Origin of the sequence: Micromonospora sp. WMMD998 (genome assembly GCF_029581235.1) — a bacterium.
Taxonomy (GTDB): Bacteria; Actinomycetota; Actinomycetes; order Mycobacteriales; family Micromonosporaceae; genus Micromonospora.
Genome location: NZ_CP120740.1, coordinates 5,095,035 through 5,152,705 on the forward strand (window position 1 = coordinate 5,095,035; position 57,671 = coordinate 5,152,705).

At 73.4% G+C, this 57,671-nt stretch carries 44 protein-coding genes (1 of these 44 only partly in view); 22 read left to right on the forward strand and 22 right to left on the reverse strand.

What is annotated here, in order from left to right; all coding sequences use genetic code 11:
* Nucleotides 1-1,398: 1,398 nt before the first annotated feature.
* The gene (locus O7619_RS22965) at nucleotides 1,399-1,611 is read right to left on the reverse strand and encodes a hypothetical protein (RefSeq protein ID WP_282289004.1); all 213 of its coding nucleotides are present in this window, start codon (nucleotides 1,609-1,611) and stop codon (nucleotides 1,399-1,401) included.
* A gap of 157 nt (nucleotides 1,612-1,768) precedes the next feature.
* On the opposite strand from O7619_RS22965, the gene O7619_RS22970 reads away from it, so the two are divergent.
* From O7619_RS22970 to O7619_RS23000, 7 genes are all read left to right on the forward strand, one after another.
* Nucleotides 1,769-2,686, forward strand: a complete 918-nt coding sequence (locus O7619_RS22970) for a fibronectin type III domain-containing protein (protein ID WP_282288909.1) — start codon at nucleotides 1,769-1,771, stop codon at nucleotides 2,684-2,686.
* A gap of 145 nt (nucleotides 2,687-2,831) precedes the next feature.
* Entirely contained in the window at nucleotides 2,832-5,465 is a 2,634-nt protein-coding gene (locus O7619_RS22975; protein WP_282283368.1) for a fibronectin type III domain-containing protein, read from the forward strand.
* A gap of 27 nt (nucleotides 5,466-5,492) precedes the next feature.
* A complete protein-coding gene (locus tag O7619_RS22980; RefSeq protein WP_282283369.1) occupies nucleotides 5,493-6,488 on the forward strand; it encodes a MoxR family ATPase in 996 nt (331 codons plus the stop codon).
* A gap of 2 nt (nucleotides 6,489-6,490) precedes the next feature.
* Nucleotides 6,491-7,645 (forward strand): DUF58 domain-containing protein, encoded by a 1,155-nt coding sequence (locus O7619_RS22985; protein WP_282283370.1) that lies wholly within the window; start codon nucleotides 6,491-6,493, stop codon nucleotides 7,643-7,645.
* A gap of 68 nt (nucleotides 7,646-7,713) precedes the next feature.
* Nucleotides 7,714-9,927 (forward strand): DUF3488 and transglutaminase-like domain-containing protein, encoded by a 2,214-nt coding sequence (locus tag O7619_RS22990; RefSeq protein WP_282288910.1) that lies wholly within the window; start codon nucleotides 7,714-7,716, stop codon nucleotides 9,925-9,927.
* A gap of 123 nt (nucleotides 9,928-10,050) precedes the next feature.
* Entirely contained in the window at nucleotides 10,051-11,265 is a 1,215-nt protein-coding gene (locus tag O7619_RS22995) for a low temperature requirement protein A (RefSeq protein ID WP_282283371.1), read from the forward strand.
* 39 nt (nucleotides 11,266-11,304) lie between these two features.
* Nucleotides 11,305-12,144: a DUF1028 domain-containing protein gene (locus tag O7619_RS23000; RefSeq protein ID WP_282283372.1), complete on the forward strand. Its 840-nt coding sequence runs from the start codon at nucleotides 11,305-11,307 to the stop codon at nucleotides 12,142-12,144.
* 7 nt (nucleotides 12,145-12,151) lie between these two features.
* Here O7619_RS23000 and O7619_RS23005 read toward each other — a convergent pair whose 3' ends face one another.
* The 3 genes from O7619_RS23005 to O7619_RS23015 form a co-directional block, all read right to left on the reverse strand.
* The gene (locus tag O7619_RS23005) at nucleotides 12,152-12,823 is read right to left on the reverse strand and encodes a maleylpyruvate isomerase N-terminal domain-containing protein (RefSeq protein ID WP_282283373.1); all 672 of its coding nucleotides are present in this window, start codon (nucleotides 12,821-12,823) and stop codon (nucleotides 12,152-12,154) included.
* 10 nt (nucleotides 12,824-12,833) lie between these two features.
* The gene (locus tag O7619_RS23010; RefSeq protein WP_282283374.1) at nucleotides 12,834-13,715 is read right to left on the reverse strand and encodes a phosphatase PAP2 family protein; all 882 of its coding nucleotides are present in this window, start codon (nucleotides 13,713-13,715) and stop codon (nucleotides 12,834-12,836) included.
* Nucleotides 13,716-14,079: 364 nt separating this feature from the next.
* On the reverse strand, nucleotides 14,080-16,977 hold the full coding sequence (locus O7619_RS23015) for a glycoside hydrolase family 48 protein (RefSeq protein ID WP_282288911.1): 2,898 nt from the start codon (nucleotides 16,975-16,977) through the stop codon (nucleotides 14,080-14,082).
* Nucleotides 16,978-17,820: 843 nt separating this feature from the next.
* On the opposite strand from O7619_RS23015, the gene O7619_RS23020 reads away from it, so the two are divergent.
* Nucleotides 17,821-19,314, forward strand: a complete 1,494-nt coding sequence (locus O7619_RS23020) for a GH1 family beta-glucosidase (RefSeq protein WP_282283375.1) — start codon at nucleotides 17,821-17,823, stop codon at nucleotides 19,312-19,314.
* A gap of 41 nt (nucleotides 19,315-19,355) precedes the next feature.
* Here the strand turns inward: O7619_RS23020 and O7619_RS23025 are convergent, their stop codons facing one another.
* The 4 genes from O7619_RS23025 to wrbA all read right to left on the reverse strand — a co-directional run bounded on the left by O7619_RS23025 (nucleotide 19,356) and on the right by wrbA (nucleotide 24,523).
* Entirely contained in the window at nucleotides 19,356-19,769 is a 414-nt protein-coding gene (locus O7619_RS23025) for a roadblock/LC7 domain-containing protein (protein WP_348774333.1), read from the reverse strand.
* Between the two features lie 5 nt (nucleotides 19,770-19,774).
* Complete coding sequence (locus O7619_RS23030) at nucleotides 19,775-22,402, reverse strand: nitrate- and nitrite sensing domain-containing protein (protein ID WP_282283377.1); 2,628 nt, start codon at nucleotides 22,400-22,402, stop codon at nucleotides 19,775-19,777.
* Between the two features lie 62 nt (nucleotides 22,403-22,464).
* Complete coding sequence (locus O7619_RS23035; protein ID WP_282283378.1) at nucleotides 22,465-23,847, reverse strand: FGGY family carbohydrate kinase; 1,383 nt, start codon at nucleotides 23,845-23,847, stop codon at nucleotides 22,465-22,467.
* A gap of 58 nt (nucleotides 23,848-23,905) precedes the next feature.
* Nucleotides 23,906-24,523, reverse strand: coding sequence for an NAD(P)H:quinone oxidoreductase (gene wrbA / locus O7619_RS23040; RefSeq protein ID WP_282283379.1), 618 nt, complete (start codon nucleotides 24,521-24,523; stop codon nucleotides 23,906-23,908).
* Between the two features lie 298 nt (nucleotides 24,524-24,821).
* Between wrbA and O7619_RS23045 the strand changes: the two genes are divergently transcribed.
* Nucleotides 24,822-25,925, forward strand: a complete 1,104-nt coding sequence (locus O7619_RS23045; protein ID WP_282283380.1) for a winged helix DNA-binding domain-containing protein — start codon at nucleotides 24,822-24,824, stop codon at nucleotides 25,923-25,925.
* 51 nt (nucleotides 25,926-25,976) lie between these two features.
* Here the strand turns inward: O7619_RS23045 and ugpC are convergent, their stop codons facing one another.
* From ugpC to O7619_RS23065, 4 genes are read right to left on the reverse strand one after another with little or no spacing between them, the layout of a single operon-like run.
* Nucleotides 25,977-27,185, reverse strand: a complete 1,209-nt coding sequence (ugpC, locus tag O7619_RS23050; protein WP_282283381.1) for a sn-glycerol-3-phosphate ABC transporter ATP-binding protein UgpC — start codon at nucleotides 27,183-27,185, stop codon at nucleotides 25,977-25,979.
* Nucleotides 27,186-27,194: 9 nt separating this feature from the next.
* On the reverse strand, nucleotides 27,195-28,031 hold the full coding sequence (locus O7619_RS23055; RefSeq protein WP_282283382.1) for a carbohydrate ABC transporter permease: 837 nt from the start codon (nucleotides 28,029-28,031) through the stop codon (nucleotides 27,195-27,197).
* A 1-nt stretch (nucleotide 28,032) separates the two neighbouring features.
* Entirely contained in the window at nucleotides 28,033-29,028 is a 996-nt protein-coding gene (locus O7619_RS23060; RefSeq protein WP_282283383.1) for a sugar ABC transporter permease, read from the reverse strand.
* Complete coding sequence (locus tag O7619_RS23065; protein WP_282283384.1) at nucleotides 29,025-30,308, reverse strand: ABC transporter substrate-binding protein; 1,284 nt, start codon at nucleotides 30,306-30,308, stop codon at nucleotides 29,025-29,027. The genes O7619_RS23060 and O7619_RS23065 overlap by 4 nt, the downstream gene beginning before the upstream one ends.
* A 205-nt stretch (nucleotides 30,309-30,513) precedes the next feature.
* On the opposite strand from O7619_RS23065, the gene O7619_RS23070 reads away from it, so the two are divergent.
* The 5 genes from O7619_RS23070 to O7619_RS23090 all read left to right on the forward strand — a co-directional run bounded on the left by O7619_RS23070 (nucleotide 30,514) and on the right by O7619_RS23090 (nucleotide 32,553).
* Entirely contained in the window at nucleotides 30,514-31,092 is a 579-nt protein-coding gene (locus tag O7619_RS23070) for a DsbA family protein (RefSeq protein ID WP_282283385.1), read from the forward strand.
* 66 nt (nucleotides 31,093-31,158) lie between these two features.
* Complete coding sequence (locus O7619_RS23075) at nucleotides 31,159-31,308, forward strand: hypothetical protein (RefSeq protein WP_282283386.1); 150 nt, start codon at nucleotides 31,159-31,161, stop codon at nucleotides 31,306-31,308.
* Entirely contained in the window at nucleotides 31,305-31,592 is a 288-nt protein-coding gene (locus O7619_RS23080; protein ID WP_282283387.1) for a ribbon-helix-helix protein, CopG family, read from the forward strand. The genes O7619_RS23075 and O7619_RS23080 overlap by 4 nt, the downstream gene beginning before the upstream one ends.
* Before the next feature lie 206 nt (nucleotides 31,593-31,798).
* Nucleotides 31,799-32,230, forward strand: a complete 432-nt coding sequence (locus tag O7619_RS23085; protein ID WP_282283388.1) for a hypothetical protein — start codon at nucleotides 31,799-31,801, stop codon at nucleotides 32,228-32,230.
* A gap of 47 nt (nucleotides 32,231-32,277) precedes the next feature.
* Nucleotides 32,278-32,553, forward strand: coding sequence for a hypothetical protein (locus tag O7619_RS23090; RefSeq protein ID WP_281587756.1), 276 nt, complete (start codon nucleotides 32,278-32,280; stop codon nucleotides 32,551-32,553).
* A 22-nt stretch (nucleotides 32,554-32,575) separates the two neighbouring features.
* Here the strand turns inward: O7619_RS23090 and O7619_RS23095 are convergent, their stop codons facing one another.
* From O7619_RS23095 to O7619_RS23105, 3 genes are all read right to left on the reverse strand, one after another.
* The gene (locus O7619_RS23095) at nucleotides 32,576-33,262 is read right to left on the reverse strand and encodes a hypothetical protein (protein WP_282283389.1); all 687 of its coding nucleotides are present in this window, start codon (nucleotides 33,260-33,262) and stop codon (nucleotides 32,576-32,578) included.
* Nucleotides 33,263-33,631: 369 nt separating this feature from the next.
* Complete coding sequence (locus tag O7619_RS23100; RefSeq protein ID WP_282283390.1) at nucleotides 33,632-34,417, reverse strand: DUF4184 family protein; 786 nt, start codon at nucleotides 34,415-34,417, stop codon at nucleotides 33,632-33,634.
* 22 nt (nucleotides 34,418-34,439) lie between these two features.
* A complete protein-coding gene (locus O7619_RS23105; protein ID WP_282283391.1) occupies nucleotides 34,440-35,123 on the reverse strand; it encodes an HAD family hydrolase in 684 nt (227 codons plus the stop codon).
* 234 nt (nucleotides 35,124-35,357) lie between these two features.
* Here O7619_RS23105 and O7619_RS23110 point away from each other — a divergent pair, with 234 nt between their 5' ends.
* Nucleotides 35,358-36,689, forward strand: a complete 1,332-nt coding sequence (locus tag O7619_RS23110; RefSeq protein ID WP_282283392.1) for a hypothetical protein — start codon at nucleotides 35,358-35,360, stop codon at nucleotides 36,687-36,689.
* A gap of 152 nt (nucleotides 36,690-36,841) precedes the next feature.
* Here O7619_RS23110 and O7619_RS23115 read toward each other — a convergent pair whose 3' ends face one another.
* On the reverse strand, nucleotides 36,842-39,544 hold the full coding sequence (locus O7619_RS23115; RefSeq protein WP_282283393.1) for a glucosidase: 2,703 nt from the start codon (nucleotides 39,542-39,544) through the stop codon (nucleotides 36,842-36,844).
* A 42-nt stretch (nucleotides 39,545-39,586) separates the two neighbouring features.
* Between O7619_RS23115 and O7619_RS23120 the strand changes: the two genes are divergently transcribed.
* From O7619_RS23120 to O7619_RS23135, 4 genes are all read left to right on the forward strand, one after another.
* Nucleotides 39,587-41,530, forward strand: a complete 1,944-nt coding sequence (locus tag O7619_RS23120; protein ID WP_282283394.1) for an amylo-alpha-1,6-glucosidase — start codon at nucleotides 39,587-39,589, stop codon at nucleotides 41,528-41,530.
* A gap of 115 nt (nucleotides 41,531-41,645) precedes the next feature.
* A complete protein-coding gene (locus O7619_RS23125) occupies nucleotides 41,646-42,971 on the forward strand; it encodes a glycosyltransferase family 4 protein (protein ID WP_282283396.1) in 1,326 nt (441 codons plus the stop codon).
* 76 nt (nucleotides 42,972-43,047) lie between these two features.
* Entirely contained in the window at nucleotides 43,048-45,654 is a 2,607-nt protein-coding gene (locus O7619_RS23130) for a serine/threonine-protein kinase (protein WP_282283397.1), read from the forward strand.
* 137 nt (nucleotides 45,655-45,791) lie between these two features.
* On the forward strand, nucleotides 45,792-46,601 hold the full coding sequence (locus O7619_RS23135; RefSeq protein WP_282283399.1) for a metal-dependent hydrolase: 810 nt from the start codon (nucleotides 45,792-45,794) through the stop codon (nucleotides 46,599-46,601).
* A 516-nt stretch (nucleotides 46,602-47,117) separates the two neighbouring features.
* On the opposite strand, the gene O7619_RS23140 is transcribed toward O7619_RS23135, so the two are convergent.
* The 6 genes from O7619_RS23140 to O7619_RS23165 all read right to left on the reverse strand — a co-directional run bounded on the left by O7619_RS23140 (nucleotide 47,118) and on the right by O7619_RS23165 (nucleotide 53,446).
* Complete coding sequence (locus O7619_RS23140) at nucleotides 47,118-47,840, reverse strand: VOC family protein (protein WP_282288912.1); 723 nt, start codon at nucleotides 47,838-47,840, stop codon at nucleotides 47,118-47,120.
* Between the two features lie 100 nt (nucleotides 47,841-47,940).
* The gene (locus O7619_RS23145; RefSeq protein WP_282283400.1) at nucleotides 47,941-48,273 is read right to left on the reverse strand and encodes a TfoX/Sxy family protein; all 333 of its coding nucleotides are present in this window, start codon (nucleotides 48,271-48,273) and stop codon (nucleotides 47,941-47,943) included.
* A 104-nt stretch (nucleotides 48,274-48,377) separates the two neighbouring features.
* Nucleotides 48,378-51,758 carry a tetratricopeptide repeat protein gene (locus O7619_RS23150; protein ID WP_282283401.1) on the reverse strand — a complete coding sequence of 1,127 codons (3,381 nt, stop codon included), beginning with the start codon at nucleotides 51,756-51,758 and terminating at the stop codon, nucleotides 48,378-48,380.
* Between the two features lie 38 nt (nucleotides 51,759-51,796).
* Nucleotides 51,797-52,249, reverse strand: a complete 453-nt coding sequence (locus tag O7619_RS23155) for a hypothetical protein (protein ID WP_282283402.1) — start codon at nucleotides 52,247-52,249, stop codon at nucleotides 51,797-51,799.
* 157 nt (nucleotides 52,250-52,406) lie between these two features.
* Nucleotides 52,407-52,610 (reverse strand): DUF397 domain-containing protein, encoded by a 204-nt coding sequence (locus tag O7619_RS23160; RefSeq protein ID WP_282283403.1) that lies wholly within the window; start codon nucleotides 52,608-52,610, stop codon nucleotides 52,407-52,409.
* Nucleotides 52,607-53,446, reverse strand: a complete 840-nt coding sequence (locus O7619_RS23165) for a helix-turn-helix transcriptional regulator (RefSeq protein ID WP_282283404.1) — start codon at nucleotides 53,444-53,446, stop codon at nucleotides 52,607-52,609. The genes O7619_RS23160 and O7619_RS23165 overlap by 4 nt, the downstream gene beginning before the upstream one ends.
* 168 nt (nucleotides 53,447-53,614) lie before the next feature.
* Between O7619_RS23165 and O7619_RS23170 the strand changes: the two genes are divergently transcribed.
* The 3 genes from O7619_RS23170 to O7619_RS23180 all read left to right on the forward strand — a co-directional run.
* Nucleotides 53,615-53,959, forward strand: coding sequence for a hypothetical protein (locus O7619_RS23170; protein WP_282283405.1), 345 nt, complete (start codon nucleotides 53,615-53,617; stop codon nucleotides 53,957-53,959).
* A 118-nt stretch (nucleotides 53,960-54,077) separates the two neighbouring features.
* Nucleotides 54,078-54,395 carry a CU044_2847 family protein gene (locus tag O7619_RS23175; protein WP_282283406.1) on the forward strand — a complete coding sequence of 106 codons (318 nt, stop codon included), beginning with the start codon at nucleotides 54,078-54,080 and terminating at the stop codon, nucleotides 54,393-54,395.
* Nucleotides 54,396-54,411: 16 nt separating this feature from the next.
* Nucleotides 54,412-57,671: the 5' portion of a tetratricopeptide repeat protein gene (locus O7619_RS23180; RefSeq protein WP_282283407.1), read on the forward strand. 1,126 nt of this gene lie beyond the right edge of the window; the window shows 3,260 of its 4,386 coding nt (coding positions 1-3,260); the start codon lies at nucleotides 54,412-54,414; its stop codon lies beyond the right edge, outside the window.

The window sequence follows — 57,671 nt, forward strand, 5'->3', positions numbered from 1 at the left end:
CGAGCACTCCGATCCGGCGCTGTCCGGGCCCACCGTGTCGCTGCCGGCGGTCCCGCCGTCGTACCCTCCCCAGCCCACCGTGCCGCCACCCGCTGCCTTCACGGCACCCGCCGCCGCGCCGGTGCCCGGCGCCGAATGGGCGCCGCAGCCGAGGCCGGCGTCCCGGGCGCCGTGGCCGGGGACCGCGTCCGACCCGGCAGCCCACCCCGCTCCGCCCCCGCTCCCCCAGAGCGACCCGACGTCGCTGCCCCGAAGCGCCCCGGCGTCGCTGCCCCGGAGCGGGCCGACGCCGCTGCCGCCTCCTCCGGTGGTCCCCACCTCGGCGCCTCCGGTCCGGCCCACCGGTTCGGACCGGCCGGCCAGTCCCTGGGCGCCCCCTCCGCCGCCGGTCGCCGACGCGGCCGGCGGTTCGTCGACGCCGCCCGGACAGGCCACCGCACGCTTCCCGGCGCCGCCGGCCACCGGCACCGTCCACCCGCAGCCGGTGCCCGCTCCCGGCGTGACGCCGGTGCCGCCCCGGCCGTCAATCGTTCCACCGCCGCCTCCCGGCCCGCCTGCCGCTCCCGGCCCGGCGGCGCGTCCCGGCCCGGCGGCGCATCCCGGTCCGCCTGCTCCTCCCGGTCCGCCTGCTCCTCCCGGCCCGGCGGCGCATCCCGGTTTACCGACGCCGATCGTCGGGGCGGGTCCACTGCCACCCCCGCCGGTCATCCCGCCGACCCGTCGGCCGTCGTCGCTCGACGGTTCCGGCGCACCTTCCCGGGCGGCGGCCCCGCTGTCTCCCGGGTCGACGCCGACCGCCCCGACGGCGTCGCCGTCTCCGCCCTCCGTGCCGCCCGCGCCGCGCGTCCCGACGCCGATCTCCGGTCCACCGGGGAGTGGAGTCCTGCAGCCTCCCCCGCCCGTTTCGGCCGCCCGACCGTTCCCGAACCCACCGGTCCCAGGCCCGATCCCAGCCGCGCCGATCCCAGGCCCGCCGATCCCAGCCGCGCCGATCCCAGGCCCGTCGATCTCAGATGCGCCGATCTCAAGCCCGCCCGTCTCGGGACCGCCCGTCTCAGGACCGCCGATCCCAGGGCCGCCCGGCTCAAGCCCACCGATCTCAGGGACACCGATCTCAGGGCCACCGATCCCCAGCCCGCCGGCGACCGGGGCGCTGCCGCCACCCGCCCCACCGGTCTCCCGTCCGCCCGTCCCGGCGCCGGCATCGGTCCCGCCACCTGATCGGACCGGCGTACCGCCCGGGCCGGAGACCGCCACGGGGCATCGGCCCGCGGTTCCGGCCGTCACGTCGCCGTCGCGCCCGGCCGACCAGCCCGCCGGCCCGGAGGTGGGTGGCCCCGGCCCCGGCCCCGGCCCCGGATCGGCAACGCCTGCCCCGGGCTGGGACAAGCCGACCATTCAGGTGCAGCAGATCGGCCCGTTGCTGCGGGAGGAAGCGGAGCGGCAGGCCGCCGCCTCGCCCATGATCGGCGCGACGAGCGAAGCGCACGCCGCCGGCGCACCGCCGGTCGGCGCACCGCCGGTGAGTGGACGCCCGACCCCGGTCAGCGGACCGCCCGTGAGCGGACCGCCGAGCAGCGCGCCTGCCGCCGCCCACCCGGTGAGCGGCACGCCGAGCAGCGCATCTGCCGCAGAAGCGCCGCCGGCCGGCTCCGCGGGCGCACCGCCTCCGCACCCCGTGGGCGAGCCACCCGGACCACCACCGGCCAGCGGCACCCCTGGGTATCCCGTCAGCGCACCGCCCGTCACCCCGCCCCCTGGACATCCCGTGAGCGGGCCACCCGCCGCACCCGCCAGCGCCGCGCCCGCCAGCGGCACGCCCATCAGCGGCACACCCGCGCCGCCGTGGGGCATGGTCGCGCCGCCGTGGAGCAGCGTGGCGCCGTCGCAGCCGGTCGGCGTCGAGCCGGCGTCGGACCTCACCCCGCCGGCGGACGACGAGGACGGCAGCACCACCGAGCAGGACCGGAGCCCCACCGGGTGGGACCCCGCCGTCGGGGCGAACGGCGACGACGGCGACCAGCACCGGAACGTCGAGGGCCGGGACGGGAGCGCCACCGGGGCGGACCGTCACCCCGGCGGGGACGTCCCGGACGAGGGTCGGGCGTTACCGGTCCACGACGGGTTGCTGGACGTTCCCGGACCGGCACGGCCGGAGCCGGCGGCGTACCCGGAGAAGGGCGCCTGGCCGGCGGTGCCGCAGGCGTTCCACCAGAGCGCCGCGTACCCGGTGGCGGAGGAGCCGGAGCGGCGCGGCCGTGACCGGACGATGCTGGCCGTGGTGGTCGGTGGTGCGGCGGTCGCGTTGGTGGCCGTGGTCGCCGGGGGCGCGGTGTGGCTGGGCCGGGACGCGCCGCCGCCCGCGCCGGCGCCCAGCGTGGCCAAGCCGAAGGTGACCGGGCCGCCCCCGGGTGACCTGCGGTTGCGGGACGACACCACCACGATCACGGTGACCTGGACCGATCCGACGGACGGCGGGGTGCCGTTCGTGGTCGCCGGTGGGCGGGCCGGGCAGAAGCTCGGGGTGATGGCCACCGTGGACGCCGGGCAGACCCGCTACACGGTGAACGGGTTGAGCGCGAAGCTTGACTACTGTTTCACGGTGCTCGCGGTCTACTCGACCGATTCGTACGCCACCTCGGGTCAGGTGTGCACGGACCGCGAGGGCGGTGCCACGCCGAACTGACCGACCACCTGCGACACGCTCGGTGTCCACAGGGAGACGGTGCGGGTTTCCCCTGCCCCGGCCGGCACCTATGATGGCTCCCGGCTCTGGGGAGGGTCGACCACGTGTGGCGTCCTCCCCCACCGACGCGGGGAGGCAGCCGGCTGTGACCACCATTGAGGACGTCACGACCACCGCCGGGCCGGAGGCGGCCCGCCCCCGGAAGCGGTTGCGTGGCGGGCTCGTCACCATCGGCACCGTGGCGGCGTTGCTGGCCGCGATGGGGTTGACGGTGCTCGGGCTGGGCGCCGCCGACAACGCGGTGGCCAACTTCGACTCCTCGTCCTGGCTGTGGAGCACGACGCGCAGCGAGCTGGCCCGGGTCAACGGCATCACCGCGCGGGTGGACACCCGGATGGAGGTGCCCGGCGGGCGGCGGCACCAGATGCTGGTGGCGCAGACCGACCGGCTGCTGATCCTGCGCGACCTCCACACCGGCCAGGTCAGCTCGCTCGACCTGGCGACGCTCCAGATCACCGCGACCACCCCGACCGCTCCGGGGCTCGGGGTCAGCGTGGCGTTGCACGAGGACGCGGCGTTCGTGGTGGACGCGGTGCAGGGCATCGTGCGGCAGCTCGACCCGCGGGCGTTGACGCCGGTGGGCGAGCCGGTCCGCTATCCGCCGGGCATCACCGGCGGGGCGTTCGACGGCGACGGGAAGCTGTGGGTCGCGGTGCCGAGCGAGGGCACCGTCTCGGCGGTCACGGCCGCCGACCTGCCGGCCACGCCGGGTGACGCGCCGCCCGCCGGGCTCAGCCCGAAGCGGGTGGAGACGTACGACGTGGCCGAGCCAGCGCACGAGCTGGTGGTGTCCACGCTCGACGAGGGTGTGGCGGTGCTCGATCGCACGTCGGCGTCGTTGGTGACGATCGTCGGCGGCCGGACCCAGCGGGCCGACCTGACGGTGACCGCCCCCGGCATCCTGCCGACCCGCAGCAGCGGCCCGCAGGTGCCGGTGACCGTAGCCGGTGACCGGTCGGTGCACGTGGTCCAGGACGGCCACGAGGTGCGGACGTTCACGGTGCCGGGCGCGGGCGTCCGGCTGACCCCGGCCGTGGCCTGGGCGGGGCGGTTCTACTGCGCCGACGAGGACACCGGGGCGGTCTACTCGTTCGACGCCGCCGGCCGGTTGGTGGAGACCATCGAGGGCTCCGGCCGGCCCGGGCCGATGGAGCTGGAGGTCCGCGAGAACCACCTGTTCATCAACCCGCCGGACTCGTCCACCGCGCAGGTGGTCGACGACCGGAACCGGGTCCGTGAGGTCAACAAGTACGCGAACGACGTGCTCGGCGGCGACCCGCCGCCGGCTCCCCCGCCGCCGCCCCCGCCGAAGAAGCCGAAGGTGAGCAGGCCGGGCGCGCCGAAGTCGGTCCGCGCCGCCGCCGGCGACGCCTCGGCCCGGGTGAGCTGGCAGCCCGCCGCGTCCAACGGCGCCGAGATCACCAGGTACGTGGTGGAGGGCGGCGGTCAGACCCACCAGGTGGGCGCGAACCAGCGGGCGCTGGAGGTGACCGGGCTGACCAACGGCGAGTCGTACACGTTCGCGGTGCACGCGGTGAACGCGAAGGGCGACGGGCCGGCGCGGCGCAGCAACCCGGTCGTGCCGACGGCCGAGGTGCCGGACCCGCCGGCGTCGGTGACCGCCGAGGCGCGACCGGACGGGACGGTCGTCGTGAGCTGGCCGGAGGCCGACGGGCAGGGCAACAAGGTGGCGCGGTACGCGGTGACCGCGACGTCCGCCGGGGCGAGCGCGCCGGCCGGCGAGTCGCCGAAGACGGAGCTGGTGGTGCCGGCGGGCCAGTTGGAGTACGGCACGCAGTACGCGTTCACGGTGACCGCGGTCAGCGACAAGGGCGCCGGATCGAAGGCGTCGCCGGTGAGCAACACGGTGGTGCCGTTCACGACGCCGAACGCGCCGACCGAGCTGCGCGCGTCCACGGTGGCCGACCAGCCCGGCACCGTCGCGGTGCAGTGGTCGCCGGCGGTGGAGAACGGCCGCCCGGTGACGGGGTACGTCGTGGAGGCGGCCGGGAAGACGGTCGAGGTGACCGATGTCAAGGCCACGGTGGGCGGGCTCGGCAACGGCCAGAACGTGACGGTGAAGGTGAAGGCGCTGAACGAGGCCGGTCCCGGCGCGGAGGCCACCACGACCGCCCGTACGGTGGCCGCGCCCCGGGTCACGGTGACCGGTTCGTCGGCGGACGCCACCTCGGTGACGGTGACGGTCACCGTGGACGCCGGCGGCGGAAAGGCCACCTGCACGGCGGCCACCGGCGGGAAGACGGCCAGCGGTGGCTGTTCCAGCCTGCGGGTGACCGGGTTGTCGCCGGGCACGGCCTACACGGTGACGGTGACCGCGACCAACGCGGCCGGCAGCGGTACGGCCAAACGAGCCCAGACCACCGACGCGCTCTACGGGATCGCGACCTGCCGCAACGGCTCCTCCGGCGCCGAGGCCACCTACTGCTCCCGGGATGTGCCGGGTGAGCGCAACGGCAACGAGATCTTCTCGGTGGCGGAGCAGGACAACAGCAAGCAGAAGGGCTGGGAGCCCAACGGTGCCCGACTCAAGGCCTACTGCAAGAAGAAGGGCGAAGAGGTCTACGCCTACATCTACAACAACGACAAGAAGAGCACCTGGTGGGTGCGCGTGGACCACAGCAAGGGCCGCGACTACATTCCGTGGGCCTGGCTCAACCTGGAGGGCGGCGACGACCTCGACCTGCTGCCCACCTGCTGACCGCGCCGGAGTCGAAAGGCACACCCCGTGAACACGCACGAACCGCTGAGCCAGCCGGAGGTGCAGGGCTTCGCCGCCCTGGCCGCCCGGTTGGCCGACAACGTCAACGCGGTCGTGCTGGGCAAGCCGCAGGTGGTCCGGCTGGCGCTCACCGCGCTGTTCGCCCAGGGGCACGTGCTGCTGGAGGACGTGCCCGGGGTCGGCAAGACCACTCTCGCGCGGGCGGTGGCGGCCACCGTCAAGGGTGAGTGGCGGCGGATCCAGTTCACCCCGGACCTGCTGCCCTCGGACGTGTCCGGGGTGACGATCTTCAACCAGGCCAGCCGCGGGTTCGAGTTCCACCCGGGGCCGGTGTTCGCGAACATCGTGATCGCCGACGAGATCAACCGGGCGTCGCCGAAGACCCAGTCGGCGCTGCTGGAGGTGATGGAGGAGCGGACCGTCACCGTGGACGGCGTACGCCATCCGGTGCCGCAGCCGTTCCTGGTGGTGGCCACGCAGAACCCGGTGGAGATGGACGGCACCTACCGGCTGCCGGAGGCGCAGCTCGACCGGTTCCTGGTGAAGCTCTCGGTGGGCTACCCGGACGAGGCGGTCGAGGTGGAGGTGTTGCGCGGCGCCACGGTCCGCTCCCCCGACTCGCTGACCGCGGTCACCGACACCGCCACGGTCGGCGAGATGGTGAAGATGGCCCGGCGGGTGCACATCGCCGAGCCGCTGTACGCGTACGCGGTGCGGCTGGCCGTGGCGACGCGGACCCATCCGCAGGTGCGGGTCGGGGTGAGTCCGCGCGGGGTGATCGCGTTGACCCGGGCGGCGTGCGCGTACGCGCTGATCGACGGGCGGGGCTGGATCATGCCGGAGGACCTGAAGGCGCTCGTCGAGCCGGTCTTCGCGCACCGGCTGCTGTTGACGCCGGACGCGCAGGTGCGGGGCGTCACGCCGGCCGAGGTGCTGCGTCAGGCGGTCGCCTCGGTGCCGGTGCCGCTGCCGTCGGGCCAGCCCGCCCCGGTGCACGGCTGAGCGTGGGGATCACCGCCCGTGGTGTCGGGTTGCTCGTCGCCGCCCTGGTGCTGCTCGGGGTGGGTTTCCGGTTCGCGTACCCGGAGCTGACCGTGCTCGGCGCGGCGGCCGGGGTGGCGGTGGCCTACGCCGGGGTGACGGCTGCCTGGCGGCCCCGCTTGGCGGTGGCGCGTCGGGCCGACCCGGACCGGGTGGCCCGGGGCGAGCCGGCGGCGATGGAGCTGGCGGTGCGCAACACGGGCCGGTTGCGGGCGGCGAACCTGGTGGCGGAGGACCGCTGCGCGGGCGCGCCGGTGCCGGTGCCGCTGCTGCGGTTGCGTCCGGGGCGGGACACGCGGGTGCGGTACGCGGTGCCGACGCACCGCCGGGGTGTGGTGCCGGTGGGGCCGCTGCGGGTGGTCCGCCGGGATCCCCTCGGGCTGGTGGCGTTGACCCGCGGCTACGGCGGCACGGTCGCGGTGTGGGTGTACCCGCGGATCCACCCGTTGTCCGCGGTGCCGACCGGGGCGGGGCGCAGCCTGGACGGGCGCGTCGACAGCGTGCCGCACGGGTCGATCACGTTCGACTCGTTGCGCGAGTACGTGGTCGGCGACGAGTTGCGCCGGGTGCACTGGCGGACCAGCGCCCGGGTGGGTGAGCTGATGGTGCGGGAGAACGTGGACACCAGCCTGCCGCGTCTGGTGGTGGTGCTCGACAACCGGTCGGCGGCCCATCCGGGGCGGGTGGCCGGGGTGGCGGAGTCGTTCGAGTCGGCGTGTGAGGCGGCGGCGTCGGTGGTGGCCGCGGCGGTGCGGGAGGACCTGCCGGTGCACCTGCTGCTTGTCGCGCCGGCCGAGGTGGAGCCGGCGGGGGCGGCCGGGCCGCTGGACCGGCTCGCCGCGGTCGAGTTGGCCGGTGGCGGGGTGGAGGTGCTGTCGGCGGCGACGGGCCGGCTGCGGCAGGACCGGCTCGGTGACACGCTCGTCTTCCTCACCGGGCCGGGCGCCGCCGGGGAGTTGGGGCACGTGGGCGCGCTGCGCGGGGCGTACCCATCGGTGGTGGTGGGGATATTCGGCGGGTCCGCGCCGACGGCGGCCGGCGCGTCGGGCCTGGTGGTGCTGGACGCGGCGGACGGCGCGGCGTTCGCCGCGGAGTGGGACGGGATCCGCCGGTGGTGACCGTGTCGCCGCCGCGCCCGGCCGCGGGGCCGCCGCCGACCCCGACGCGGGGGTGGGCGGCGCGGGCGCTGCGGGCGGCGCCGGTGCCGGTGGCGCTCGTGGCGCTGGTCGCGCTGTCCGCCGTGGTGCTGGGCCGGGTGTACGCGGATCCGCTGCTGACCCGGCTGATGGTCGGCGCGGCGGCCGGTTCGGTGCTGGTGAGCGTGGCCGCCCGGCGGTTGCCGTCGTGGCAGGTGGCGCCGTTGTCGGTGGCCGCCCTGGCCGGTTGGACGCTGCTGTCGCTGCGGCTGGCGGCCAGCCACGCGGCGCTGCCCGGCGGGCTCGGCGAGGTGGCCGCGGACGCCGCCGGCAACGCGATCCCCCGGCTGCTGACCGCGATGATCCCGGTGGAGCCGACCCCGGACACCGTGCTGCTCCCGGTGGTGGCGGCGTGGCTGGCCGGGCTGACCGCCGCCGAGGTGGCGCTGCGGGCCGGCCGGGTGTTGCTGGGCTACCTGCCGCCGGCGCTGCTCTACGCCGGCGCGCTCTACGTGGTCGGGCCGAACGCGGCGCCGGCGGTGGGCCCGACGGTGCTGTTCGCGGCCGTCGCGGCGGCCGGCCTGGCGGCCACCGGACGACCGGCCGGTCCGGATGCCGCCGATCCGGTCACCGGGGGAACCCCGGCGGTACGCGCGGCGGTGCGGCTGCGGCCGGCGGTGGCGAGCGCGGGCGGGTTGGCCGTGGTGGTGGCGCTCGCCGCGCTGCTCGCCCCGGTGGTCGCCGGTCAGGTCGACGACCACCCGGTCGACCCGCGCCGCTATGTGGAGCCGCCGCGGGTGGAGTCGCTTGACGAGAATCCGCTGATCCGCATCTCCGGCTGGGCGTTGAACCCGGACCAGCGGCTGCTCGACGTGCGTACCGTCGCCGGTTCGACCGGGGGCGGGCCGCCGCGGATCCGGCTGGCGGTGCTCAGCGACTACGACGGGGTGACGTGGCGGGTGGGTGCCACGTACCGCAACGCGGGGCGGATCCTGCCGGCCGTCGAGCCGCCCCCGGGCGCCACGACCGACGTGGTGCGCCAGGAGATCACGGTGGCGGACCTGACCGGGCGGCTGCTGCCGGCCGTGCCGACGCCGCGTGAGGTGGGCGGCGCGCGGGTGGCGTACGACCCGGCGAGCGGAACGCTGATCCGGCCGGAGGGGCTCGCCCCGGGGCTGCGGTACGACGTGTCGTCGGTGCGGGAGCGCCCGGACCCGAACCTGGTCGCCACCGCGGACGTGCCGGCCGGGGACGCGGTGGCCCGGGTGCTGCGGGTGCCGGACGGGGCGCCGGAGCAGGTGCGCCGGCTGGCCACCCAGCTCGCCGAGGAGAACGGGGCGCCGTACGCGCGGGCGGACGCGATCGCCACGTTCCTCGCCGAGCACTATCGGGTGACCGCCGACGCGCCGAGCGGCCACGCCTACCCGAACCTGACGTTCTTCCTGTTCGGTCCGCGCAACGGTGGCGGGCAGCGGGGCACCTCGGAGCAGTTCGCGGCGTCGTTCGCGGTGCTCGGCCGGCTCGCCGGGCTGCCCACCCGGGTGGTGGTCGGGTTCGCGCCGGAGGCGGACGGGCCGGTGCGGGCCGCCGACGCGTACGCCTGGCCGGAGGTGCTGTTCGAGGGTGTCGGCTGGGTGCCGTTCGACCCGATGCCGCGCCCGGACTCCGAGCCCCGGCCGGTGGAGGAGGACTTCCGGCCGCAGCCGGAGGATCCGCCGCCGTCGGAGGTGCCGGCGCCGACCGGGGAGCCCACGGCCACTCCCCCGGCCACCGGGTCCGCGCCGGACCGGGCCCGTGGCGGTCCGGGTACGCCGGTGCTTGTCGGCGGCGGCGCTGGCGGCCTGCTGGTGCTGGTGGGCGCGGTGCTGGCGGCGTTGGCCGCGATGCGCCGCCGGTTGAGCCGGTCCCGGCTGGAGCGGGGTGATCCCGGCGGGCGGGTCGCCGGCGCCTGGCGGGAGGTGACCGACGCGCTGCGCCTGGCGGGCCGCCCGGTGGGCGACGACCTGGCGGCGGCGGAGGTGGCCGAGCGGGCCCGTCGTGCGCTCGCCGATGCCGGGGCCGGTGCGGCGGCGGGCGGCGCGGTCGGCGAACTCGCCGGACTGGTGAACCAGTCGGCCTTCGCGCCCGGAAGCATGACTCCCGGACAGGCGGACCGGGCGACGGCGCTCGCCTCGGCGTACGGCGACGCGCTGCGCGACGCGCGGCCCCGCTGGCGGCGGATGTGGTGGCGGGTGCACCCCGGCCCGCTGCGCTGGCGGCGCTGACCGGTCGGGGCACGCGGGCGCGTCGGAGCACGATCGCCGGGGCGATCCGCGCGATCCGCACCGCGAGGCCGGGCAGGAGTGTTACGACTGCCGGGTGGATGCGACCGGGGGCGGGCGACGGCGGTGAGGATCGCCGAGCCCGGCGCGCTGCGCGCCACCGACGACGACGGGGAGCGGGCCACGTTCCTGGAGCTCTTCTTCGACCTGGTCTACGTGTTCGCGCTGACCCGGATCTCCGCGCGCGCGTACGAGGACCTGGCGTTGCAGGGGGGCCAGAGCAACTGGTCGGCGGTGACCGGCGCCGGCAAGACGCTGCTGTTGCTGCTCGCGCTCTGGATGCTCTGGCAGGGCACCGCGTGGACCACCAGCCGCTACGACCCGTACCACCTCTGGCTCCAGGTCATCGTGGTCACCGCGTTGGTGGCGGCGATGGTGATGGGGGTGGCCGTCCCGCGCGCGTTCACCGGCGGGGCCGGCCTGACCTTCGCCGTCGCGTACGTGGTGGGGCAGGTGGGCCGTTCGGTGATCCTGCTGCTGGTGCTGCGCCGGCAGCAGTACCGCCGGCTGAAGCTGCGGATGTTGCTCACGTACAGCGTGTGCGGGGTGTTCTGGCTGGCCGGCGCGGGGGTGTCGACGAATGCCCGGGTGGTGCTCTGGAGCACCGCGCTGGTGATCGAGTATCTCGGCAACCGGTTCGGCTGGCCGGTGCCGGGGCTCGGTCGCTCCACCATCTCCCGGTGGGACATCCACGGCAAACATCTGGCCGAGCGGTACCAGCAGATCTTCCTCGTGGCGATCGGCGAGACCATCCTGGTCGCCGGGCTGACCTACACCCGCTCGACCGCCGGCTGGCCCAGCACCGTGGCGTTCGCCGCCGCCCTGGCCACGTCCGTGCTGATGTGGCGGATCTACGTGCAGCGGGCCGGGCAGATCCTGGGCGAGGCGGTGACCGGGGCCGAGCATCCGGCCACCGTCGGCCGCTCCGCCGCCGACACCCACATGGTCATGGTGATCGGCGTGGTGGCCACCGCGATCGGTTACGAGCTGTCCATCGAGCACCCCGCCGGGCACAACGAGTTGCCGTGGCTGGCCATGGTCCTGGGCGGGCCGGCGCTGTTCCTGGCCGGCCGGGCCCGCTTCGAGTACGAGGTGTTCGGCCGGGTCTCCCCGTCCCGGCTGCTGGCGATCGCCGCGCTGCTGCTGCCGGTGCCGCTGCTGACGCAGGTCGCGCCGCCGCTCGCGGCGAGCTGGGCGGTCGTGGTGCTGGCGGCGGTGGCCGTGGCCGACCTGCGGCGGGCCTGGGGCCGTCCACCGGAGGCCCACGCGACCCCGTTCTAAGCCCCGCCGGCGGCCCCGGGCCCGGGCTACGATCCGCGCGTGACCTTCTCGCTCGTCGCCCGTTCCGCCGACGGGCACCTGCACGGCGTGGCCGTGGCCAGCCGGTTCCTCGCCGCCGGGGCGTTGGTGCCGGCCGCCGAGGCGCGGGTCGGGGCGGTCGCCACCCAGGCGCACGCCAACCTCGCCTACCGGGCGCAGGCGCTCGCGCTGCTGCGCACCGGCGTCACCGCCGCCGACGCGGTGGCCGGGCTGGTCGCCGCCGACCCCGGGCGCGACGACCGGCAGCTCGCCGTGGTCGGCGTCGCGGGCGCGGGGGCCACCTGGACCGGGCCGCGCTGCCATCCGTGGGCCGGCGGCCAGGCCGGCGACGGCTGGGCCGCGCAGGGCAACATCCTGACCGGCCCGCAGGTGATCGACGCGCTGCGCGACGCCTGGCTCACCGGCACCGACCTGCCGTTCCCGCAGCGGATGCTGGCCGCGCTCGTGGCCGGCGACCGGGCCGGCGGCGACCGGCGCGGCCGGCAGAGCGCCGCGCTACTCGTGGTGCGACGCCACGGCGGCTACGCCGGCACCGGGGACGAGTTGGTGGACCTGCGGGTGGACGACCACGCCGACCCGGTCGCCGAGCTGCGCCGCCTGCTCGACCTGCACACCATGATCTTCGGTCGCCCCGACCCGGCCACTCTGCGCGACCTGACCGGCCCGCTCGCCGTCGAGGTGGCGGAGCTGCTCGCCGCCGCCGGGCACCCGGTCGGCCCGGCCGGCCTGGACGACGCGCTCGCCGCCTGGTCCGGCCTGGAGAACCTGGAGGAACGCTTCGTGCCCGGCCGGATCGACCCGATCGTGCTGGACCACCTGCGTCGTGCCGCGGCGGGCTGACTCCGGCTCAGCCGCCGAAGGCGAGCCGGCGGATGCCGGCCGCCGCCAGCGCCGCCGGCTCCGCGCCGGTCAGCGGCAGCCGGCCGGTGGCCTTGCGCAACACGGTGAGCGCGTCCCAGCCGAGCCGGTCCGGCAGCGGCCGTCCGGTGGTGAGCACGTCGACCACCACGGCCGCCGCGGCCGGCGTCGTCCAGGGCGGCCGGTCCAGCGCGTCGGCCAGGTCCAGGCCGTGCACCGTCACCTCCACCACCCGGGTACGCAGGAACTCGGTCAACGCCATCGCGTCGCCGTGCCGGGTGCGCACCACCCGGCCCGGCGGCTCGGCGGCCACCGCCGCGTCGGTGGCCCGCCAGGCCCGCCCGAACTCCCGTGCCACCTCGACCGCGCCGGGATGTTCCCGCGCCGCCGCCCGGGCCCCGTCGATGCGTTCCCGGTCGACCGCCGACGCGAACTTGGCCGCGCCGAAGTAGCCGGACGCGGTCACCTCCGGCCGTGGCGGCGCGGGTTCGGCGAGCATCGCGACCAGCCGGCCGGCGCCGGTGTGGACGTGCGCGAGCAGGTCGCGTACCCGCCACGGTGGGCACGGCGTCGGCCGGTCCAGGGCCGACCCGTCGAGCCCGTGCAGGATCCGCTCCAGCCGCTCGCACTCGACGCGGAACGCCGCCCGGACCGGCTCCATCGCGGCTCGCTCAGCCCTTCCAGCGGGGCACCAGCCGGTGCACCACGGCGAGGACCAGCGCGGCCACCACGGCGATCGTGCCGGCGATGCCGGCCGCGCTGCCGGCGTACCCGATGAAGAGCGGACGGCGGCCGAGCGCGTCGACGGCGACCGTGGAGTGGTCGACCAGCCAGGACAGTGCCAGCGCGGAGACCAGCAGGGCCAGCGCGCCGCCACCGCCGAGCACGGCGGCGGCCAGCCGGTGCGCGTCGCCCGGCTCCACCACGGCCCGCTCCCGCTGGAAGACCAGCAGCACCAGCCCGGCGGCGGCGGCCCAGGCGCCGACCAGCAGGTACGCGGCGACCGCGTCGCTGGGCCGGTGCCAGCCGGCGGAGAGCGTGGCCACGCCGGCGGCGGCGGCGTAGCCGGCGCCGAGGAACGCGCCCGCCACCCGCACCTGCCGGGGCAGCACCAGGATCAGCGCGATCGCCACCGAGGCCGCCACCGTGGTGTGGCCGCTGGGCAGGCTGTTGCCGGCGGCGGCCCGTTCCGGGTCGATGCCGAAGTCCGGTCGGGTCAGGAACTGTTTGAGCACCTGCGTGCTGAGGTTCGCGCCGGCGATCAGCAGCGTCGCGGTGACGGCGAGCGCCTTGCGGCCCCGGATCAGCGCGATGAAGCCGATCACCGCGGTCGCGGCCAGCAGCGACACCACCGACATGGCGTTGAGGAGGATGTCCACCGGACCGTCGACCCGGTCCTGGCCGATCTGGTTGCCGGTCAACGCGACCGTGTCCAGCCACTGGCCCAGGTCGGTGTGCACGGCGAAGCGCCACACCATCAGGAACGCGGCCGTCTGGGCCAGGGCCAGTACGACCAACCAGACTGCCGTCCACCCTCTTGCCGTCTCCCGCACCCGGACAACTTAGCGGTCGGGCCGGTGCGGCGCGCGTCGGAGCGCCTCGGCAAGGGTGGGCGGTCCCGAAAAAAATAGTGGAGAGGCCGCCACGGGGGGAGCGGCCTCTCCGTCAATTACGTTACTCCGTCCGCGCCACGGATGTGATCCCGTGGAGCGCTGAATTTTCCGTGCCTTTTCGCGTCATGGGTCGCCCCGCGCGGAGTGGTGGGCCGGTCCGTCCGCTGCGTCGGCCGGACGGCCGGCCCACCCGGCCTGACCGTGGGTGTCAGGCCGTCCGCCGGCCCGGCCGCTCCGTTCCCCCATCGGCCGGGTCGACCTCCCCCGTGGACGGGTCCTCACCCGCCCACGGAGGAGTTGTCACCTATCCCTGCGGGAAGTAGGTGCCGTAGTCGGCGTACGCCATGGCGACGTCCGCCTGCGCCCAGAACCGGTGGTAGTTGAAGACCGGCTCCGCTCCGCCGTCCAGGTACGCCTGGACCTTCGGCCACTCCGGGTCGTTCTTGTAGAAGGACCGGATGTCCAGGAAGCTCTTGCCCGGGGCGATCACGTCGCCGTTCGGCATCTTCCCGGTCCAGCCCGGCGGGATGTAGAGACCCTGGCCGTCGGAGGCGTTGTAGACGTCGTCGAACCGCTTGTAGTCGCCACGGGTCTCCGGCATCGAGACGCCCTTGCTGTCGGCGGCGGCCGAAAGCGCGTCCAGCAGACCCTTGGCGGTGGTCTTCGCCGCGGTGTTGCCGGACTTGGCCGCGTACGCGATGAGGGTGCGGGCGTAGGCCGCGGCGACGCCGACGTCCTGGCCCTTGACCGTCACCTCGACGTGCAGGTTGGTGTTCGGCTGCGGGCTGCTCGGGTTCCAGTTGGCCGGCTGGCCGGTCCACTTCATGTCCGACGGGATGGACCAGTTGGCGCCGGTGGTGGTGTTGGCGATCGCCCACGGCACCCACTTGTCGAGCAGGGCCTTGGCCTTGGCGTTGCCGGTCTGCAGGTACAGCTCGGCGATGCGCTCCATCGACCACGCCTGCATGCCGAACCACTGGTTCGACGGCGGGTCGTTGTAGACCGGGTCGACGTCGTAGAACATGCCGTAGAAGGTGGCGGTGCCGGCCGGCGGGGTGCCGTAGTTGCCGTCCCAGCTGTTGGTGGCGCCACCGGCGATGCCGCCCTCGGCGGACTGCAGCCAGGTGTAGAACTCCAACTGCCGGTCCATGCTCTTCTGCCAGTCGGAGACCGCGGTCGGCGACTTCGGCTTCAGCTCCGAGATGTTCGTCATCGCCCAGGCCGCGAACGGGTTCTGGTAGCCGAAGTGGCTGTGGCTGGAGCCGATCCGCCACGACCAGTTCTGCGACGTGTCGTACGCGCCACCCCAGGCGTAGTACCAGGAGAGCAGGTAGTGCGCCGAGTCACGGCCGCTGGCGGCCGGGCAGGACGACGCGCCCACGCAGTTGCCGATCTTCTTGAAGTACTTGTCGAACAGCGCGTAGCGCAGGTAGTCGCCCATCTTGGCGGCCTTCGCCACGGTGGCCGCGACGTCGGCCTCCTTGCCCTGCGCCTTGGCCCAGGTCAGCGCCCAGTAGGCGGCCTGGACGGCACGCGCGTCGGCGTCCGGCGCGTTCGTGTACTTCCACTGCTTGGCCGGGGCGCTGGACTCCTTGACGAACAGGTCGAGGTAGCCGTTCGGGCCGCCGTGCTTGAACGTGTCGCAGGACGGCTGCGGCACGGTCTCCCACACCGACTCCTGGGTGCCCCGCTGGAACGTGTTGATGTAGGCCGGCTTGGTGGTGCCGTCGCCGCAGCGACCGAAGCCGTAGGTGTTGTCGACGTCCATCAGCCAGTGCATGCCGTAGATGTCGCCGGTGCCGTAGGTGGACTGCAACTCCGAGCGCAGCGGGTCCTGGCCGACCGGGACGCTCGCCTCCAGGGCGGACGGGTACTGGCTGGGCAGGTTGTGCTCGGCCGCGTACTGCGGGGTGCCGGGAGCGCCCGCGGTGGGCTGGTCGGCGTGCGACGGGATGATGTACTTCTCCATCACCGTCCAGGAGTTGTTGAACGGGCTCCAGTTCTGGGTGATCCGGCCGTACTGGGCCTCCAGCCAGATCCAGAAGCTGAACGCCTCCGAGGTGGTCTCGTGCCCGTGGTCGGGCGCCTCGACGATGAGCGTCTCGATCGAGTGGTACGGCACGCCCTCGGGGCTGAAGTAGCCCGAGTTCTTGATCTTGCCGTACTGGTCGAGGAACTTCTTGATGTAGGCGTTGTCACCGCCCGGGCTGTCGTTGTCGACCTCCGTGGCGACGACCGAGACCGAAGCGACGCCGGTGGCCGACGCGGCGATGGTGGCAGTGCCACTGACCGTGTCGGCGTCCTCCGCGGCGGAGACGGTGGCGGTGACGCCGGTGCTCCAGTTGCTCGGGGTGAGCGTCAGCGTCGACGGCGAGACGGTGATGTCGCTGTCACCGGTGACGGCGAGGGTCACCGGGACGTTGCCGCTGGGCGCCGCGCTGAGCGTGTACCGGACCGTGGCGCTGCCGCCCTCGTCGACGCTCACCGCCGACGGCGTGGCGACCAGCTTCGGCCCGGTGGCCGCGCCGACCGTGAACGACTTCTCCGCGGTCGCGGTACCGCCGGCGTTGTCGTACGCCTTGGCCTGCACGGTGTAGCTGCCGGCGGGAAGGCCCTGCAGGTCGTAGCCGTACGGGGCGGTGGTGTCGGTGTTGACGAGCATCCCGTTGCGGTAGAACTCGACCTTGCTGATGGTGCCGTCGGGGTCGCTGGCGGTCGCCGTGAGCGGCACGTCCGCCGGGGCGGTGAACGGGCCGGCCGGCACGCCGAGGGAGACCGTCGGCGGCTGGTTGGTGGAGGCGCCGTTGCAGGCGACGCCGTTGAGCGTGAACGAGGTGGGCTTCGGGTTGCTGCCGCTGAACGAGCCGTTGAAGCCGATGTTCGTGGAGGCGCCGCTGGGCAGGCTGCCGTTCCACGACTCGTTCGTCGCGGTCACGTCGCTGCCGGACTGGCTCCACTTGGCGGACCAGCCCTGGGTCACCCGCTGGCTGCTGTTCGGGAAGGCGAACTTCAGCGACCAGTTGTTCAGCGCGTCACCCAGGTTCTTGATGGTGACGTTGGCGGTGAAGCCGGTGCTCCAGTCGCTGGTCGCGTAGGTCACGTCGCAGGCGGGGGCGGCCTGCGCGGCGCTCGCGGGCAGGCTCACCCCACCGATGGCGAGGGCGGTGGCGGCGAGCATCGCTATGCGGCGACGCCTGGCCATGAGTCTCATCTGGGCGGTGTCTCCTCGGACCGGGCCGGGACTCTCGGGTCCCGGCTGGGCGCCTCCACGCGCCGACAGGCGTACGCGGGGGGACGGAGGCGTCCGGAAAGGTGGTCGTCCCGGCCGTGCCGGGGATCGGGGCGCCGCACCGGTTTGTCACCGGGTGCCCTCGGCGGCCCGTGCTCGCGCGAGCTGGCTCCGCGTCGCGTATCGAAAGTCTGCCATGGAAGCGCTCCCACCACAATGGCCAGGGCGGACGCCCACTTCCATGTTTCGATCTCGTTTAGGGGCTTTCACAAAGCCGTGACGGGCGTTACAGTCGCAGCATCGCCGATGGGAGCGCTTCCATCGACGGAGATTGTAAGTACTGAATAGCCGGGGACACCCGTTCCCGGCGTATCGGCCCAGTGGCCGACGGCGATACCAGCCCGGACGCCGCCGCCGGCCATCACCCGCCAGACGGAGGGAGGTGGAACCAGAGCCACTCGCGTGGCCCGGCTCCCGCGCGACACGCACGACGGACGCCAATTCCATGTCGTGTGTGTGTGCATCTCGGTGGGGACGGGGGTTGCCCTCCCCCGTCCCCACACTAAACCCCCGTTGTCGACGGCAAAAGAGGCCGACGGGACAGGCGTGTGACGCCACCCGGACGGCCTTTCTCGCTATCTGCCCCACCTCGCCGCTCGCCCCAGCCCCCCGAGCGACACCCGCCCACCAACTCCGGCCGCCCGCCGGCCGCGCCGCGCCATGCGCCGCGACCGCCGGATCGAGGCCGGCCGCCTCCGGCCTATGCTGGGAGCGCTCCCGGCCCTCGGGCGGCCCGTCACTCCGAGGAGAGACCTCATGTCGTTACTCACCCGACGGCGCCTGCTCCGCCGCGCCGCCCTGTCCGCGACCGCCGCCGGCGCGGTCCGGACCGGGCTCGTCGGCGCCACCGCGGCCGGGATCGCGGCCTCCGCCACCGCCCTCGGCGGCTGCGACTCGTCGCCCGAGCGCCGCACCGACCAGGAGTCGGACGCGGGACTGCGTTTTCCGCCCGACTTCGGCTGGGGCGCGGCGACCTCGGCGTACCAGATCGAGGGGGCCGCCAAGGAGGACGGGCGGGGTGAGTCCGTCTGGGACACCTTCAGCCACACCCCGGGGCGCACCCGCAACGGCGACACCGGCGACGTCGCGGCCGACCACTACCACCGCTACGCCGAAGACCTCGACCTGATGCGCGAGCTGGGGCTGCGCAGCTACCGGTTCTCCATCGCCTGGCCCCGGATCCAGGCCGACGGCTCGGGCCGCCCGAACCAGCGCGGCCTGGACTTCTACCGCCGGCTGGTGGACGGCCTGCACGAGCGGGGCATCGCGCCGATGGCCACCCTGTTCCACTGGGATCTCCCCCAGGCCCTCCAGGACGACGGCGGCTGGGAGAACCGCGACACCGCCGAACGTTTCGCCGACTACGCCGACGTCGTGTTCCGCGCCCTCGGCGACCAGGTGCCGGTGTGGCTGACCATCAACGAGCCGAAGACCGTGGTGCAGAACGGGTACATCTGGGGACACCACGCGCCCGGCCACCAGGACGAGGCGGCGGCCTATCTGGTGGCCCACCACCTTCAGCTCGGCCACGGCCTCGCCGTGCAGGCGCTGCGCGCCTCGGGGGTGTCCGGACGCATCGGCCCGGCGCTCAACCTGCACCCCTGCTATCCCGCCGACGACACCGCCGAGGCCGCCACCGCGACCCGCCTCTACGACGGCTACGAGAACCGCCTCTATCTCGACTCCATCTTCAAGGGCGCGTACCCGCAGGACGTGCTGGCCGACCTGGGCCCGGACAGCCGGATGGTCCGTGCCGTCCGAGACGGCGACCTGAAGATCATCTCCAGTCCGGTGGACCTGCTCGCGGTGCAGTACTACACCCCGATCTACGTCACCGGCGGCGGCAGCACGGTCCAAAAGCTGCCCACCACCGAGGCGGAGTGGCAGCAGATCTACCCGGAGGGCATGTACGACGTCCTGACCCGGGTCACCCGCGACTACGGCCCGGTGCCGATCACCGTCACCGAGAACGGCCTGCCCTGCCCGGACGTCCCCGGACCGGACGGCACCATCGACGACGCCGGCCGGGTCTCGTTCCTGCGCGACCACTTCGCCGCCGCGCACCGCGCGATCCGCGACGGGGTGCCGCTGAAGAGCTACCACGTCTGGTCCCTGCTCGACAACTTCGAGTGGGACCAGGGTTTCGAGCAGCGCTGGGGCCTGGTCTACGTGGACTACCGGAGCCAGCGACGGGTGTTCAAGCGCAGCGCCCACTGGTACCGCGACGTGATCCACCGCAACGGGCTCTGAGGGTCGGCCCCGGCCGGCGACACCGCCGGCCGGGCACCCGCTCAGCGCGGCAGCGCCTGTTGCAGTTCGGCCCGCAGCGCCGGGGTGAGCATTTCGCCGGCCTGCTTGGCCAGCCGCGCCATCTCGTAGCCGACCACGCCGATGTCGGCGTCCGCGGCGGCGAGCGTGGCCAGGATCGAGCCGTCCCGGATCTGCATGACCAGGAAGTAACCCCGACCCATCTCGACCACGGTCTGCTTGACGATGTCGCCGTCGAACATCTGGGCCGCGCCCGCGGTGATGCTCATCAGGCCCGAGGTGACCGCGGCCAGCTTGTCGGCGTGGTCGCGGGGCAGGTGTGCGGAGATCGCCACCAGCAGCCCGTCGGAGGACACCACCACGGCGTGCGCCACACCGGGAACCCGCTCGGCGAACCCATTCACCAGCCAGCTCAGGTCCCGTGCTTCCTGGCTCAACGTCGTCACTGTCGTTCCCCTTCGTCGCGCGGCAGGTACATCACGGTGGTCTCCTCGGTCTCGGCCCGCCGCACGCCGCCGTAGAAGCGGGAGAGCATGCCGCCGACCGCCTCCGGGTCCGGTTCGTGCCGCACCACCGCCCGGTGCGGCCGGTCCGCCGGCGAGACGGCGGCGAGCTGGGCCATCGGCACGCGCACCGGCAGGCCGCGTTCGTTCGTCCCGCCGGTCACCGGCGTCCGTGCCGGCGGGGGCGTCACACCGAGCACCGACGACGTGGGCCCCTGCCGGGAGAACCAGCCGCCACCGGCGGACGGGCCGGCGACCGGGGCGAGCACGTGCTCGGCCCGACCGGCCGCCGGTCGGGGACGCGGAACGGCGCCGGGCGCACCGGCGGGCACGGTCGGGCCGGTCGGCGCGGCCTCCGTCGCGTCGCCGAGCGGCCGGCCGGTCAGTGGCGACACCGGCAGCGCCGGCGTCATCTGCGGCGGGGCCGGCTGCGGCCGGGCCGGGTGCCGGCCGGCCACCGGCAGCTCGGCGGTGGCCACGCCGAGCCCCCGGGACCCCGCGGCCACCCGGTCGGGCAGCGTCCGCGCCGGCATCGCCGGGTCCAGGTCCGGCGCGAACGCCTCCGCCAGCAGGCCGGACGGGATCCGGACCCGGGTGACCAGGCCCTCCCGGCCGGGACGTAACTGCACCCACACCCCGTGCCGGGCGCCCAGGTGGCTCACCACGAACAGGCCCATCCGCTCGGAGACGCCCACGTCGGCCGCCGGCGGCTCGGCCAGCACCGCGTTCGCCTCGGCGAGCGCGGCCGGGCCCATGCCGATCCCCTGGTCGATGATCTCCACCAGCGCACCCGGACCGTCCGCCCGGACCACCACCCGCACCGCCGTCTCCGGGCGGGAGAAGGTGGTGGCGTTCTCCAGCAGCTCCGCGAACAGGTGCACCAGGTCGCCCACGGCGTGCCCCACCACGTGCAGGTCGGCGCGGCTCTCGTGGCGTATCCGCTGATATTGCTCGATCTCCGCGCTGGCCGCGAGCAGCACCGCGCCCAGCCCCACCGGGCGGTTCCACCGCCGGGTGGACTCGGTGCCGGCGAGCACCAGCAGGCTCTCGTCGTTACGGCGCATCCGGGCCGCGAGGTGGTCCAGCTTGAACAGGTTCTCCAACTGGTCCGGGTCGCTCTCCTCGCGTTCCAGGTCGTCGAGAAGCTCCAACTGCCGCTCGACGAGCACCTGGCTGCGCCGGGCCAGGTTGACGAACATGGCGTTGACGTTCTGGCGCATCGTCGCCTGCTCGACCGCGACGCCGACGGCGCTGCGGTGCACCGCCACGAACGCCTCCGCCAGCTCGCCGATCTCGTCCTGCGAATTGATCACCGCCGGGGGTACGGCGATCGTGCCCACCGGCCGGTCCACCGCGCGCAGCCGCTCCAGCGTCATCGGCAACTCCACCTGCGCGATGCGCAGCGCCTGGCCGCGCAGTTGGCGCATGGCGCGGGCCACCGACCGGCCCACCAGCAGCGAGATGAGCACCGCCACCAGGAGCACCGTCACGATGCCGCCGGCCACCAGCAGCGTCTCGCGCAACTGCCGGGCGCTCGCGTCGTCGGCCCGGCCCACCGCGTCGTCGACGATCTCGCCCTCGATCTGGCCGAACAGCGCCTGCCGCTGCTCGGTGGCCGCCCACCACTGCGGCGCGGACGGCAGCACCGGCTTCGCGTCGCCGACCGGCAGGGCCCGCTCCTCCAACCGGGTGGCCGCGACGAACGCCGGGTCCACCGACGTCCGGTCGTAGCGGCGGACCTGCTCGTCGGTGGCCGCCACCCGGAACGCGCCGAGCGCGGTGAGCTGCTGGGCCCGCAGGTCGCTCAGGGTCACCTGGTTGTCCGAGGTGTACCGGCCGGAGCGGGCGACGGCGTAGAGCTCGCCGCGGATCCGCGAGGACAGCTCCTTGACCCGGGCCAACTGCACGTACCGCAGCACCGCCTCGGTCAGCTCCTGCCGGCCGCCGCCGGGCGACGGCTCGGCGAGGAGGCTGATCAGCGCCGCGACGGAGCGGTGGTAGTTGCTGAGGATGGTGTCGCTGGAGAGCAACACGGCTGGCACCGCCGCCCGGATGCCCACCACCTGGTCGTACGCCTCCAGCGCCTCGGAGTAGGAGATCCGCCAGGCGGCGTCGGCGTCGGCCAGCGGCGCGGCAGCGGTCCGTAGCTCGTCCACCGCCCGGTCGGTGGCCTCCTGGAACGGCCGTAGCGCGACCACCGCGGCATCCCGGTCGGCGCGCGCGCCGGCCCGGCGCAGCGCGGCCAACTCGCCGGCGGAGCGGTCCCGCTCCTGCTGGAGCCGGTCGATCACGGTGGTGACCTGGCGACCGATGCCGACCTGCCCGGCGAAGTCGCTCAATGTGGTGGTCCTACCCACCAGACTCCGGGTCTGCACGCCGGCCAGAACCAGGAACGCCAGCGTCGGGATCACCAGCACGGTGGCCAGTTTGGTCCCCATCCGCCAGTCCCGCAGCCGGAACCCCGAGCGCCGCCGGTGCGGCGCCGGGGCCGCGCCGCGGGCCGGGTCGGGACCTGCGCCCACACTCGCCTCCTCGGTCCGCTCCACCACGTCGGGGAGCGGCTCCATCCAACCAGGCCAGCGGGCGGTGTCAACGGCCGCCCGGACGGCATGAGCAGGACGGTCAGCGTTTACCCGTCCGCCGCGGCGTCCTCGTCGGTGCGGCCGACGCCGCCGATGTCGGCCGCCTCCGGCACCCGGCCGAGCGCCACCAGAGCGGCCCCGGTCGCCCCGATCTCCGGGTTCCGTTGCCACCGCACCGTACGCGGGACGAGCGCGTCGGCGAAGGCCGCGCGCCACCACGGCGAGGCGGCCAGCGCCCCGCCGCCGAGCACCACCTCCATCGGGTCGCCGACGCCGGCTTCGAGCAGCGCCAGGTCGTCGGCGACGAGCCGGCACAGCCCGTCCATCAGCCCGGCCAGGATGTCGACCCCGGTGGTGCCGAAGCCCAACCCGCGCAGCTCGCCCGAGCCGGCCGGGGCGATGCCCGGGGGCCGGTCGCCACCGAAGCGGGGATCGGCCCGCACCGACCGGGAGGCGCTCGCCCGGCGCAGCGCGGCCTCCAGCTCCGCGTCCTTCGGCAGCCGCAACTCGCGGGCGGCCCACGCGAACAGGTTCCCGCCGTTGGAATACGCCGCCCCGGTGACCACGTGGTCGTGGTCGACCCGATAGCGCCAGAGCTGGTGGGGCAGCGGCGGCAACTCCGCGCCGGCCGGAACCGCCTGGATCACACGGACCGCGGCGGAGGTGCCGACGGTGATCGCGGCCCGGGACTCGTCGACGCAGCCGGAGCCCACGTTCGACGCGGCCCCGTCGCCGACCGGCGCCGCCCACCGCGCGTCGGCGAGCGCCGGCCAGCGCCGGGCGTGTTCGGCGTTCAGCCGGCCGTGCCAGCCCTCCGGCGCCAGCGGCGGCAGCCGCCGCAGGGACAGACCGGCAAGCGCCAACGCCTCCGCGTCCCAGTCGAGGCGACGCAGGTCGAGCAGCCCGGTGCCGGAGGCCAGCGACGCCGACATCGGCGCGTCGTCGAGCAGCGCGCCGAGGACGTACTCGGCCAGGCCGACGAAGCGGGCCGCCGCGTCGCCGCCGCGCTCCCGCATCCAGGGCAGCCGCACCGACCAGTAGCAGCGGTGCCACCAGGTGCCGGTCCGCCGGTGGTAGTCGTCCGGGTCGGCCGGGCCGACCGCGCCGGTGGGCGGCGCCGCCCGGGTGTCCAGCCAGGTCAGCACCGGGCCGGACGGGGTGCCGTCGGGGGCCAGCGGCAGCACCGAGTGCCACTGCCCGGACGTCGCCACCAGCCCGACCTGCCGCAGGTGCCCGCCGGCGGCCAACTCGTCCAGGCACTCCACCAGGCATGCCAGGTAGCCGGGGCCGTCAAGCGTCCCGGTGCCGTCGTCGCCGGTGAGCAGGCGCACCTTCCGCCGGGCCAGCGCACCCGGGCGCGGCACCGCGTCCGCGTCCAGCACCAGCGCGCGTACCGAGGAGGTGCCCAGGTCCAGAGCGAGAATGTCCATCGCCGGTCAACCTACCCGGCGTGGGCGGCGGCCCTGATCGGCTTCCGCGCCGGCCGCGTCAGCCGACCATGCCCCGCTTGAGCGCCGCGCCCGTCAGCACCGCCCGCTTCGCGGTCAGCGCGGTGGCGGCCAACGCGACGTGGTCCGGGGCGATCTCGCCGTTGTTGCTCGTGTGCGACGCGCCGTACGGGTTGCCGGCGACGAACTGGCTGGGGTCGGTGTAGCCGGGGGTCACCACGATGCCGCCCCAGTGGTAGAAGACCGTGTACAGCGACAGCAGCGTGGCCTCCTGGCCGCCGTGCGAGGTCGCGGTCGAGGTGAATCCGGTGTAGACCTTGTCGGCCAGCAGACCGTTGGCCCACAGCGGGCCGGTGGTGTCGATGAACTGCTTGAGCTGCGCGGCGATCATGCCGTACCGGGTGGGCGATCCCATCATCACGACGTCGGCCCAGGACAGGTCGTCCGGTTCGGCCTCCATCACGTCCTGCGTCTCCAACCGGTGCGCCTGCCAGCCCGAGTTGGAGCGGATCGCCTCGTCGGGCGCCAGCTCACGCACCTTGCGCAGGCGGACCTCGGCGCCGGCCTCCCCCGCCGCCTCGACCGCCGACTGCGCCATCTGGTAGGTGATACCGGTCGCGCTGTAGTAGATCACCGCGACCTTGACCTGGCCATCCATCAGACGTTCTCCTCCTCGAATCGGGGCAGGCTCCGGCGACTACCCGTTAGTTGCCGGCACAAACGCCGCTCAAGATTTGCGCAAGTTCGGCCGGCAACCGCTCGCCCGACCGCGCGCACCGAGGATCCTGTTCACACCGGCGCCGGCCGATCGCCGCCGCCCCTGCGCCGGGAACCTGAACGGGGGATCGCGCTCCGTCGGCATCGGCGCCGGCGTAGCGCGATCAGGGGTCGCTCCCGCCCGGCACTGTCGGCGTCCGGCCCTATGCTGACCGTCCAGCCGCTGACGGGAGGCCGCCGTGACCGTACGCCTCGATCGTGCAGAGGCCCTCGCGCTCCGCATGACCAGCCTGCTGCTGCGTCCGCACCCGGCCGCCCGGCCGCGGAGCGTGTCCGACGTGGTGGAGTGGTTCGGCGCCATGCAGTCGCAGGACGCGGCAAGCGGGCTGTGGTCGCTCGGCGTACGCCTGCCCGGCCGCACCCGGGGCGACGTCCACGCGGCGCTGGAACGACGCGAGGCGCTGCGGACCTGGCCGATGCGGGGCACGGTGCACCTGGTGCCGCCGCGGGACGCGCACTGGATGCTCGCCGTGACCGGGGTCCGCGCGCTGGGCGGGTTGGCCGCCAGGTGGCGGCAGCTCGGGCTCACCCTCACCGACGGTGACCGCGCCGGTGACGTGCTCGGCGCGGCGCTGAGCGGCGGCGGTCGGCTCACCCGCGCCGAGTGCCTGGCCGCGCTGCGGGCCGCCGGGCTGGACACCGCCGGCCAGCGCGGCTACCACCTGCTCTGGTACGCCAGCCAGCGCGGCATCACCTGCATCGCCCCGCAGGTGCGCAACGAGCAGACGTTCGCGCTGCTCGACGAATGGGTGCCCGACCCGCACCGCCCGGAGCGCGACGAGGCCCTGGCGATCCTGGCCCACCGCTACGTGCGCGGCCACGGGCCGGTGACCCGGCACGAGCTGGCCCGGTGGAGCGGGCTGACCGTCACCGACGCGAGCCGGGCCCTCACCCTGGCCGGTGACCTGCTCGCCCCGGTCGAGGTCGACGACGAGCCGGCGCTCGTCGACGCCGCGCTGCTCGACGCGCCCCGTGCCCCCGTCGACGACCTGCACATGCTGCCCGGCTTCGACGAATACCTGCTGGGCTTCAAGGACCGTTCGCTGATGCTCGACCCGGCGCACGCCGCCGCCGTGGTGCCCGGCAACAACGGGATGTTCCAGGCCACGGTGGTGCGCGGCGGCCGGGTGGTCGGCACCTGGAAGCGGACGCTCACGGCGAAGGCGGTGACGGTGACCGTGCGGCAGCTCGTGCCGTTCGACGCCGGGCTGCGCGCCCGGGTCGACGCGGCGCTGGCCGGTTACGCCCGCTTCCTCGGGCTGGAGCTGCGTCACTCCTGGTGACACGGTGGGGCCGGCGGCCGTCCGGCCACCGGCCCCGTCGTGCGGCTGCGCTCAGTCGGCGAGCGCGCCGGCCGACCGCCCCTCGTGCAGGGTCAGGTTGCGGCCACTGCCCGGGTCGAACAGGTGGATCTTCTCCAGGTTGAACCACACCCGGCGCGACTCGCCCTCCCGCGCCGGCGACTCCGCCGACAGCCGGGTGACCAGGCTGGACCCGCCACCGGCGAAGTCGGCGGCCCCCGCGTCGGCGGCCAACTCCTCCAACTCGGCGGCGGTGGCCCGCTCCCCCTCGACGGTGAAGTAGACGTACTTGTCCGAGCCCATCGACTCGACGATGTCGACAGGCGCCTCGAACTCCACGCCCCGGCGACGGGTGTCGTCGTCGATGAGCGCGGCGTCCTCGAAGTGCTCCGGGCGGACGCCGAGAATCAGCTCGCGCGGCGCGTCGCCGGCCTCCAACTCGCGGCGGATCCGCTCGCCGATCGGCACGTCGCCCAGCGCGGTCCGCAGCTTCCCCTCCTCCACCTTGGCATGCAGGAAGTTCATCGACGGCGAGCCGATGAACCCGGCGACGAAGAGGTTGCGCGGGTGGTCGTACAGCTCCTGCGGCGGGCCGACCTGCTGCACCGCGCCGCCGCGCATGATGACCACCCGGTCGCCGAGCGTCATCGCCTCGGTCTGGTCGTGGGTGACGTAGACGGTGGTGGTGCCGAGCTGCTTCTGCAACCGGGACACCACCGTGCGCATCTGCACCCGCAGCTTGGCGTCCAGGTTGGACAGCGGCTCGTCCATCAGGAACGCCTTGGGCTGGCGGACGATCGCCCGCCCCATCGCCACCCGCTGCCGCTGGCCGCCGGACAGGTTGGCCGGCTTGCGGTCCAGCAGCGCGGTCAGCTCCAGCACCTTGGCGGCCTCGTCCACCTTCTGGTTGATGGTTTCCTTGTCCATCTTCGCCAGCCGCAGCGGGAAGGCCATGTTCTCCCGCACCGTCATGTTCGGATAGAGCGCGTACGACTGGAAGACCATGGCGATGTCCCGGTCCCGGGGCGCCTTGTCGTTGACCCGCTCCCCCGCGATACGCAGCTCACCGGCGCTGATGTCCTCCAGCCCGGCGATCATGTTGAGGGTGGTGGACTTCCCGCAGCCCGACGGGCCGACGAGGATGACGAACTCACCGTCGGCGATCTCCAGGTCGACGTCCTGCACGGCGGTGGTCCCGTCCGGGAACCGCTTGCTCACCTTGTCCAGCACGATGTCAGCCACTGTTACCACCTATCCCTTGACTGCGCCGGAGGTCAGGCCGGAGACGATGCGGCGCTGGAAGAAGAGCACGAACAGGATGATCGGTACGGTGATCACCACCGCGGCGGCGCAGATCGCCCCGGTCGGGTCCTCGAACTGCGACTCGCCGGTGAAGAACTGCAACGCCACCGGGACCGTGCGGGAGCGCTCGGTCGAGGTGAGCGTGATCGCGAACAGGAAGTCGTTCCAGCAGAAGATGAAGACCAGGATGGCCGTGGTGAACACGCCCGGCGCGGCCAGCGGGGCGATCACCCGCCGGAACGCCTGGCCCTGGGTCGCGCCGTCCATCTTCGCGGCCTTCTCCAGGTCCCACGGGATCTGCTTGAAGAACGCCGACAGCGTGTAGATGGCCAACGGCAGCGCGAACGTGATGTACGGCAGGATCAGGCCCGGCCAGGTGTCGAAGAGGCCGAGCTGCCGCTCGATCTCGAACAGCGGCGACACCAGCGACACCTGGGGAAACATCGCGATCAGCAGGGAGACCCCGACCAGCAGCTTCTTACCCGGGAAGTCCAGCCGGGAGATCGCGTACGCGGCCATCGTGCCGAGCACCACCGCGATCGCGGTGGCGATCAGCGCGATGCCGATCGAGTTGATCAGGGCCCGGACGAACTGGTCGGTGTCGAAGATCGTCCGGTAGTTGTCGAGCGTCCACTCCCGCGGCCAGAACTTGCCGTCGGTGAGCGTGGCCGGGGTCTTGAACGACAGCGAGGCGATCCAGAGCACCGGGACGAGGGCGAAGACGACGACCACGACGTCCAACACGCCCCAGCGCAGCCTCGCCCGTGTGGTGGTTTCCACGGCCATGTCAGCGCCTCTCCCCATCGTCGCTGCCGGGGGCAGCGGTGCCGAACAGCTTCACGAAGACGAAGGCGATGATCGCCACGGTGATGAAGATGAGCACCGACATCGTGGAGCCGATGCCGAGGTTCAAGCCCCGGATCAGGTTGTTGTAGGCGAGCATCGACACCGACGAGGTCTCGTTGCCGCCGTTGGTGAGCACGAAGATGTTGTCGAAGACCCGGAACGCGTCGAGCGTGCGGAACAGCAGCGCGACCAGGATCGCCGGCTTCATCACCGGCAGCATCACCTTGGTGAACCGCTGCCACGCCGTCGCCCCGTCGGTGGAGGCCGCCTTGAGCAGGTCCTCCGGCACCAGCGCCAGCCCGGCCATCAGCAGCAACGCCATGAACGGGGTGGTCTTCCAGATCTCCGCCAGCATGATGATCGCCAGCGAGCTGGCCCGTTCGGTGAGCGGCGCGCTGCCGTCGAACAGGTTCGCCAGATAGCCGGTGCCGGGCGTCCAGGCGTACCGCCAGGAGAACGCCGCGACCACGGTGACGATGCCGTACGGAATCAGCGCCGCGGTGCGCACGATGCCCCGGCCGACGAGCGTCCGGTGCATGATCAGCGCCAGGCCCATGCCGAGCACCAGCTCGACCGCGACGGTCACCACCGTGATCAGTACGGTCACCCCGAACGCGGTCCACCAGAACTGGTTGCTCAGCACGGTGACGTAGTTGTCCAGCCCGACGAACCGCCGCTCGTCGGGGAAGCGCAGGTCGAACCGTTGCAGCGAGAGCCAGATCGAATACAGGATCGGGTACGCGGTGACCAGCACCATGACCAGCGCGGCGGGCGCGCACAGCAGCCAGCCGAGGCGGCGCTCGGCGCGCTTGTTGTCGCTCAGCGGGGCGCCGGAGCCACGGCGGGCCCGTTGGGCGGGGACCGCGGCGTGCCGGCCGGTCGACTCCTCGGCCTCGGCGGCGGACTCCGCGCCGGCCGGAGTGGCGTTCACGCTCACGGCAACACCCCCTTCGACTCCAGCGCGTCGGCGATCGCCTTGCGCAGCTCGTCCGCGGTCTTCTCGGGGTCGATCCCCGACGGCGGCGACAGGATCGCCGACATCACCGTGGAGATGCTCTGGTAGGCGGGGGTCAGCGGACGCACCGCCGGCTCCTTCAGCTCCTCCAGGATGGTTTCCTTCATCGGGTACGCCTCGGTCATCTCCGGGTCGTCGAAGACCGACTCGATGGTCGGCGGCACGCCGTCGTTGACCGCGGAGAACTTCTGGTGCTCCGCGTCGCGCAGGCACCGGGCCGCCTCGAACGCCTCCCTCGGGTGCTTCGAGTAGGTGCTCACCGCCAGGTTGATCCCGCCGATGGTGACCTTGCTCGGGGTGTTCGCGTCGATGCCGGGCACCCGCGCCCACTTGACGTCCTTGGCCAACTCCGGGCTGGCCTCCTGCATCGCCGGGTAGACGAACGGCCAGTTCACCTGGAACGCGCCGCCGCCGGACTGGAACTCCAGCCGCACCGGGTCCTCGACCGCGTTGCTGAACGACGGCGACGTCACGCCCGACGTGGCGAACGTCTTGAGCTGTTCCAGCGCGCGCACGGTGCCGGCGTCCATCACCGCCTTCTTGCCGTCGTCGCTGAGGATCCTGCCGCCGGCGCTCTCGGCCAGCGTGTTGTAGAGCACCACCAGGCCCTCGTACTGGGCGCCCATGGTGAGCACCCGGTAGGGCTTGTCCTGCTCCTTCAGCCGCTGGGCCGCCGAGATCATCTCGTCCCAGGTCTTCGGCGGCTCGGACACCAGGTCGGCGCGGTACCACAGCAGTTGCACGTTGGTGTGCTTCGGCGCGGCATAGAGCTTGTCCTCGTACCGGGCGGTGTCCAGCGGGCCGGGGAGCGTCCCCTGCTCCGCCTCGGCCTTGTCCTGCCCGGTCCACTCCCGGATCCACTCGGCGCTGGCGAACTCCTGGGTCCAGGTCACGTCCAGGCCGAGCACGTCCATGCCGGAGTCCTGCGCGGCGAGCCGCCGCACCATCTGCACCCGCTGCTCGTCGGCCTGACGCGGCAGCACCCGGTAGCTGATCCGGTACCGCCCCTGGGCCTGCGTGTTGCAGTCGTCGACCACCTTCTGCAGGTTCTGCTCGGGCGGGTAGTACAGGTTGATCGTCGGCGGGCCACCGTCGCCGCCGGACCCGCAGGCGGCCAGCGGCGCCACGAGCGCGAGCGCCGCGACTGCCGCCGCCGCGCGTACCGCCGGCCGGCGCGCGGCCGTGTCGGGGACTGTCGTCATCACCCTCCCCCTCTCTTCGGCGAGAGCCGGGGAGATCACCCGCGCCCCGGCGCACGGCGAGACGGCGAGGCACCGGCCCGTGCGCCCGACGCCTCGGGCGTTTCGTGCGGCTGAACGTGCCCGACCCGCCACGACGCGAAACATCACGGTCACGTGACGGTCACGCCGCCCTGCGCGCCGGCGCGACCGCGCCTAGGTTGGGGCGATGGACGCCACCTTCTTCTTCGACCCCGTCTGCCCCTGGACCTGGCGCACCTCCCGCTGGCTCGTCGCGGTCGCGCAGGCGCGCGGGCTGCGCGTGCAGTGGCGGGCGTTCAGCCTGGCCATCCTCAACGACGGTCAGGTCTCCCCGGAGTTCGCCGAGCCGATGGCCGCCTCCCACCGCGTGCTGCGGCTGGTGGAGGCGCTGCGCGCGCAGGGCCGGCACGACGACGCGGGCCGCCTCTACACCGAGGTGGGGGCGCGCAGCCACGACGCCGGCAACCCGCTCGGCGACACGATCGTCGCGGCGGCGGTGGAGGCGGCCGGGCTGGCGGACGCGGCGCCGGCGCTCGACGACGAACGCTGGGACGCCGCGGTGCACGAGTCGCACGCCCTGGCGTACGGCTCGGCCGGACCGGACATCGGCTCGCCGGTGCTGATGGTGCCGGACGCCTCCCGGGGCATCCACGGCCCGATCATCACCGAGGTCCCCGGCACCGAGGACGCGCTGACGATCTGGGACTCGATGCTGCCGCTGATGCGCCTGGACACCTTCCACGAACTCAAGCGCGCCCGCCGCTGACGACTGGCGTTTTACGCGGTCGAGGCGCTCTACTCACCGCAACGAATCGAGAACCACATCGGTACCTTGCTGCTGGCCGTGGCCGGCTTGGCGGACACCGCCCGAGTGATCATGGTTCTCTGCGAGCGGATCGGAAAGGTCAACAGCTACGGGATCCTCGCCGTGCGGTTGGCCACCCCCGATGAAGTCAAGCAGTGGATGGAGGGAACGCGATGAGCGCTGACCGTGATCCGCGGATGATGAGCCGCGAGGAGTTGGTGGCCTATTTCGACCGGGGCGGCGACATCTCCGTGCTGCTGCGGGACGCGACCCGCGGGCCCGACCTCGGGCCGGCGCCCGCGCCGGAGACCGTGCCGATGGTGGTGACCGGCGTCAGGCTTCCCTCGACGATCGTCCGGCGGCTCGACGAACTTGCCGGCAACGACAAGGGTGGCCGTTCCGGCCTGATCCGCAGGGCGATCGACGAGTACCTGGCCCGGCACGCCGGAGAGGCGGCGTGAGCGTCGTCCCATCAGGTGAACAGTGAGACTACCCAGCGTCAACGGACTGGACTAGCGTTTCCCTCACTCCGTGGCCAGCGCGTCGCCGCCGATGTCGATACGCCGCCGGCTGTCCCCCACAGCCCGCTCGATCGGTTGGTTCTCCCCGGAACCTCCGCCTGCGCGCGTACCGGTTGGGCAGGATTCTCCCCAGAGGAGGTGCCGTCGTGCAGGATACCCGCGTTCTCACCCTGACGTTCGAGGTGAGCGGCCTGCCCCCGGTCAAGACCGAGGCCCTGTCCATCTTCGCCGCCGGGCACCGGCAGGCGACGAGGGTCCGCACCCTGCTCCAGGCCGCCTGCACGGCGGCCCAGCGCACCGGGTGGACCCCGCTCGCCGGGCCGGTCGAGGTGGACCTGACCCTGCGGTGCCCGCCCGGGCACCGCACCTCCGACGCCAGCACCCTGCTCGGCGGCGTCTGCGCGGTGCTCCAGGACAAGAAGCGGGTGGCGAACATCGGCCTCGCCCACCTCGGGGTGCTCGTCGACGTCGCCCTCTGGTCCGACGACCGGCAGATCCGCCGGCTGTCGTACGCGGAGGAACCGGCGGAGGAATTCTCGTACCTGGTCCGGGTGGCGGCCGTACCCACGATGGTTTGACCGACGTTCGCGGTGGGGTACCGCGCACGCCGACGAAGGGAGCGCCGATGTCGGAGCCACATGTCACGCTCGATCCGAGCGGGCTCGATCCGGTGCAGCAGAAGCTGCGCGGCCCGCTTGAGGATCAGCTGACCTCGGCCCTGCAGGCGGCCACCGAGCGGGTGCGCGCCAGCTATGCGGGCGAGCCCGTGGAGGACGTCTGCCGTCGGCTGCTCGACGAGACCCGCTCCGGCCTGCACCCGGACATCGCCGCCGGGTTCACGCCGGACATGGACGAGTTCTGCCGGGTGGCGGTGGCGATCGTCCGCGGCGAGGTCAACTGAGTTCGCCCGCACCGGGCGGCGGTCAATCCCGTCGGACGTCGACGGAGACGACGTGGGCGCCGTCCGGGCGGGTGGACTCGGCCAACCGCACCGGCAGCAGCTCGCCCTCCGGCACCCGCAGGCCGAGCCCGAAGCTCAGGTGTCCCTCGAAATCGCCGGCGGCGGCCCAGCCGAGCAGGGTCGGATAGTCGATGACCGCCGGCGGTACGCGGGCGGTCCCGCCGCCACGCGCGTCGTGCGCCTGCGCCGGGGAGAACCGCACCGACAGGAACGCCGTGCCGGGCAGCTCGACGGGCGCGCCCCGCCCCTCGGTCACCACCCGCGCCACGTATCCGACCCGGTAGGACGGGGTGGGCCCGCGGAAGGCGAAGGTGATCCGGCTGAACCCCTCCGCCGGGTGGTCCCCGGTCTCCACCGCCACCAGGACCGGCAGCGGCTGCCCCGGGGTGACCGGCACCCGCACCGGATGCGTCACCCGGGCGGGCCGGTCGGGCACCGCCCAGCCCCAGGTCACCCGCCAGGACGCGGCGGGCGCGGCGACGCCGGTCGGCACCGGCGGGGCGGTGGCGGAGGGCGGCGCGCCGGTCGTCGTGACCGCGGCGGCGGGCGCCGAGGTCGCGGGCGGCGCGCCGTCGTGGCCGGTCGTCGTGCAGGCCGCCGCGAGCAGCACGACCAGGCCGGCGAGCAGCGGTACGCGCGGAAGTGCCATGCCTCAGTGTCACTCCGTGACGACCGGTGCACCAGAGGGTCACGCCCGGCGTTGGCCGGACGGGGCAGGACCGGGTCCGCAACTCCCCGGCCCTGCCCCCGGCCGTCCGACGTGGTATCGGCCTGCGCCGTGGGGACGCGGCGGGCGGGGCACGCCGCCCACGCCGGACCCGCACGGCGAGCCGGTCTGCCCGCACTCAGCTCCACGGTGCTGTCACCACCGGACTCCGGTGCGCCCCCGACTCACCCCGACGAGGCGTGGACGCCGGCCCACATTAAGCGGGTCCGCGCAGGTCGGACAAGCGTCGGCCGGCAGCACGCGACTGTGATTGATGTCTATGCCGAAAGGCGGCATGTCGACGTAACAGGGTCAACAGATCGGGCGCTGTTCGTGATCGGGACGGTGGTCCCGGTCGGCCTCCCGGGGCGGCGCGGACCGGGCCGCGGCGGCGCCGGCGATGAGCGCCAACGCGCCGAGGTGCAGCACGCGCACGCCGGCGGGCGCGGGGACGGTGGCCGACGGCAACCCCGGCAGCAGCAGCGCGCCGAGGCCGGTGACCGCCAGCGTCACCCGCCAGAACACGAGCGGGTTCGCCGCCGGGGCGGGCGGGCGGGGCCCGTCGAAGACCGCGCCACGCCGGGCCGCGCCCAGCGCCAGGGCGAGCACCAGCAGCCCGCCGCCGAGACTGGCGAACACGTCCGCGAACTGCCACCAGTACAGCCCGGTCAGGGCGTGGAAGTCGGCGATGCCGAGCAGCCGCGGCAGGCGTTCGCTGTGGCTGACCCGGTCCCAACCGACGTGGCTGAACGCGCCGATCAGCGCCGAGCAGACGGTGACCTGCCACGGGTGCCGCACCCTGGCCAGCGCGGCGTACTGCGGCCAGCCGAACAGCCGCGGCGCGGGCAGGTGCACGGCGATGCCGGCGACCACCCGACGGACCACCCAGGCGTACCCGAGCGCCACCGGCAGGCACCACCAGAGCAACCCGCCGAGCGTGTGTGTGCGCATCCCGGGCTCGAAGCGGGTGCCGTGGAACAGGTAGCCGACGTCCGGCGCCACCGCGCCGGTGGCCAGTGCCACCCCGTCGAACCAGTGCGGTCGCCACCGCTTCAGCGGCAGCACCGGCGCCAGATGCGAAGGAAAGGTGAGCGGCACATTCCGGACGTTACCGGCCGGCTCAGAAGTGCCGGAGCAGGTCGGGAAACGCGGCGAGCCGGATCACGCCCTCGTCGGACGGGTCCAGCTCCTCGTGCTCCAGCACCCAGGTGTTCTCGTTGGGGATGAAGACCGCGTTCATCCCGGCGGCCCGGGCCGGCAGGATGTCCGAACGCGGAGAGTTGCCGATCATCCAAGCGTCGGCCGGGTCGAAGGCGTGCTCGCGGGCCAGCCAGCGGTAGGTGTCCGCGTCCTTCTCCGGCACGATGTGCGCCGCGTGGAAGTGGTGCAGCAGCCCGCAGGCGTCGAGCTTGCGCTGCTGCTCCTCACGCTCACCCTTGGTGAGCAACAGCAGGTCGTGGCGGGTGCCGAGGTCGTCGAGCGTCTCCGCGACCCCCGGCATCAACTCGACCTGGTGCCCGACCAACGCGGCTGCGAGTCCCTCGATGTCGGCGCGTTCGGCCTCGGTGGCGGGACGCTCGCGCAGCTTCTCCAGGCACTCGCCCAGACTGCGCAGGAAGATCTTGCTGCCGTAGCCGTGCGCCACGGCGTTGGCCCGCTCGACGTCGTCGAGGACGGCCCGGATCTGCGCCCGGTCCAGCGTCGGATGGTCGAGCCAGGTGAGGAAGTCCTCGATCACCCGCTCGAAGAGGACGTTGTTCTCCCAGAGCGTGTCGTCGGCGTCGAAGACCAGAACGGATCGCATCGCACTCCTCCCAGAACCCCGCACACCCTATGTGTAAGGCGGGGGCCCCGCTTAACGCATTTGGTAGAGGAACGGCACCCGCTTACCGCGAGGTTGTTAAGCGGGGCCCCCGCCTAACCGCCGGACGGACCGCACGGGCACGGACCGCACGGACCGCACGGACCGGCCGGTCGGCGGGCGGAAAGAGGCGGCTACCCGACTGCGGAATTCCTACTCGATCAGCATGCTTTGGCCATGACTCCCGCACCCGCCCCACCCTCTGCGAAGCGGGCCCGGCACCGGAGGCACGCGGCCATCGCCGTGGCCGCCGCGCTCGCCACCACCGCCGGCGCGTTCTCCGCGTCCCCGGCTCTCGCCGTCAACGCCACGCACGCCACTGTGGTCAGCACGAAGCCCGTGGCCTGGACCCCGCACGCCCTCGACGGCACGGTCTACCGGATCCTCCAGATCGGCAACCGGGTCTACGTCGGCGGCTCGTTCACCAAGGTACGCAACGCGAACAGCACCGCGCAGCTCGCGATGCCCCGCCTGGTGGCGTTCGACGCCACCACCGGCCGGATCGACACCACGTTCAAGCCCGCGGTCAACGGCACGGTGAAGGCGCTCGCCGCCGCCGCCGACGGCCGCTCGATCTACCTCGGCGGCGCGTTCACCACGGTCAACGGCGTCGCCGCGCCCCGGGTGGCCCGGATCGACGCGGCCACCGGCGCCCGCGTCGCCGGGTTCGCCCCCGCGGCGCTCAACAACCAGGTGAACGACATGCGGCTGGTCGGCACGCGGTTGCTCGTGGGCGGGGCGTTCCAGACCGTCGGCGGGGTGACCCGCCGCGCCCTGGCCGCCCTGGACGCGACCACCGGCGCCGCCGACACGTCGGTGAACCTGCGTCTGGAAGGCCCCCGGGTCACCGCCACCGGGGTCACCGCCCCGGTCAAGATCGAGGCGCTGGACGTCTCGGCCGACGGCCGGCGGCTGGTCTTCGTGGGCAACTTCAGCTCGGTCGCCGGGCAGGTCCGGCACCAGCTCGCGGTGGCGGACCTGAGCGGCGCGGGCGCCGCCCTGTCCGGCTGGTCGACGACCCGCTACCAGCCGCAGTGCGCCCGGACCATGCCCACCTACATGCGCGGGGTGGACATCTCCGCGGACGGCGCCTGGTTCGTGGTCGTCACCACCGGCGCGGCGTTCCCGGGGACGCTGTGCGACACGGCGTCCCGCTTCGATTTCGGCACCGAGACCGCCGGCAAGCAGCCGACCTGGGCGAACTACACCGGCGGCGACACCCTGCTCTCGGTGGCGGTCACCGGGGCGGCGGTGTACGTGGGCGGTCACCAGCGCTGGCTGGACAACCCGCTGGGCCGGGACTCGGCCGGCGCGGGTGCGGTGTCCCGACCCGGCATCGGCGCGATCCACCCGACCACCGGCAAGGCGTTGGCCTGGAACCCGACCAAGGACCGCGGGGTCGGCACCGGCGAGCTGTACGCCACCGACCGGGGTCTGTGGGTCGGCAGCGACACCGTGACGGTGGCCGGCGAATATCACGCCCGGCTGGCGTTCCTGCCGCTGGCCTGACCGGCACGGGGCACGGCGGCAACCCGCCGTGCCCCGCGACCGGGCGGCAGGACTCCACGACCAGGCGGCAGGACTCCACGACCGGCGGCGGAACTCCACGACCGGCGGCAGGACTCCGCGACCGGCAGCGGGACCAAACGACCGGCGGTGGGTCAGCGGCGCCGGGTGAGGATCAGATCGGCGACCAGGGCCGTCCACCCGGTCTGGTGCCAGGCGCCCAGCCCGGCGCCGTTGTCGCCGTGGAAATACTCCGGGAAGCAGATCAGGTCCCGCCAGTCCGGATGGGTCTGGAACAGTTGCGCGGCGCCGTAGATCGGCCGCCGTCCCCACCCGTCCCGGGTGAACAGCGAGATCAGCCGGGCGGAGAGGTCGTCGGCGATCTCGTCCAGGGTGCGCTTGACCCCGGAGCGGGTCGGATACTCGACCTGGAGGTCGTCGCCGAAGAACGCGGCGTGGTCGCGCAACGCGCTGATCAGCAGGAAGTTCGTCGGCATCCAGATCGGACCGCGCCAGTTGGAGTTGCCGCCGAACAGGCCGCTCGTCGACTCGGCCGGCTCGTAGCCGACGCTGAACTCCTGCCCGCCGAACGTGACCGTGAACGGCTTGTCCAGGTGGGCGCGGGACAGTGTCCGCAGGCCGTACTCGGAGAGGAACTCGTCGGGGTCGAGCATCCGGGCCAGCAGCCGCACCACCTGCTCCGGGCCGACCATGGACAGCAGCCGCTGCTGGCGGCCGTCGGGGCCGAGCCGCCGGGCGCCGATCACGTCGGCGTACTCGGGGCGGTTGGTGAGGAACCAGCGCAGCCGGGCCCCCAGCTCCGGCAGGCGGCGCAGCGTCCGCGCGGTGAGGCGGGTGACCGCCGCCAGCGGCAGCAGCCCGACCACCGAGCGGACCTTCAACGGCACCTTCGTGCCGTCGGCCAGCCGCAGCACGTCGTAGAAGAAGGCGTCGTCGGCGTCCCACAACCCCTGGGAGTACGCCGCCGCGGCGATGTACGCGAAGTGCTCGAAGAACTTCGTCGCGGTGTCCACGTAGGCGTGGTCGTGCTCGGCCAGCACGACGGCCATGTCGAGCATGTTCAACGCGTACATGGCCATCCAGCCGGTGCCGTCGGACTGCTCCAACGTCCCGGCCACCGGCAGCGCCGCCGAGCGGTCGAACGGGCCGACGTTGTCCAGCCCGAGGAAACCGCCCTCGAAGACGTTGTTGCCGCCGGTGTCCTTGCGGTTGACCCACCAGGTGAAGTTGAGCAGCAGCTTGTGCATCACGCGGGCGAGGAACTCGTGGTCCCGGCCGCCGTCGATCTCGAAGACCTTCAACGCGGCCCAGGCGTGCACCGGCGGGTTCACGTCCCCGAACGCCCACTCGTACGCCGGGATCTGCCCGTTCGGGTGCAGGTACCACTCGCGGAGCAGGAGCAGCAGTTGCTCCTTGGCGAACCCCGGATCGACCCGGGCGATGGTCACGCAGTGGAAGGCCAGGTCCCAGGCGGCGTACCAGGGATATTCCCACGGGTCCGGCATGGAGAACACGTCGAAGCTGGTCATGTGCCACCAGGCGCTGTTGCGCCCGTGCCGGCGCCCGGCCGGCGGCGGCGCCGAGCCGGGATCGCCCTCCAGCCAGCGTTTGACGTCGAAGTGGTAGAACTGCTTGCCCCACATCAGCCCGGCGATCGCCTGGCGGGCGACCATCGCCTCGTCGGCGGTGGCCGCGTCCGGGATGACGCTGTCGAAGAACCGGTTCGCCTCGGCGCGGCGGGCCCAGAGCACGGTGTCGAACCCGTCCCCGAGGTCGGCCGGCGGGGGCGCGACGGCGGCCGGCGGCGGCGCGGTGCGGGTCAGCCGCAGCCGGATCTGCCGCCGTCCGCCGGCCGGCACGTCGAGCACGTAGTGCAGCGCGCCCTTGGTGCCGACGCGGTCCGGGTTGACGGTGTCGGCGCCAGCCACCACGTGGTCGTTGATCCCGTCCTTCGGGTACGCGGACCGGCCGGGCAGCCCCCACAGCCGTTCCGCGTTGGTCTCGTTGTCGCACAGCAGCGGCGTCGGGTCGCCGTCGCCCTCCAGCAGCAGTTGACCGAGCACCCAGTGGTCACCGACCAGCCGGGAGCCCGCGCCGTGGATCGTCGGGACCCGGTCGGCGCCGGGCAGCCCCCACGCCCAGGTGTTGCGGAACCACAGTGTGGGCAGCACGTGCAGGGTGGCGTCCCGGTCGCCCTGGTTCGCGACGGTGACGAGCAGGCACATGTCGGTCGGGGACGCCTTGGCGTAGTCGACGGTCACCGCCCAGTAGCGGTCGTCGTCGAAGATGCCGGTGTCCACCAGCTCGTACTCGGTGTCGTCCCGGCCGCGCAGCGCGTTGACCGCGACGAGTTCGTCGTACGGGAAGGATGCCTGCGGGTAGTGGTAGCGCCAGCGCATCCACGAGTGCGTGGGGGTGCTGTCGAGATACCACCAGTATTCCTTGGCGTCCTCGCCGTGGTTGCCGCCGTCGCCGCCGAGGCCGAACATGCGTTCCTTGAGGATCGGGTCCCGCCCGTTCCACAGCGCCAGCGCGAAGCAGAACGTCTGCCGGTCGTCGCAGACGCCCGCCATGCCGTCGTCGTTCCACCGGTAGGCTCGGGACCGCGCGTGATCGTGGGGGAAGTAGTCCCACGCCGTGCCGTGTTCGCTGTAGTCCTCCCGTACCGTCCCCCACGCCCGCTCGGACAGATAGGGGCCCCATGCGCGCCAGTCCTGCTCCCCGGCATCGGCCTGGGCGAGCCGGTGCCGCTCGGGGTCGGGGGCCGCGGAGGTCGGGTGGTCGGTGATCACCGGAACATCTTCGACGCCGCCGGGGTACATCTCCACAGCGGCCATTGTCGTCGTGGCATGTCACACCTCGCTGCCGGTGGAGGAAAGTTGATCGACATCCGTTTCGGTCCGCGGTTCTGCGCGGATCTGTCCACCGCCGCCGAGCGGGAATGGCTGGTCACGGACGGGCGCGGCGGTTACGCCATGGGCACCGTGGCCGGGCTGCGCACCCGCCGCTACCACGGGTTGCTCGTGGTGTCGGGCGACACGCCGGCGTCCCGCAAGGTGGGACTCGTGAGTCTCGACCCGGCGGTGACCCTGCCGTCGGGGACGCGGGTCCGGCTCGGCGCGCACGAGTGGTCCTCCGGTGTGGTGGACCCGCGCGGCTTCGAGCTGTTGGAGCGCTTCGACCTGACCGACGGGGTGCCGCGCTGGCGGTGGCGGATCGGCGACGTGGTGATCGAGCGGGAGATCGCCATGGCGTACGACCGGTCCTGTGTCGCCGTGGTCCACCGCCTGGTCTCCGGCGGCCCGGTCCGGCTGGACCTGGCCGCGGCCTGCACCTGGCGGGACGCGCACGGCGAGCGGCGGGCCGACGGTCCCGCGCCCCGGCTGGAGCCGGTGGCCGGTGGCGCGATCGTCGACGGCGCGTTCCGGCTCGCCGGGCCGGACTGGACCCCGGAGGGCCAGTGGTGGCTCGGGGTCCGCCACCGCGCGGAGGCGGACCGCGGCCTGAACCCGGACGAGGACCTCTGGTACGCGGGCCGCTTCTCCGGCGCGCTCGACGAGCCGGGCGCGACGGTGACGGTGCTGGCCTGGGCGGACGACCTGGGCGCGGAGCCGCCACCGGCGACCGCCGTGGTCGAGGCGGCCCGGCGGCGCAACCGGGCGGTGGTGTCCGCCGCCAAGCCCGACGACGCGGTCTCCGCGACGCTCGCGCTGGCCGCCGACGCGTTCGTGGTCCGCACCGCCACCGGGCCGGACGTGGTGGCCGGCTACCCCTGGTTCGGCGCCTGGTCGCGGGACACCATGATCTCCTACGAGGGGCTGTTCCTCTGCACGAACCGGGCCGACGAGGGCCGGGAGCTGCTGCGGGCGTACGCGGGCACGCTGTCCGAGGGCATGCTGGCGAACACCGCCGACACCGGCCGGGTCGAGCACAACACGGTCGACGCCACGCTGTGGTTCCTGCACGCGGTGTCCCGGCACGTCACCGTCACCGGCGACACCGACCTCGGCGACGAGCTGCTGCCGGCGCTGCACGGCGTGGTCGAGGCGCACGTGGCCGGCACCCGGTACGGCATCGGCGTCGACCCGGCCGACGGGCTGCTCACCCAGGGCGGCCCGCCGGATGTGGCGCTGACCTGGATGGACGCCCGGGTGTACGGCGTGCCGGTGACCCCGCGCACCGGCAAGCCGGTCGAGGTGAACGCGCTGTGGATCAACGGGTTGGCCGGGCTCGCCGAGCTGACCGAGCTGGCCGGCCGGGACGCCACCGGCCTGTGGGACCTGCACGGCCGGGCCACGACCGCGTTCCGCGACCGGTTCCCGGCGCCGGCCGGCTGGCTGCACGACGTGGTCGACGCCCCGGCGCCCGCGTACCCGCTCGGCGGCGCCCCGCACCACGACGACGATCTGCTGCGCCCCAACCAACTGCTCGCCTGGTCGCTGCCGCACGCCCCGCTGGAGCCGGACGAGGTCACGCTGCGCCGGCTCACCGAGGCGTTGGTCACCCCGCTGGGCCCGCGCAGTCTCGCCCCCGGGTCGCCCGGCTTCACCGGCCGGCACCGGGGCGGCCCGGCCGAGCGGGACTCCGCCTACCACCAGGGCACGGTGTGGCCGTGGCTGACCGGGCCGCTCGTCGACGCCTACCGCCGGGCCGGGATGCCCACCGACGACCTGCTGGTGGGGTTGGCCGGTCACCTGGTCGAGGACGGCCTCGGCTCGGTGAGCGAGACCGCCGACGGGCTCGCCCCGCACGCCGCCACCGGCTGCCCGTTCCAGGCCTGGTCGGTGGCCGAGCTGCTGCGCGCGCGGCGAGGCCGCCGGTAACGCGTTACAGACCGGCAACCGGCGTGTCGCCGCCGGTTATCGACACCTGGGCAGGATGGGTGCCGACCCCCCGTGGTGACCTCGGGCGGGACGACCACAACTCAAAGGGGGCCGCGTGTCAGCTGACGCCGAAGTGATCGACATCCAGCCCGCCCGGCGCCTGCGGGTGCTGCTGCTCTCCTGGGAGTACCCACCCGTGCTCGTCGGTGGCCTCGGCCGCCACGTGCACGCGCTCTCCGTCGCCCTGGCCGCCGCCGGGCACGAGGTCACCGTCGTCACCCGGCACGCCGAGGGCACACCCATGGAGGAGTACGCCGACGGCGTGCGGATCGTCCGCGCCGCCGAGGACCCGGTGCGTTTCCCCCTCGCCACCGACTCCCTGCTGGCCTGGACCATGGCGTTCAACCACACCCTCACCCGCACCGCCCTGCGCGCCGCCGGCTCCGGCGCGTACGACGTGATCCACGCCCACGACTGGCTCGTCGCACACACCGCGGTGACCCTGGCCGAGCACCTGGACGTGCCGCTGGTGACCACCATCCACGCCACCGAGGCGGGCCGGCACCAGGGCTGGCTGCCCGGGGAGATGAACCGCACCATCCACGGCGTCGAGCACTGGCTGAGCAACGCCTCGGCCCGGGTGATCGCCTGCTCCGGATACATGCGCGACCAGGTGGTCCGGCTGTTCGACGTGCCGGCCGGGCGCATCGACGTGGTGGCCAACGGCGTCGACGACCGGGCCTGGCGGGCCCGCCCGCACGCGGTCGCCTCCGCCCGCGCCCGCTTCGCCGGGGACGGGCCGCTGATCGGGTACGCCGGCCGGCTGGTCTACGAAAAGGGCGTGCAGCACCTGGTGCACGCGGTGCCGCACCTGGCCGACCGGCACCCCGGCCTGCGAGTGGTGATCGCCGGGGACGGCCCGTACAAGAACGAGCTGGTGGACCAGGCACACCGGTTGCGCCTGCACGACACCGTCCGGTTCGCCGGTTTCATGGATGCCACCCAGCTCCCCGCGGTGCTCGCCGCCACCGACGCCACCGTGATCCCCAGCCTCTACGAGCCGTTCGGCATGATCGCCCTGGAGGCGGCTGCCGCCGGGGCGCCGCTCGCGGTGGCCCGCACCGGCGGGTTGGCCGAGATCGTCGAGCCCGGGGTGACCGGGGTGACGTTCCCGCACGGCGACCCGGCCGCGCTCGCCGGCGCCGTCGACCGGCTGCTCGGCGACGAGGTCTTCGCCCGCCGGGTGGCGCGCAAGGCGCGCGCCATGGTGACCCGGCGGTACGCCTGGTCCGCCATCGCGGCCCGGACCGTCGCCAGCTACGCCGCCGCCCGCCGGGAGCACCACTCGTTCCAGGCCCGGCGGGCCGCCGCCATGCTGGTCGGGGGTCGGCCGGCGATCACCATTCCGGAAGGAAACCTGCTGGCCGGGGCGGCGAGCTGAGGTCTGCTGCCCCGAGAGGATAGGTACCGTCCGATCCGTTGGCTATTGTGGACCACGACCAGCGGTGAGGAGTGCGGTGCGTAAGGTTGTGATCGCCGGACGGTACCGCCTGATCGAGCTGGTCGGCCGCGGTGGGATGGGCCAGGTCTGGCTCGCCCGGGACGAGGAGCTCGAACGCGAGGTCGCGGTCAAGCAGGTGCTGCCGCCCAACTGGCTGGCCGAGAACGAGCGGGACGAGCTGCGTGCCCGCACGTTGCGCGAGGCGCGGACGGCCGCGCGGCTCAACCACCCGAACGTGGTGCGGGTCTACGACGTGGTCCGGGTCCAGGGCGACCCGTGGCTGATCATGGAGTACGTCCCGTCCCGCTCGCTCCAGGAGATCATCGAGGCGGACGGTCCGCTGCCGCCCCGGCGGGCCGCCGAGATCGGGCGGGCGGTGCACGCCGCGCTGCGCGCCGCCCACCGGGCCGGTGTGCTGCACCGGGACGTGAAACCCGCGAACGTGCTGCTGGCCCGGGACGGGCGGGTGCTCCTCACCGACTTCGGGCTGGCCGTGTTCGAGGGCGGTGACGGCGCGATGACCCGTCCCGGCCTGGTCCTCGGCTCCCCGCAGTACGTCGCGCCGGAACGCGCCGCCGAGGGGGTGTCAAGCGTCGAGGCGGACCTGTGGTCGCTCGGCGCCACGCTGCACGCCGCCGTGGAGGGCCGCTCGCCGTACGCCCGCAGCACCGCGATGGCCACGCTCGCCGCGCTGGCCAGCCAGCCGCCGGACCCGGCGCCGCACGCCGGCCCGCTGATGCCGGTGCTGGTCGGGTTGCTGCGCCGCGACCCGCGCAACCGGCTCGGCCACGACGACATCGCCCGGCTCCTCGCCTCCGCCGCCACACCGGCCACGGACGCGCCGGACCGCCCGGCGTCCGGCACGGCCGGACATGGCCGCTCCGGCCGGAACGCGCCACCCGGGCACGCGGTCGGGTCCACCGGCGGGCCGGTGAGCGGCACCGACCCACCGGTCCCCCGGCCCACGCCCACCGTCCCGCCGTTGAGCGGCTCCCACATCGCCGTCCCGCCGGTCCCCCGGTCCGCCGCACCCACCGTTGCGCCGCCGAGCGGCGCCAGCATCGCCGTCCCACCGGTACACCGCCCCGGACCCGACGTCCCGCCCGCGACCGGGCCCGGACCCGACACCTCGCCCAGGACCGCGACCGGACGCGCCGCGGTGTCGGGCGGCGTCTCCGGCGGGAGCGCCGGGCACCCGACCCCGGACGCGCCGGCCCGACCCGGCCCGGCCGAACGGCACGGCTGGGACGGCCGGAACGGCCCGGGCGGTGGGGACGGCGACGACGACACGGGCGACGGGGACGGCCCGGGTGCGTCGGACCGGCCGACCGTCGGCTACCCGGACATGATGCCGCCGGCCGCCGCCGCGAGGGCGTGGAGTCGGGCGGCGCGGCGCAGCGAGTGGGCGCGGCCGACCGAGGACGACCGGACGCCGCCGGCCGACCCGGCGGACGAGCGCCACCCCGACGAACCGGACCAGCCGGAGCACGATTCGGTCCGGGGCACCCCCGACCGCCCGGTCGGCGTGTTCGGCCCCACGGTTCTGACCAGCTTCGTCGACCCGGGCAGCCCCACCGGTCCCGAGGGTCCGGCGCCCCGGGCCGACGCCGTCAGCCCGGTGCACCTCCCCGGGCCCGGCGGCGCCCCCGCCGCGACCCCACCGCCCATCACCTCAAGCGGTCCGGTCGACTCCGGTTCGCTGCGCGGCGCGACGGGCAGCGGCGCGCTCCACGACGACCCCGTGCGGGGCGGCGCGCCGCACGGCGTACCCCATCGAAGCGGGACCGCCCACGGCGGCGCGGAGCACGGCCTGCGCGCTCCGCACGGCGACGGCCACCGGAAGACCGACCACGGGGAGACCGACCACGGGGAGACCGACCACGGGGAGACCGGTCGCGACGGCGACCCACCGGGTGACGAGTGGAGGCGGGCGGCGCTACGGCGCTGGGGCCCGGCCGCGACGGTCGCGGTGCTGGCGCTGGCCGCCGGCGTCGGGACCGCCCTCGCCGTCGACAGCGACCCTCCCGCGAGCGGCGACGGAGACGGCACGGCCATCGGCCGGCCCTGGGAGCGTCCGCCCGGCCCGCCTCCCGGCGTGCCACCGCCGCCGTTCCCGTGCATCCGGCCGGACGTGGCCGGCACGCCGGTGCGGAAGGGTCCGCCACCTGCCGATCCGGCGACCGTGCCGGCCGACTGGATCTGGCCCGCCGACACCGGCGGGTTCCACATCGCCCTGCCCGCCGGCTGGCTCCAGCTCCGCTCCGGCGACACCACCTGCTTCCAGGACCCGACCACCCGGCGCATCCTGGGCGTCGAGCCCTACCCGGGCGGGGATCCGGTCGGCCGGCTGAAGTCCGCCGAGCGGGACCTCCGCGACGCCGGCCGGCTGCCCGGGTACGACAAGGTGCGGCTCGCCGCCGCCGGCGAGGGCGCCGAGTGGGAATGCCGCTGGACGGCCCCGACCGGCGAACGGCTGCGCGCCCTGCGGGTGCTGCCCGGCGAGGAGTCCGGGTGGACGCTGGGCTGGACCACCTCGGACGCCGACTGGGCCGCCGCCAGCGGGCAGTTCGCTCTGATCCGGGACAGCATCCGTCCGATTCGGCCCACCCGCACCGCGGGCTGACACCGCCGGCGTCCCATCGCCGACAGACGGCACGCCGCGCCCGCCTGGGCCGACATACTTCCTGATGCCCACCGTCGCACCGACTGACTACAGTGGCGTAGTTTGTCGATCAAGATCTTTGGGGAGGGCGAGCCGAGATGATGGGACCGTCCCATGCGCTGTCCGGCGCGGCCGTGTGGCTGACCGGCTCATGGGCGCTGGACCAGTTCGCCGACTACCACCAGACGCCGCTGGCGCTCGCCGTCGGCACCGCGGTCTGCGCGGGCGGGGCGCTCTTTCCCGACCTCGACCTCTCCGGCAAGGTCACCCGCAACCAGGGTGGCGCCACCGTGGCCCGCACCTTCGGCGTGGTCAGCCTCTTCGTCGCCGAGGTGGTGGAGAAGATCTCGCTCGGCGTCTACTACGCCACCAAGCTGAGCAAGGACCCGCGCCGCAACAACGGGCACCGCACGCTCACCCACACGGTCCCGTTCACCGTGCTCGTCGGGTGGGGCACCACGGCGCTCTGCGCCCACTACGGCAAGTGGGCCGTGGTCAGCATCCTGTTCTTCATGATCGGCCTGGCGCTGCGGGGGCTCTTCGACGAGTGGGCCGAACGGGCCGGCTGGGTGGTCATCACGCTGGTGTCCGCCGCCGCGGCCTGGTTCACGTTCGCCAACCTGCCCGGCGACCGCGGCTATCCGATGATCGGCCTCGCCGTCGGCGTGGGCTGCTTCGTACACATCCTCGGTGACATGATCACCCGAGCCGGCGTGCCGATCCTCTGGCCGATTCCGATCAAACGGCGGATGTGGACGATGATCGGGCTGCCCAACCGCATCGCGCTGCGCACCGGCAGCAAGGCGGAGACGGTCGTGCTGCGCACCGCGATGACCGTGGTGGCCGTGCTCGCCGCGCTGGGCCTGGTCGCGCCCTCGGTGCTGCAACGCTTCGACATCCAGGTGTGAGGGCGCCCGGGGCGCGGTCGGCGTGCTGCCCAGGCTGGCCCGGAAGGTGTTCAGCAGGCGCCGACAAACTTGATGACGTGAACGACTCACGCCGCGTGCCGGCCCTGAACCGTCCACACCGCGCTGGCGACTCGACCGGCCACCACCTCCGCCACCGGAGTCACCGCGTCCGGAGACTTGATCGACTCCACCTCGCCGAAGTGGCGGTATCCTGCGGCTTGATCGACTCCACTACGCCGAAGTGGTGGTATCCCGGCGGCCCCGACCCCGCCACTTCGGCGAGGTGGAGTCGATCAAAGATATGTTCTCGAATCCCGGGATCGTTTTTCCACTTCCTGGGACAACGTAGATCTTGGTACGCGAACGCCCCTCTGAGGGCCGTTCCGTACCAAGATTCAGGCGGCTCCGGCTCGCGGACGGGGAACCACCCGCCGACCGACTTCGCCGACAGGCACTTCGATCGGTGTCCTCGGATCGGGTCCGGATCGGGGCGGCGTCCGCCGGCGCAAGGGGCCGCTACCGGGGCGTCAGCACGCAGAACTCGGTGCCGTCGGGGTCGGCCAGCACCACGTCGTCGGCGGTGTGCCGGCCCGCGCCGACCCGGGTCGCGCCGAGCGAGAGCAGCCGGTCGACCTCCGCCTCCCGGTCCGCGCCAACAGGCGGCGCGAGGTCCAGGTGTACGCGGTCCCGGCCGTGCCTCGGCATCAACGGCGGACCGCTCCAGGTGACCTTCGCCCCACCGCGCGGGGACTGGATCGCGGTCTCCTCATCCTGGTCCCAGACCAGCGGCCAGCCCAGCGCCTCGCTCCAGAAGTAGCCGACCGCCTGCGAGCCGTCGCAGTTGACCGCGCCGACGAGCCCGCAGCCGGCGAGGAACCTGTTGCCCGCCTCGACGACGCAGAACTCGTTGCCCTCCGGGTCGGCGAGCACCACGTGCCCCTCGTCGCCCTTCTGGCCGACGTCGGCGTGCCGCCCGCCCCGCTCAATCGCCCGGGCCACCGTTTCCCGCTGCCCCTGCGGCGTCGCGCTGGTCAGGTCGAAGTGGATCCGGTTCTGCCCGACCTTCGGCGACTCGGTCGGCAGGAACCGGATGCGGAAGCCCGGGTCACCGTCGGGCCGGAGCGCGACCCCCTCGTGCAAGTCGTCAACCACCTCGCGGCCGAGCACCGCCGCCCAGAAGCGTGCGAGCCGCAGTGGCTCCGCCGCGTCGACACTTATCGCATAGAGGTTGATCGTCATCGCGGTGCTCATCTCCAACCCGCCGGCCCGGCCCGGCCCGGTCTGACTGGTGGCCGAGCCTAGGGCGGAGGAGACCTGCCCGCAGCCGATTATCGGTGCGTCACTTCGCCGGTAGACCGGCCGCGTAGCGGACGCCACGGTCGACCCACCGGGCCAGGTCCGCGTCCCGCTCGCAGGCCGCGGGCTCCACCGTGACCCAGCCGCGCATCGCCCGCCCGCGCATCGTCGTCGTCTCGGCGCCGGGCTCGGCCAGCGCCCGCTCGGACTCCGCCGGGTCGACGCGGACCATCAAGCCCCCCGCGCCGCGGACAACCACGGCCATGTTGCCGCGCAGCATCATCGCCAGGCCGCCGAACATGCGCCGCTCGGCGATGCCGGGCTCGCGCCCGACAAGCTCCCGTACCCGGTTCGCCAGGTCCTCGTCATACGCCACGACGGCATCCTGGCACCCCGGTACGACAACCTCCGTGACAATCCGGTCAGGCGCCGACGCGCGTTACTCGAGGACGGACCGCGGTGGAACAGGACCCGACGGCGTCAGTGCTCGGGCTCCCCGCCGAGCCGCTCGATGATGTCGGCGCGGATCTGCCGGGCGTCGGACAGATAGTCGGCGAACACCTGCGGCAACTGCCGCGCCAAGGGCTCATAGAGGACTGCCGCCTCCGTGACCGCGGCCAAGGCCCCGGTCATGTCGGCATCCACGCTGACGCACACCCGTGCGTACGCCGACAGCGATCTCGCGAGGAAGGGCAGGTAGGCGACGGGGTTGACCTCCGCCAACCGGCGGCGGATGGTCACGGCCTCCTCCGCCGCAGCCAGCGCCTCCTCCCGACGCCCCACCCTGGACAGCCGCTCGCTGACGTTGGTCAACGACATCGCGAGGTGGGGCAGGTAGGCGGCCGGGTTGTCTCCGGCCAACCGGCGGTGGATGGCAGTGGCCTCCTCCGCCGCGGCCAGGGCCTGCTCCTGCTGCTCCGACTCGGACAGGAGGACGCCGAGATTGTTCAACGAGAGTGCAAGCTCGGGTAGGTGGGCGGCGGGGTTGGCATCAGCCAGCCGCCGGTACACACCGACGGCCTCCTCCGCCAGTGACAGTGCCTCGTCCCGGCACCCCGCCGTGAACAGGAGAGCGCCGCGGTTGGACAACGAGATCGCGAGGTGGGACAGGTAGACGGCGGGATTGACCTCCGCCAGGTGGCGGCGGATGGTCATGGCCTCCTCCGCCGGGACCAGCGCCTCCTCCCGACCCACCTCTGCCAGCCGGCTACCGAGGTTGTCCAACGACCCGGCGAGCTGGGGCAGGTAGGCGGCCGGGTTGGCCTCGGCCAACCGGCGCCAGATGCCGGTAGCCTCCTCCGCCGGGACCAGCGCCTCCTCCCGACGCCCCACCTGGGACAGCCGCTCGCTGAAATTCAGCAACGACGTCGCGAGGTCGGGCAGGTGGGCGGCCGGGTTCGCTTCGGCCAACCGGCGCCAGATGCCGGCGGCCTCCTCCGCCAGCGCCAGCGCCTCCTCCCGACGCCCCACCTCCGCCAGGAAGACGCCGAGATTGTTCAACGATGTCGCGAGGTCGGGCAGGTGGGCGGCAGGATTGGCCTCCGCCAACCGGCGACGGATGGCGACGGCCTCCTCCGCCGGGGCCAGCGCCTCCTCCCGACGCCCCAGCGCCAACAGGCGAGCCCCCAAGCCGGTCAACGACATCGCGAGGTCGGGCAGGTGAGCGGCGGGATTGGCCTCCGCCAACCGGCGACGAATGGTCACGGCCTCCTCCGCCGGGGCCAGCGCCTCCTCCCGACGCCCCACCCCCGACAGCTCGTTGCCGAGGTTGTGCAGCGAGGTCGCGAAATCGGGCAGGTGGGCGGCCGGGTCGGCCTCCGCCAGCCGTCGGTAGACGCCGGCGGCTTCCTCCGTCGGGGCCAGCGCCTCCTCCCGACGCCCCACCTCCGCCAACCGGCTACCGAGGTTGGCCAACGACCCCGCGAGGTCGGGCAGGTACGCCTCCGGGTCGGCCTTTGCCAGCCGGCGGCGAATGGCGACGGCCTCCTCAGCCGGGGCCAGCGCCTCCTCCCGACGCCCCACCCCCGACAGGTGGTTGCCGAGGTTGTTCAACGCCCCCGAGAGGTGCGGCAGGTAGACGGCCGGGTTGACCATCGCCAACCGGCGCCAGATGCCGGCGGCTTCCTCCGTCGGGGCCAGCGCCTCCTTTCGACGCCCCGCCCCCGACAGGTGGTTGCCGAGGTTGTTCAACGACATCGCGAGGCCGGGCAGGGAGCCCGGGTTGGCCTCCGCCAACCGCCGGTAGATGCCGACGGCCTCCTGCGCCGAGGCCAGCGCGGCGATGTGTTGCCCGGCGTTGGCCAGCCGCCAGGCGTGGATGACGTGCAGCCGGGCACGCTCCGCGTCGTCGGTGGCGTGGGCCAGGCGGTGCCGGGTGAGATGGCCGGTGATCGCGGCGGCGGCGATGTCGAGATCGATGTGCCTGCCCTGGGGCAGCAGGGGTTCGAGGATCTCCAGGACGGCGGGGTCGACGTCGGGAACGGCCGCCAGGCGGGTGAGGGTGGCCCCGCCCGCGGCGACAACCAGCTCGGGACGGCGACGGATCAACGGGTACAGCACGTCGGTGGCGATGTGTGGCCAGCGGCATGCGGTCTCGACGAGAGTGGTGACCGCGGCCGTGGTCCATGCCGGCGGCTGTGGCCCGTCGGCGGTGAGCAGGTCGGCGACCGCGATGGGCGCCCAGTCCTTCTCCAGGGTCACGCGCCCGCCGTGACCCGGGGTGGACAGGGCGATGAGGTCCTCACCGAGCCGGTCGGGGTGCAGCGGCTCGAACACGAGTCGGGTGTCGGTCGGCGGATAGCAGGTCGTGTGATCGTCGATGATCCGGTCCGCGGCGGTGCTGTCGGCGGCGAACGCGGCCTGGGTGAGCGCCCGCCGGGCGGCGGATCGGGGCTGGGCCCCGATCAGGGTCGCGGTGTAGACGGCCCGGTGCATCACCGCGGGCGGGGTCGTCAAGGGACCCTCCGGTCCGGTGCATAGCTCGTGCCAGTACGCCTCCTCCCGCACCAGCAGATAAGCCGAGACGGCGTCCCCTCGTACGGGTGGGACATCGCCGTGCCGAATCGCGTCGACGGTGGCCAGAGCAGCCATGTGCACGGCCAGGACCTGCGCGAAGGCGGGTCCGGTCAGATCCGGTACCGGCCAGCCGACCCGCTCGATGTTCATGGCCGCGGCGAAGCGATCCGCCGCGGTGGTGAACAGCGTCGGCCGATCGTCGTCGCTGTCGGCGGCCAGCGGCGGCAACACCACCTGGCCGGTGTCGATGCCGAGGTCGCTCTCGGCCCGGTTGGCCACCGCCGGCCACCAGTAGCCGTCCGAGCGGGCCAGCATCAGCACCCGCACCCGCGCGCCGGTCCGCGTGTACAGGTCCCGTAGCTGAATGAGCAGGGCCAACAACGCTGAGGCCGGCCACCGGTCGGCGTAGTCCACGACCGCCAGCACCGCGCCGCCGGGTAACTCGACCCGGGACACCGGCGCGGTTCCGGGCACGGGGGTCGGTGTGTGCACCACCTTCCACACCGCCCACCCCGCCTCTGCGCACCGTGCGGCGACCTCAGCGGCGAGACGGGTCTTGCCCTGCCCACCCGCACCGTGGACCAGCAACGCCGCGACCGGCTCGCCACCGCGCACCCACTCGGCCAGCGCGTCCAGGGTCCGCTCGCGACCGGTGAACGGCACCACCTGATGGCGGGCCAGCAACAGGCAGCTCGGATGTGATCGGGCCTTCGGCACACCCACCGGCACCGGGCAACTGTCGGCCGTGCTCACCCGGTAGGGCGGTCGATCCGGGCTGATGACGGTGACGTCTCCGTCGATGTGGGAGATCTGGATGACGTCCCCGAAGACCACACTGCCGGTCACCACCTGACCCGCCGCCGGTTGCGGACACCACCGCCGGTTCACCTGTCGATGTCCACGTCACCGCCGACACCGTCGACCTGCCGTACCGGCCCCGCCGCCCACGACCGCGTCACCGACTGCCCGTCCCCGGCCGGTACGCCGCCGGCCCCCACCCCGGCGGCAGACGGCGGCGGCGCGGTCGGTGCCGACGGTGACCCGGTCGCCGGTGCGGACCGGCCGATGCGCACGTCACCGCGCACCCCACGGACCTGGGTCACCCCACCACCGACGACACTCCCGTCCACCGACTGCCCGTTCGCCGCCCGCCGGGCACCGAACAGCCCGTACGCGGAGAGACCCACACCGGCAAGCGTGAGGAACAGCCCGAGCACGCCGGACCACTTGTTCGCCCGGTCGAGGTCCTGGACGGCCAGGAACGCCCCCAGGCCGGCGCCCACCACCCCGACGAGGACCACCGTCGCCCACCTGCGCGTCTGATCACCTGCTGTCATGGGGCCATTGTGGGCTGTCACGGCCAGCGGCGAGATCCACCGCACCGCCCCCACACGGCGGCCAGCGTCAATGCGTGTCGGATGCCTGACATCCACCCGGACCGTTCATGTCCACCGAGAAACTTCCGGCAGTTCTCAGTGCGGGAGTAAGGCCGGCCTACCGGTCCGACGCGGCCTTGAGGCCGGTCAGGAAGCTGGCCCAGGATCCGCTGTCGAAGGCGAGCGTCGGGCCGGTGCGGTCCTTGGTGTCGCGGACGTCCACCGCGCCACCGGCGAACCGCACCTCGACGCAGTTGGCGTTGTCCGAACTGCGGGAGGACTTGAACCAACCCTGCCCGGGGAGGCGGTGCGACGAGGTCACGTCATCTCCTTGGCGATCCGGCGGATCAGGTCGAGCGAGTCCTCCGAGCGTAACGCGCGTTCCCGCGCCTCGGCGAACGTCACCTGGTAGTCGGTGACCCGGATGGACTGGTCGATGATGTCGATCGACGTCAGCACCTCCTGCCAGACCAGGTCGGGCAGTCGTGGCGACGGGAACGACAGGATCTGGAACGACCCGCCAAGCGCCGGGTGCGCTCCGGCGGTGAACGGCAGCACGCGGATCTCGACCTGCTCCGGCCGCTCGGTCGCCAGCCGGACGAGGTGATCGAGTTGGGCCCGCATCACCGCCGGCCCGCCGACCTGCTGGCGCAGTACGCCCTCGCCGAGCAACGCGGTCAGCCGGAGCGGGTCGGCGGCGTCGAGTCGCGCCTGCCGGGCCATCCGGGCGGCGACCCGCCGCTCGACCTCGGTGAGCCGGATCGTTGTGGTGCCGCCGGCGATGACCGCCCGCGCATAGTCCTCGGTCTGCATCAGACCGGGCACCAGCTCGTTACCGTAGAAACGGATGTGCCCGGCGCCGGCCTCGTAGCCCAGGAACCGGATGAACTCGGCCGGGAAGAGCTGGACATACTCGTGCCACCACCCGCGCCTGCTGGCGCCGACGCGCAGGTGTTCCAGCTCGGCCGCCTCCTCCGGCTCCAACTCGTAGACCTCGACGATCTGCGCCAGCCGGGCGGCGGGAAGCTTGACCTTCCCGGTCTCCACCCCGGTGACGTACGCCTGGATGATGCCGATCGCGCGACCGGCCGCCGTCGCGGTGAAACCGATCTCCTCGCGGCGCTGGCGCAGCCGCATTCCGAGTTCCCACGCCTGCACGACCGGTGAACCCTCCGCCGGTGCTGGAGATCGGGATGGCACAGACATGGACTCTCCTCCGACTCGTCACGACAACCAGGAGTATCCATCTCGGCACCCTTGATATCAAGTGCGGCCTGATGCATCCTCTCAGGAGCGAGCCACTTCAGTGATGAGCTTGGAGGCACCATGCGCAATCAGGTCACGTGGATCGACCCGGAGCCGCCGGTGCGGCACGCGTTCTCGCTCTGCCGGGTGGTCGACGCCGGCACGGCCGACGAGTGGTACGACCTGCTCGGCGTCGTCCGGGTGCCGGTCGATCGGCGTGCGCCGGACAAGCTGCGCGACCAGTTGCGGCCGTGGGCCCTCGCGACGTTGAAGGCCGGCGGGTACGGCTTCGGCCGCTACCTCGCGGACTACTCCACCCTGGACGAGGACGACGAGCCCGACAAGGCCATCTCGCACGAGGACATCAACTGGTCCGGCAGCGACGTCCTGGTCCCGGCCGCCCCGTCGCCACTGTCGTTGTTCTGACCCCGGCCGGTGCGGAAGTTGCGCCCCGGGCAAGGCCGAAGAAGACTGCTCGTGCCGCGCTGCCACAGTGGGCAGTCGATGGTTACGTGCCGGTCCGGCGGAGCGGAAGGGGCTGCGGGTGCATGCAGGGCAGGGGCGGGTGGCGCGGGTCGAGGCCGGCGGGACCGAGTTCTTCGTCAAGCTCACCGACGGCGGTGGCCCGCAGACCGTCACTCTGGACCGGGCGTTGTCGTTCGACGGCGTCCGGGAGACCGTGGAAGCCGTCGCCGGCGAGTTGGCGCAGGTGTGGGAGCAGGTCAAACCGTCCGAGGCGACGGTCGCGTTCGGACTCGCGTTGACTGCCAAGTCCGGCAAGCTGACCGGCCTGCTCGTCGAGGCCGACGGTCAGGCGAGTCTGACGGTCACCCTCACCTGGAAGCGGCCCGAGTCGACCTGAGACCCGGGCAGGCGGCATGCGCACACGAGTCGACTCGCGGCACCTACGCCGCCACGTCGTACGCGTCGAGCGGGCGGACGATCGGGCGGTGCTGGGCACGGGGTTCTTTGTCGCGCCCGGTTGGGTGCTCACCGCGGCGCACGTCGTCCACGACGCCGCCGAGGGAGTGGCCCTCGGCCGGGTGATGGTGGTGCCCGCCGACGCGGGTGTCGGCGTCGAGGCGGTGCCTGCGGATGTGCTGGCCCGATCGGCGCCGCCGGTCGACACGGCGCTGTGGCCGTACCCCGACCTGGCGCTGCTGCGTCTGCGTCGCACGGCCGCGTGGGTCGACACTCATCCGTGTGTGTGGCTGGCCGGGGTCCAGCCGCAGGCCGGGCAGTGTCACGCGTACGGATTCCCGCCCCGGGAGGAGGGCGCGGTGCCGGTGGGAGCGCCGGCGTCGTTCGTGTTCGAGGGCGTCACCGGTGACGAGTTCTTCCAGTTGAAGGCGGGGCAGGCCGCGCCGGGGCTGTCGGGGGCGCCGCTGGTGTGTCCGACGCGCAGGGCGGTGGTGGGAGTGGTCACCGCCACCCGTGACCGCGACAGCGACCTCGGCGGCTGGGCCGCGCCGGTCGCCGCCCTGTTGTCGGGCGGGCCGGGTGTGCCCGAGGACCTGACCGCGTACGGCGAGCAGGTCGCGGCGGCGGGCGCGGCGGCGGTGCTGGCCGACCGGGCCGGCTGGCACGCCGTGTTGCCCGTTGACGGCGCCGACGATCTGGTCGAGCAACCCTGGACCGACGCGCGCGTGCAGCCCGGAACGGGCCAGCCCTCGACGATGCTGCGCCCCGAGTTCGCCGTGGTGGACTACCTGTTCCGCGACGGCATCCTGGCGACCGTTCGCGACTGGTGCGACCGGCCGGAACGGTTATCGATGCGTTACATCGAAGCCGGCGGCGGCGCCGGCAAGACCCGCTTCGCGGTGGAGGCGTGCCGGGCACAGCGGGCACGCGGATGGGTGGCGGGGCTGCTGCCCGCCGACGACAGTGGCGTCGACCGGCTGCCCGTACCCCGGCTGCTCGTGGTGGACTACGTCGAGGAACGCGACGCCGTGGTGCTGGCCGCCCGGCTCGCCGCGCTGACCCGTTCGGCGTCGCCGCTGGCACCGGTACGCGTGTTGCTGCTCGGCCGTCCCTCCGCCACCGCGCTGGCCGGGCAGGCGTTGGCGCCGTTGGCCGAGGTCGCTACCGGTGCCACGCTCAGCGCGTTGGACAGCGCGGTGGACACCTCCACCGCCGTGGCCGACCTGACCGGCCCGCAGCGGGACACGCTGTTCACTGCCGGGCTGACCGCGTTCGGCCGCACCTGGAACGGTCCGAGTTGGGCTGCTCCACGGGTGGAGGTGGACCTGTCCGACCCCCGCTACAGCCATCCGCTGGACGTGTTGTTGGAGGCGTTCGACGCGGCGCTGTCCGGGCCGGACTGGCGATCCGGGCAGCGGCCTCCGGTGGATCGGGCGCTCGACCACGAGGCGCGGCGCTGGTATTACCGGATGCCGGACCTCGACCAGCCGACGGTACGCCTCTGCGTGGCCCTGTCCACCCTCGCGGGAGCCCGCGACGACGCCGAGGCAACAGCGTTGCTGGACCTGGTGGCCGACGCCACCTCTGCGCCCGTACGTGCTCGGATCGACCGATGGCTGCGCGACCTGTACGACGGGCCGGACCGATGGAATCCGCTGCGCCCCGATCGTCTCGGTGAAGCCCTCGTGGCCAGGGTCCTGGGCGAGCACGACGACAAAGGTTTGACGCTGCTGAGCGGGGTGCTGGCCATGCGCTCCGACGCGCAGGTCGAACGGGTCCTCGACGTGCTGATCCGGCTGGCCGGCACCCCGTCCGTCGCCGATGTCGCCGCGGTCGCTCTCGCCGGCAGCTACACCGGCCTGGTGCGGCGGTGCGCTGGCCGGGCCAGGTCAACGGATCAAAGCTCGCCCGCCGTTCACCAGCCGTCGCAGGGGGTACGGGTCAGCCTCCTCGACGGCCTGTGCCGCGCCCACACCGCGCTGCTGACCGCTGACCGGGTCGCCGGCCTGCCGCTCGTTGTCCAGACTGAGCTGAGTGTCACCGGCGACGCGCTCGGCGCACTCGCCCGTGATCACGGCCGCTCGGCCGACGCCCGCAGCATCTTGACCACCTGTCTGGCTGTCAATCAACGCAGGCACGAACTGGAACCGGACGACACCGGCTACGCCCGCGACCTGTCGGTCTCGTACAACAGGTTGGGTGACCTGGCCCGTGACAGCGGGCAAAGCGAAACGGCCCGACAGCTCTACCACCAGGCACTGACCATCGCCGAACAATTGGCCACCGCCGAACCAGACAACACCACCTACGCCAGCGACCTATCGATCTCCTACGAACGGCTAGGTGACCTGGCCCGCGACAGCGGGCAGAGCGAGACAGCCCGACAGCTCTACCACCAGGCGTCGACCATCCGCGAGCGGTTGGCCACCGCCGAACCAGACAACACCACCTACGCCGGCGACCTGTCGATCTCCTACAACAAGCTGGGCGACCTAGCCCGCGACAGCGGGCAGAGCGAGACCGCCCGACAGCTCTACCACCAGGCACTGACCATCGCCGAACGGCTGACCGCTACCGAACCAGACAACACCACCTACGCCCGCGACCTGTCGATCTCCTACAACAAGCTGGGCGACCTAGCCCGCGACAGCGGGCAGAGCGAGACCGCCCGACAGCTCTACCACCAGGCACTGACCATCGCCGAACGGCTGACCGCTACCGAACCAGACAACACCACCTACGCCCGCGACCTGTCGATCTCCTACAACAAGCTGGGCGACCTAGCCCGCGACAGCGGGCAGAGCGAGACCGCCCGACAGCTCTACCACCAGGCACTGACCATCGCCGAACGGCTGACCGCTACCGAACCAGACAACACCACCTACGCCCGCGACCTATCGATCTCCTACAACAACCTGGGCGACCTAGCCCGCGCCAGCGGACAGAGCGAGACCGCCCAACAGCTCTACCACCAGGCACTGACCATCCGCGAGCGGTTGGCCACCGCCGAACCAGACAACACCACCTACGCCCGTAACCTGTCGATCTCCTACAACAGGTTGGGTGACCTAGCCCGCGACAGCGGGCAGAGCGAGACCGCCCAACAGCTCTACCACCAGACGCTGACCATCGCCGAACGGCTGACCGCTACCGAACCAGACAACACCACCTACGCCCGCGACCTATCAATCTCCTACAACAAGCTGGGCGACCTCGC

Coding starts and splice junctions, on each gene's coding strand:
- O7619_RS23080 (WP_282283387.1), top strand. CDS start 31,305: ATGAGCGCTGACCGTGATCCGCGGATGATGAGCCGCGAGGAGTTGGTG.
- O7619_RS23035 (WP_282283378.1), bottom strand. CDS start 23,847: ATGGACATTCTCGCTCTGGACCTGGGCACCTCCTCGGTACGCGCGCTG.
- O7619_RS23170 (WP_282283405.1), top strand. CDS start 53,615: ATGCGCAATCAGGTCACGTGGATCGACCCGGAGCCGCCGGTGCGGCAC.
- O7619_RS23135 (WP_282283399.1), top strand. CDS start 45,792: ATGATGGGACCGTCCCATGCGCTGTCCGGCGCGGCCGTGTGGCTGACC.
- wrbA (WP_282283379.1), bottom strand. CDS start 24,523: ATGGATGGCCAGGTCAAGGTCGCGGTGATCTACTACAGCGCGACCGGT.
- O7619_RS23090 (WP_281587756.1), top strand. CDS start 32,278: ATGTCGGAGCCACATGTCACGCTCGATCCGAGCGGGCTCGATCCGGTG.
- O7619_RS23030 (WP_282283377.1), bottom strand. CDS start 22,402: ATGGAGCCGCTCCCCGACGTGGTGGAGCGGACCGAGGAGGCGAGTGTG.
- O7619_RS23070 (WP_282283385.1), top strand. CDS start 30,514: ATGGACGCCACCTTCTTCTTCGACCCCGTCTGCCCCTGGACCTGGCGC.
- O7619_RS23095 (WP_282283389.1), bottom strand. CDS start 33,262: ATGGCACTTCCGCGCGTACCGCTGCTCGCCGGCCTGGTCGTGCTGCTC.
- O7619_RS23140 (WP_282288912.1), bottom strand. CDS start 47,840: ATGACGATCAACCTCTATGCGATAAGTGTCGACGCGGCGGAGCCACTG.
- O7619_RS23005 (WP_282283373.1), bottom strand. CDS start 12,823: ATGGAGCCGGTCCGGGCGGCGTTCCGCGTCGAGTGCGAGCGGCTGGAG.
- O7619_RS23055 (WP_282283382.1), bottom strand. CDS start 28,031: ATGGCCGTGGAAACCACCACACGGGCGAGGCTGCGCTGGGGCGTGTTG.
- O7619_RS23105 (WP_282283391.1), bottom strand. CDS start 35,123: ATGCGATCCGTTCTGGTCTTCGACGCCGACGACACGCTCTGGGAGAAC.
- O7619_RS23155 (WP_282283402.1), bottom strand. CDS start 52,249: ATGACAGCAGGTGATCAGACGCGCAGGTGGGCGACGGTGGTCCTCGTC.
- O7619_RS23115 (WP_282283393.1), bottom strand. CDS start 39,544: ATGGCCGCTGTGGAGATGTACCCCGGCGGCGTCGAAGATGTTCCGGTG.
- O7619_RS23110 (WP_282283392.1), top strand. CDS start 35,358: ATGACTCCCGCACCCGCCCCACCCTCTGCGAAGCGGGCCCGGCACCGG.
- O7619_RS23020 (WP_282283375.1), top strand. CDS start 17,821: ATGTCGTTACTCACCCGACGGCGCCTGCTCCGCCGCGCCGCCCTGTCC.
- O7619_RS23065 (WP_282283384.1), bottom strand. CDS start 30,308: ATGACGACAGTCCCCGACACGGCCGCGCGCCGGCCGGCGGTACGCGCG.
- O7619_RS23015 (WP_282288911.1), bottom strand. CDS start 16,977: ATGGCCAGGCGTCGCCGCATAGCGATGCTCGCCGCCACCGCCCTCGCC.